The 57671-nt window shown below is 72.7% G+C and carries 46 protein-coding genes and 1 tRNA gene (2 of these 47 only partly in view); 42 read left to right on the forward strand and 5 right to left on the reverse strand.

The genetic code is table 11. From position 1 onward, the window contains the following. The 3 genes from Cus16_RS00795 to Cus16_RS00805 all read right to left on the reverse strand — a co-directional run. Nucleotides 1-3729: the 5' portion of a Pls/PosA family non-ribosomal peptide synthetase gene (locus Cus16_RS00795; protein WP_083263594.1), read on the reverse strand. It extends 219 nt beyond the left edge of the window; 3729 of the gene's 3948 nt are visible here — the first part of the coding sequence; its start codon is at nucleotides 3727-3729; its stop codon lies off the left edge, out of view. A 231-nt stretch (nucleotides 3730-3960) separates the two neighbouring features. Continuing rightward, nucleotides 3961-4032: transfer RNA gene (locus Cus16_RS00800), tRNA-Arg, on the reverse strand. Nucleotides 4033-4166: 134 nt separating this feature from the next. Then, entirely contained in the window at nucleotides 4167-4736 is a 570-nt protein-coding gene (locus Cus16_RS00805; protein ID WP_069710744.1) for a hypothetical protein, read from the reverse strand. A 72-nt stretch (nucleotides 4737-4808) separates the two neighbouring features. Between Cus16_RS00805 and argS the strand changes: the two genes are divergently transcribed. The 9 genes from argS (at nucleotide 4809) to prmC (ending at nucleotide 17099) form a co-directional block, all read left to right on the forward strand. Beyond that, a complete protein-coding gene (gene argS, locus Cus16_RS00810; protein WP_069710745.1) occupies nucleotides 4809-6479 on the forward strand; it encodes an arginine--tRNA ligase in 1671 nt (556 codons plus the stop codon). Nucleotides 6480-7002: 523 nt separating this feature from the next. Beyond that, a complete protein-coding gene (locus tag Cus16_RS00815) occupies nucleotides 7003-7758 on the forward strand; it encodes a DUF2993 domain-containing protein (protein WP_069710746.1) in 756 nt (251 codons plus the stop codon). Between the two features lie 56 nt (nucleotides 7759-7814). Further along, nucleotides 7815-9224 carry a diaminopimelate decarboxylase gene (lysA, locus tag Cus16_RS00820; RefSeq protein WP_069710747.1) on the forward strand — a complete coding sequence of 470 codons (1410 nt, stop codon included), beginning with the start codon at nucleotides 7815-7817 and terminating at the stop codon, nucleotides 9222-9224. 47 nt (nucleotides 9225-9271) lie between these two features. Next, the gene (locus Cus16_RS00825; protein WP_069710748.1) at nucleotides 9272-10591 is read left to right on the forward strand and encodes a homoserine dehydrogenase; all 1320 of its coding nucleotides are present in this window, start codon (nucleotides 9272-9274) and stop codon (nucleotides 10589-10591) included. 47 nt (nucleotides 10592-10638) lie between these two features. Continuing rightward, nucleotides 10639-11718 (forward strand): threonine synthase, encoded by a 1080-nt coding sequence (gene thrC / locus Cus16_RS00830; protein WP_069710749.1) that lies wholly within the window; start codon nucleotides 10639-10641, stop codon nucleotides 11716-11718. A gap of 32 nt (nucleotides 11719-11750) precedes the next feature. After that, nucleotides 11751-12707, forward strand: a complete 957-nt coding sequence (thrB, locus tag Cus16_RS00835) for a homoserine kinase (RefSeq protein ID WP_069711347.1) — start codon at nucleotides 11751-11753, stop codon at nucleotides 12705-12707. 178 nt (nucleotides 12708-12885) lie between these two features. Then, entirely contained in the window at nucleotides 12886-15117 is a 2232-nt protein-coding gene (rho, locus tag Cus16_RS00840) for a transcription termination factor Rho (RefSeq protein WP_069710750.1), read from the forward strand. Nucleotides 15118-15120: 3 nt separating this feature from the next. After that, nucleotides 15121-16203: a peptide chain release factor 1 gene (gene prfA, locus Cus16_RS00845; RefSeq protein ID WP_069710751.1), complete on the forward strand. Its 1083-nt coding sequence runs from the start codon at nucleotides 15121-15123 to the stop codon at nucleotides 16201-16203. 20 nt (nucleotides 16204-16223) lie between these two features. After that, entirely contained in the window at nucleotides 16224-17099 is an 876-nt protein-coding gene (gene prmC, locus Cus16_RS00850) for a peptide chain release factor N(5)-glutamine methyltransferase (protein ID WP_069710752.1), read from the forward strand. A 42-nt stretch (nucleotides 17100-17141) separates the two neighbouring features. Here prmC and Cus16_RS00855 read toward each other — a convergent pair whose 3' ends face one another. After that, complete coding sequence (locus Cus16_RS00855; RefSeq protein WP_223246474.1) at nucleotides 17142-17789, reverse strand: HAD-IA family hydrolase; 648 nt, start codon at nucleotides 17787-17789, stop codon at nucleotides 17142-17144. A 37-nt stretch (nucleotides 17790-17826) separates the two neighbouring features. Between Cus16_RS00855 and Cus16_RS00860 the strand changes: the two genes are divergently transcribed. The 22 genes from Cus16_RS00860 (at nucleotide 17827) to Cus16_RS00965 (ending at nucleotide 45305) form a co-directional block, all read left to right on the forward strand. Beyond that, nucleotides 17827-18501: an L-threonylcarbamoyladenylate synthase gene (locus Cus16_RS00860; RefSeq protein ID WP_069710754.1), complete on the forward strand. Its 675-nt coding sequence runs from the start codon at nucleotides 17827-17829 to the stop codon at nucleotides 18499-18501. Further along, entirely contained in the window at nucleotides 18498-19724 is a 1227-nt protein-coding gene (locus Cus16_RS00865; protein WP_069710755.1) for an MraY family glycosyltransferase, read from the forward strand. The genes Cus16_RS00860 and Cus16_RS00865 overlap by 4 nt, the downstream gene beginning before the upstream one ends. Beyond that, nucleotides 19721-20224: a hypothetical protein gene (locus Cus16_RS00870; protein WP_083263595.1), complete on the forward strand. Its 504-nt coding sequence runs from the start codon at nucleotides 19721-19723 to the stop codon at nucleotides 20222-20224. Before Cus16_RS00865 ends, Cus16_RS00870 begins: the two co-directional genes overlap by 4 nt. A gap of 179 nt (nucleotides 20225-20403) precedes the next feature. Then, nucleotides 20404-21189, forward strand: a complete 786-nt coding sequence (atpB, locus tag Cus16_RS00875; protein WP_069710756.1) for a F0F1 ATP synthase subunit A — start codon at nucleotides 20404-20406, stop codon at nucleotides 21187-21189. Between the two features lie 62 nt (nucleotides 21190-21251). After that, nucleotides 21252-21488 carry an ATP synthase F0 subunit C gene (atpE, locus tag Cus16_RS00880; protein WP_058729232.1) on the forward strand — a complete coding sequence of 79 codons (237 nt, stop codon included), beginning with the start codon at nucleotides 21252-21254 and terminating at the stop codon, nucleotides 21486-21488. 9 nt (nucleotides 21489-21497) lie between these two features. Beyond that, nucleotides 21498-22052, forward strand: a complete 555-nt coding sequence (locus Cus16_RS00885; RefSeq protein WP_066654628.1) for a F0F1 ATP synthase subunit B — start codon at nucleotides 21498-21500, stop codon at nucleotides 22050-22052. A gap of 2 nt (nucleotides 22053-22054) precedes the next feature. Next, complete coding sequence (locus Cus16_RS00890) at nucleotides 22055-22849, forward strand: F0F1 ATP synthase subunit delta (RefSeq protein WP_069710757.1); 795 nt, start codon at nucleotides 22055-22057, stop codon at nucleotides 22847-22849. Nucleotides 22850-22958: 109 nt separating this feature from the next. Next, on the forward strand, nucleotides 22959-24587 hold the full coding sequence (gene atpA / locus Cus16_RS00895) for a F0F1 ATP synthase subunit alpha (protein WP_066654625.1): 1629 nt from the start codon (nucleotides 22959-22961) through the stop codon (nucleotides 24585-24587). Further along, nucleotides 24588-25490: a F0F1 ATP synthase subunit gamma gene (locus Cus16_RS00900; RefSeq protein WP_069710758.1), complete on the forward strand. Its 903-nt coding sequence runs from the start codon at nucleotides 24588-24590 to the stop codon at nucleotides 25488-25490. A gap of 46 nt (nucleotides 25491-25536) precedes the next feature. After that, on the forward strand, nucleotides 25537-26991 hold the full coding sequence (gene atpD, locus Cus16_RS00905) for a F0F1 ATP synthase subunit beta (RefSeq protein ID WP_069710759.1): 1455 nt from the start codon (nucleotides 25537-25539) through the stop codon (nucleotides 26989-26991). A gap of 1 nt (nucleotide 26992) precedes the next feature. Next, nucleotides 26993-27256 carry a F0F1 ATP synthase subunit epsilon gene (locus tag Cus16_RS00910; RefSeq protein ID WP_069710760.1) on the forward strand — a complete coding sequence of 88 codons (264 nt, stop codon included), beginning with the start codon at nucleotides 26993-26995 and terminating at the stop codon, nucleotides 27254-27256. Nucleotides 27257-27261: 5 nt separating this feature from the next. Beyond that, nucleotides 27262-28023, forward strand: a complete 762-nt coding sequence (locus tag Cus16_RS00915) for a YaaA family protein (protein ID WP_069710761.1) — start codon at nucleotides 27262-27264, stop codon at nucleotides 28021-28023. An 89-nt stretch (nucleotides 28024-28112) separates the two neighbouring features. Beyond that, nucleotides 28113-28748: a hypothetical protein gene (locus tag Cus16_RS00920; protein WP_141718753.1), complete on the forward strand. Its 636-nt coding sequence runs from the start codon at nucleotides 28113-28115 to the stop codon at nucleotides 28746-28748. A 2-nt stretch (nucleotides 28749-28750) separates the two neighbouring features. Beyond that, nucleotides 28751-29584 carry a hypothetical protein gene (locus Cus16_RS00925; protein ID WP_141718754.1) on the forward strand — a complete coding sequence of 278 codons (834 nt, stop codon included), beginning with the start codon at nucleotides 28751-28753 and terminating at the stop codon, nucleotides 29582-29584. Between the two features lie 46 nt (nucleotides 29585-29630). Next, nucleotides 29631-30452, forward strand: a complete 822-nt coding sequence (locus Cus16_RS00930; RefSeq protein ID WP_069710764.1) for a PP2C family protein-serine/threonine phosphatase — start codon at nucleotides 29631-29633, stop codon at nucleotides 30450-30452. A gap of 153 nt (nucleotides 30453-30605) precedes the next feature. Continuing rightward, on the forward strand, nucleotides 30606-32015 hold the full coding sequence (locus Cus16_RS00935; RefSeq protein ID WP_069710765.1) for a serine/threonine-protein kinase: 1410 nt from the start codon (nucleotides 30606-30608) through the stop codon (nucleotides 32013-32015). Between the two features lie 35 nt (nucleotides 32016-32050). Then, entirely contained in the window at nucleotides 32051-37846 is a 5796-nt protein-coding gene (locus tag Cus16_RS00940) for an Ig-like domain-containing protein (RefSeq protein WP_141718755.1), read from the forward strand. Between the two features lie 56 nt (nucleotides 37847-37902). Next, nucleotides 37903-38874: an AAA family ATPase gene (locus Cus16_RS00945; protein ID WP_069710767.1), complete on the forward strand. Its 972-nt coding sequence runs from the start codon at nucleotides 37903-37905 to the stop codon at nucleotides 38872-38874. Beyond that, entirely contained in the window at nucleotides 38871-40280 is a 1410-nt protein-coding gene (locus Cus16_RS00950; protein WP_083263596.1) for a DUF58 domain-containing protein, read from the forward strand. The genes Cus16_RS00945 and Cus16_RS00950 overlap by 4 nt, the downstream gene beginning before the upstream one ends. Then, nucleotides 40277-42796, forward strand: coding sequence for a transglutaminase domain-containing protein (locus tag Cus16_RS00955; RefSeq protein ID WP_069710768.1), 2520 nt, complete (start codon nucleotides 40277-40279; stop codon nucleotides 42794-42796). Before Cus16_RS00950 ends, Cus16_RS00955 begins: the two co-directional genes overlap by 4 nt. After that, the gene (locus Cus16_RS00960; protein ID WP_141718756.1) at nucleotides 42793-44484 is read left to right on the forward strand and encodes a zinc-ribbon domain-containing protein; all 1692 of its coding nucleotides are present in this window, start codon (nucleotides 42793-42795) and stop codon (nucleotides 44482-44484) included. Before Cus16_RS00955 ends, Cus16_RS00960 begins: the two co-directional genes overlap by 4 nt. Before the next feature lie 116 nt (nucleotides 44485-44600). Then, nucleotides 44601-45305 (forward strand): hypothetical protein, encoded by a 705-nt coding sequence (locus Cus16_RS00965; RefSeq protein ID WP_069710770.1) that lies wholly within the window; start codon nucleotides 44601-44603, stop codon nucleotides 45303-45305. Nucleotides 45306-45343: 38 nt separating this feature from the next. On the opposite strand, the gene Cus16_RS00970 is transcribed toward Cus16_RS00965, so the two are convergent. After that, entirely contained in the window at nucleotides 45344-46336 is a 993-nt protein-coding gene (locus tag Cus16_RS00970; RefSeq protein WP_069710771.1) for an asparaginase, read from the reverse strand. A gap of 92 nt (nucleotides 46337-46428) precedes the next feature. Here Cus16_RS00970 and Cus16_RS00975 point away from each other — a divergent pair, with 92 nt between their 5' ends. The 11 genes from Cus16_RS00975 to infB all read left to right on the forward strand — a co-directional run. Next, nucleotides 46429-46905: an OsmC family protein gene (locus tag Cus16_RS00975; RefSeq protein WP_069710772.1), complete on the forward strand. Its 477-nt coding sequence runs from the start codon at nucleotides 46429-46431 to the stop codon at nucleotides 46903-46905. Between the two features lie 6 nt (nucleotides 46906-46911). Beyond that, nucleotides 46912-47886 carry an FKBP-type peptidyl-prolyl cis-trans isomerase gene (locus tag Cus16_RS00980; RefSeq protein ID WP_069710773.1) on the forward strand — a complete coding sequence of 325 codons (975 nt, stop codon included), beginning with the start codon at nucleotides 46912-46914 and terminating at the stop codon, nucleotides 47884-47886. A 2-nt stretch (nucleotides 47887-47888) separates the two neighbouring features. Then, nucleotides 47889-49013, forward strand: a complete 1125-nt coding sequence (locus Cus16_RS00985) for a 1-deoxy-D-xylulose-5-phosphate reductoisomerase (RefSeq protein ID WP_069710774.1) — start codon at nucleotides 47889-47891, stop codon at nucleotides 49011-49013. A 156-nt stretch (nucleotides 49014-49169) separates the two neighbouring features. Further along, nucleotides 49170-50504, forward strand: coding sequence for a M50 family metallopeptidase (locus Cus16_RS00990; RefSeq protein WP_182046828.1), 1335 nt, complete (start codon nucleotides 49170-49172; stop codon nucleotides 50502-50504). Between the two features lie 15 nt (nucleotides 50505-50519). Beyond that, complete coding sequence (locus Cus16_RS00995; RefSeq protein WP_069710776.1) at nucleotides 50520-51968, forward strand: purine-cytosine permease family protein; 1449 nt, start codon at nucleotides 50520-50522, stop codon at nucleotides 51966-51968. Continuing rightward, on the forward strand, nucleotides 51965-52531 hold the full coding sequence (locus tag Cus16_RS01000) for a cysteine hydrolase family protein (protein WP_083263599.1): 567 nt from the start codon (nucleotides 51965-51967) through the stop codon (nucleotides 52529-52531). The genes Cus16_RS00995 and Cus16_RS01000 overlap by 4 nt, the downstream gene beginning before the upstream one ends. 50 nt (nucleotides 52532-52581) lie before the next feature. After that, the gene (gene ispG / locus Cus16_RS01005) at nucleotides 52582-53715 is read left to right on the forward strand and encodes a flavodoxin-dependent (E)-4-hydroxy-3-methylbut-2-enyl-diphosphate synthase (protein WP_069711351.1); all 1134 of its coding nucleotides are present in this window, start codon (nucleotides 52582-52584) and stop codon (nucleotides 53713-53715) included. Nucleotides 53716-53810: 95 nt separating this feature from the next. Then, nucleotides 53811-55565, forward strand: coding sequence for a proline--tRNA ligase (locus Cus16_RS01010; RefSeq protein WP_069710777.1), 1755 nt, complete (start codon nucleotides 53811-53813; stop codon nucleotides 55563-55565). Between the two features lie 201 nt (nucleotides 55566-55766). Further along, nucleotides 55767-56762 carry a transcription termination factor NusA gene (nusA, locus tag Cus16_RS01015; RefSeq protein ID WP_069710778.1) on the forward strand — a complete coding sequence of 332 codons (996 nt, stop codon included), beginning with the start codon at nucleotides 55767-55769 and terminating at the stop codon, nucleotides 56760-56762. A 106-nt stretch (nucleotides 56763-56868) separates the two neighbouring features. Next, a complete protein-coding gene (locus Cus16_RS01020; protein WP_069710779.1) occupies nucleotides 56869-57186 on the forward strand; it encodes a YlxR family protein in 318 nt (105 codons plus the stop codon). 75 nt (nucleotides 57187-57261) lie between these two features. Then, a protein-coding gene (gene infB, locus Cus16_RS01025) for a translation initiation factor IF-2 (protein WP_069710780.1) crosses the window boundary here: on the forward strand, nucleotides 57262-57671 show its beginning. The gene runs 2431 nt beyond the window's last position; the window shows 410 of its 2841 coding nt (coding positions 1-410); it begins with the start codon at nucleotides 57262-57264; its stop codon lies off the right edge, out of view.

The following is a 57671-nucleotide window of genomic DNA, read 5'->3' on the forward strand; positions in this document are numbered from 1 at the left end:
GGTCGCGCCGTCGTCGAGCCGGACCGTGTCGAGCTGCATGACCCGGTCGTGGAACAGGTGCGTCTGCACGACCGTGCCACGGGCGACCGCCGCCCCGTGGCCGATGGCCACGAGGTCGGCCTCGGGGAGCCAGTAGGTCTCGATCCAGGTCCCGCGCCCGATGCGGGCGCCGAGGCTCCGCAGCCACGCCGCCAGCGCCGGGGTGCCGGTCGCCTGCTCGGCGAACCACGGGCGCGCGACCGTCTCGACGAAGGTGTCCTGCACCTCGTTGCGCCACACGAACGACGACCAGAGCGGGTGCTCGCGTGCCTCGATGCGGCCGACGAACACCCACTTCGCGAGCGTCGACACGGCTGCCGCGACGGCGCCGGCGACGATGAGCACGGGCCCGGCGAGGAGCACGGTCCACCCGATGCCGACCGTCGACCACAGCGCGAGGAGGGCACCGGCGACGCCGAGGGCGATCGCTGCGGAGACCATCGGCGCGACCAGGCGGAGGAGCTCCCAGCACCCGCGGGCGACCTTGAGCCGGCGCGGCGGGCGGAAGGTGCGTTCCTCGTCGAACTCGGTGGTCGCACGGCGCAGGCGGACCGGGGGCGAGCCGAGCCACGAGGACCCGCGCTTGGCCTTCTTCGGGACGGCGGACAGCACGGCGACGAGCGCCTCGCGCGGCACCGAGCGCCCGGCCCCGGTCATGCCCGAGTTGCCGAGGAACGCCCGTCGTCCGACCTTGGAGCGGCCGATGCGCACGAAGCCGCCGCCGAGTTCGTACGTCGCGACCATCGTGTCGTCGGCGAGGAACGCGCCCGAGGCGATCTGCGTCAGCGAGGGGATGAGGAGCACCGTCGAGATCTCGGTGTCCCGTCCGACGCGCGCACCGAGCACCCGCAACCACAGCGGTGTCACCAGCGAGGCGTAGAGCGGGAACAGGAGCGTGCGCGCCGCGTCGAGCACGCGCTCGGTGCACCACGCCTGCCAGCCCGGACGCGACCGCACGGGGTGCCGGCCCTCGTGCAGGCCGAGGGCGAGCAGCCGGACCGCAGCGACCACCAGGACCGCGTAGACCAGGCCCGCGACGAGCGTCGCGAGCGGGACGGCTGCGAGCCCGCGCAGCACCGCGGTGCCGAGCGTGCCGGCCGGCCCGACGAGCACGACGGCGACCGCCAGGCCCGCCGCGACGCCCGCGACGGGCAGGCCGGCCACGACGACCGACGCGACCCCGTACGCGACGAGCCAGCGACGACGGGCCGGGGGACGCGCCTCCCGGCCGTGTCGCGCCGAACCCACGCGGTCCGCGGGGGAACCGGCCCATCGCTCCCCGTCGGGCACCCTGCCGGTGAGGGCGGAGCCGGCCTCGACCTCCGCGCCCTCGCCGACGTGCGCTCCGGGCAGGAGCGTCGAGCGGCTGTGCACGACGGCGTCCGCGTCGACCCGGACGTGGCCGAGCCGGAACAGGTCGCCGTCGACCCAGTGCCCGACGAGGTCGACCTCGGGCTCGACCGAGGCGCGCTTGCCGACGGTGAGCATGCCGGTGACCGGCGGCAGGGTGTGCAGGTCGACGTCGCGGCCGATCCGGGCTCCCAGCGCCCGCGCGTAGTAGCTGATCCACGGCGCTCCCGCGGTGGACGGACCGTCGACGGCCTCGGCGATGCGCTCCGCGAGCCAGACGCGCACGTGCACGGACCCGCCGCGGGGGTGGTCGCCCGGACCCACGCCGGCGAGCAGCAGGCGGGCGAGGACGACCGTGACGGCCATCTTGCCGATCGGCGTCACGAAGAGCAGCAGGGCCACCACGAGCGCCCACCACGGCAGCACCGGCAGGACGGGCAGGGTCGTCGCGTGCAGCACCGCGGCGACGAGCGCCGTCCAGGTCAGCACCCGCAGGCCCCGGAGCACCTGGACCGGCAGGCCGAGCAGGGTGAGCAGCAGCCCGGTGGTCGGTGGCACCGGGCGCACCGGTCGCCGTGCGGCGGCGGTCGGGCCGGCGTCGTCGAGCGCGGCGGCCAGGGCACCGATCCGCGGGTGGTCGTAGACGTCGGCGACGGTCGTCGTGGGGAAGCGCTCGCGGATCGCGGACACGAGCTGCGCCGCGGTCAGCGAGCCGCCGCCGTGCGCGAAGAAGTCGTCGTCGACGCTCGTCACCGGCACGCCGAGGATCGCGGACCAGCGCTCGGCGATCCACGCGACGGTGTCCGGCAGCAGTGCGGTGTCGGAGGCTCCGGGCAGCGGCCAGGGGAGCGCGGCGCGGTCGACCTTGCCGGACGTCCGGGTCGGCAGCGACTCCACCACGGCGAGCAGCGGCACGAGGGCCGCCGGCAGTTCCTCGCGGAGTCGGGCGTTCGCGGCGGTCGTGTCGATCGTGGCGCCGGCGACCGGGGCGACGTAGCCGACGAGGACCTGGTTGCCGGCCGGCGTCCGCTGCACGACGGCCGCCCCGCCGGCGACGTCGTCGAGCCCCTGCAGGGCCGCGTCGACCTCGCCGAGCTCGATGCGGCGGCCGCCGAGCTTGACCTGGTCGTCCGCACGACCCTGGAAGACGAGGCCCTCGGGGTCGTACCGGACGAGGTCGCCGCTCCGGTACGCCCGCTCCCAGCCGAGCTCGGGGAAGGGGGCGTACTTCTCGGCGTCCTTCGCCGGGTCGAGGTAGCGCCCGAGGCCGACCCCGCCGATCACGAGTTCGCCGACGCCGCCGGGGGCCACCCGCTGCCCCCGGTCGTCGACGACCGCCAGGTCCCAGCCGTCGAGCGGCAACCCGATGCGCACCGGCTGGCTGCCGTCCATCAGGGAACCGCACGCGACCACCGTGGCCTCGGTCGGACCGTACGTGTTCCAGAGCTCGCGGTCGCGCGAGGCGATGCGGGCGGCGAGCTCGGGCGGGCAGGCCTCGCCGCCGAAGATCACCAGGCGGACCTGCTCGAGCGCGTCGTCCGGCCACAGCGCCGCGAGCGTCGGGACCGTGGAGACGACCGTGATGCCGTGCGCGATGAGCCACGGGCCGAGGTCGACGCCGGTCCGGACGAGCGAGCGCGGTGCCGGCACGAGGCACGCGCCGTGGCCCCACGCGAGCCACATCTCCTCGCACGAGGCGTCGAACGCGACGCTGAGGCCGGCGAGTACCCGGTCGCCGGGGCCGATCGGCGCGTCCTGCAGGAACATCCGTGCCTCGGCGTCGACGAACGCGGCGGCGGACCGGTGCGTCACCGCGACGCCCTTCGGCACACCCGTCGAGCCGGAGGTGAAGATGATCCAGGCGTCGTCCTCGGTCGTCGGGGCCTCGGCGCGTGCGGCGGGGTCGACGACCGGCGAGGGCGCCGCGTCCGGTGTGCCGTCCTGCCGCAGCACGCCGCCGGCACCGATCACCCCGACCACGCCGGCCTCGCCGAAGACGAGGGCGGCGCGCTCCTCGGGGTCGTCCGCGTCGACCGGCACGTAGGCGGCGCCGGCGGCGAGCACGGCCAGGATCGACAGGTACAGGTCGCGGCCGCCCGAGGGGATCCGCACGCCGACCCGGTCGCCCCGACGGACGCCGCGCGTGGCGAGGTCGTCGGCCTGCTCCCGGACGAGCCGGAGGAGCGTCACGGTGTCGATCGTGCCGGCCGGGTCCTCGAGCGCGAGGGCGTCGGGGTGCGCGGCCGCGGTCGCCTCGAGGACGTCCAGCAGGGTGCGCGGTGCCGGGGCGTGCTCGCCGCGCGCGAGTTCCGCCTGGGTGTCGGTGGTGCCGGTGCTCATCGCGCGGATCCTACTGACGCCGGGTGTCGCGCACGGAAACACGTCGCGCGGGCCCGATCGGGATGCAGGAGCCGCGCTCGACCACGGGGGACGGTCGCCGCAGGCGACATCGCGCACGGCCGATCGGGACGCAGGAGCCGGGCTCGACCACGGGGGACGGTCGCCGCAGGCGACATCGCGCGCGGCCGATCGAGCGAAGCGAGAACGTCCGCTTGCGCGGGAGTGTGACAGTGCCCCCAGGAGGATTCGAACCTCCGCCCCTGCCTCCGGAGGGCAGTGCTCTATCCCCTGAGCTATGGGGGCTCGTGGGTGACACCAACCGTAGCAGGTCCGGTGACCCGGTCCCGACAGCGCGTGTCGCGCCCGTGTGGCGCGGACCGCCGGACGGGAGGCGCGGGGCGGGGTCGCGCCGCGCCTCCCGTCCGGCGGTGGCCGGCTCAGCCCGCCGGGCTCGCCGAGGCGGTCGGCTGCAGGACGGCGCGGACCGCGTCGACGACGGGCTGCGCCCCGCCGGGCTCCGTGAAGAGCGTCGACTCGGTGGTGATCCAGTACGGGTCCGGGAAGGCGTCCGCGCGGCCGACCCCGTCGGCGAGGGCGTAGTACCCCTCGACGCGGTAGGTCGGGACGGAGCCGCCGCGGTCGTACAGGGCGTCCTTCAGGGTGGTGAGCGACTTCTCAGGCAGGTGCGCGACCGCGAGCGTGACGGTGGTGCCCGGGTCGTCGGTGGCGACGAACCGGCAGACCCGCCCGCGCTGGCGCTCGATCGTGGCCGCGGGCGTGCCCTTCCCCGGACGCCAGTCGGTGTCCTGCCGGAAGGTCTTCCCGTACACGGCCAGCGCCTCGGCGGGCAGCAGGTCGCCGCAGGACTGCCGCACGGCCGTGCCGATGGGCGTCGCCGTGGGGCTCGGGGCCGAGTCGCGGGCACCGGTGCAGCCCGACAGGAGGGCGGACGCGGCGACGGTGAGGGCGGCGACGGTGATCGCCCGGGCACGGCTGCGGGTGGTCATCCGGACATGATGCTGCACGGGGACCGGCACCGGCCCGCGAGGCACCTGGGTGTCCCGGTAGACTCGACCCTCGTGACTCCTGCCGAACTCTCCGCCGCGTACCTGTCGATCCTGACCGGGATCGTCGAGCGACGAGGCGCGTCCGACACCGTGACGATCGGGGAGTCCCACGTGGCCCTCGAGCGTCCGAAGAACCGTGCGCACGGCGACTGGGCGTCGAACGCGGCCATGCAGCTCGCCAAGCGTCTCGGCACGAACCCGCGCGAGCTCGCGACCGAGATCGCGGGCGAGCTGACCGAGCTCGACGGCGTCGCCTCGGTCGACGTGGCCGGTCCCGGCTTCATCAACATCACGCTCGAGGCCGCCGCGGCCGGCGAGATCGCCCGCACGATCGTCGACCAGGCCGAGGCGTTCGGGCGTGGCGACCTCTACGACGGCGTCCGCATCGACCTCGAGTTCGTCTCCGCGAACCCGACCGGCCCGATCCACATGGGTGGCGTGCGCTGGGCGGCCGTGGGCGACAGCCTCGCCCGCGTGTTCGAGGCGCAGGGCGGCCTCGTCACCCGTGAGTACTACTTCAACGACCACGGCGCGCAGATCGACCGCTTCGCCCGGTCGCTGGTCGCCTCCGCGCTCGGCGAGCCCACGCCGGAGGACGGCTACGGCGGCGCGTACATCGCCGAGATCGCCGCGCGCGTGATCGCGACGCTGCCGGCCGGCACCGACGTCACGGACCTGCCGCGGGACGAGGCGCAGGAGCTGTTCCGCCGCGAGGGCGTGGACTTCATGTTCGCGGACATCAAGTCGTCGCTGCACGACTTCGGCGTCGACTTCGACGTGTTCTTCCACGAGAACTCGCTGCACGAGTCGAAGGCCGTCGAGCGCGCCATCGAGCGGCTGCAGTCCCTCGGCAAGATGTACGAGGCCGAGGGCGCGCTCTGGCTCCGCACGACCGACTTCGGCGACGACCGTGACCGCGTGGTCATCAAGTCCGACGGGCAGCCCGCCTACATCGCCGGCGACCTGGCGTACTACCTCGACAAGCGCGAGCGCGGCTTCGAGCGGAACCTCATCATGCTCGGCGCCGACCACCACGGCTACGTCGGCCGCATGATGGCGATGTGCGCGGCGTTCGGCGACGAGCCGGGCACGAACCTCGAGATCCTCATCGGGCAGATGGTCAACCTGCTCAAGGACGGCGAGCCGATGCGCATGTCGAAGCGCAACGGCACCATCGTCACGATGGAGGACCTCGTGGACGCCGTGGGCGTGGACGCCGGCCGGTACGCCCTCGTCCGGTTCGCCAGCGACACCGCGATCGACATCGACCTCGACCTGCTCACGAAGCGGACCAACGACAACCCGGTCTTCTACGTGCAGTACGCCCACGCCCGCACGCAGTCGGTCGCGCGCAACGCCGCCGCCTCGGGCGTGGACCGCTCGGCGTTCGACGCGTCGCTGCTCACGCACGACACCGAGGGGGCGCTGCTCGGCGCCCTGGCGGAGTACCCGCGGGTGGTGCGCCAGGCGGCCGAGCTCCGCGAGCCGCACCGCATCGCGCGGTACATCGAGCAGCTCGCCGGGCTGTACCACCGCTGGTACGACGCCTGCCGCGTGACCCCGCTCGGCGACGAGGCCGTGACGGACCTGCACCGCACGCGCCTGTGGCTGAACGACGCCACCGGGCAGGTCGTCCGCAACGGCCTGACCCTGCTCGGGGTCACCGCGCCCGAGCGCATGTAGCGCGGCGCGGCGCCCGCTGCGCCTGCACAACGACGAGCGCGTCGCGCCACGGAACTCCGTGGCGCGACGCGCTTCTCGTTGTGCGCGGGCGGCACGCGCCACGTCGCGGGGACGCGGACCTGCCGCCGCCGTGCCGTGCCGTGCGGGGCGGGCCGCACCCGCGCCTCCAGGCCGGGTCAGGGTCGCGCGCGCCCCGAGCCACCGGGCCGTGACCCGGTCGCGTCCGCGCCCGGCGCCGCGGCGCCTTCCAGGTGCTCTCGGGTGTACCGAGCGTTCCCGGGCGTACCTGGCGGTTCCGAAGGGCCCGGTACGCCCGATCCCGCCAGGCATCGCGCGCGTCATGGGAAGGAACGGGCGGACGGGAGGCGCGTTGCGGGCCCGTCCCGCGCCTCCAGGCCGCGATCTGATCGCGTCCGCGCCCCGCTCCGCCGGACCCGCGCCGCCGAACCCGCGCACCTCCCGCCCACCGGGCGCCAACCCGCCCCCAGCCGGGCCGCGGGGAGCACCTGGCAGGGTGGGACGCATGTCCGCAGCCACCGAGCCCACCCGGAAGCGCCGTCGCTGGCCCGTCGTCCTCGTCGTCGTGGTGCTCGTGCTCGCCGTCCTCGCGGTGGTCGCCGAGTTCGTCCTGCGCGGCGTCGTCGACCGGACCATCGCGGACCAGGTCGAGCAGTCGCTGCCCGAGGGTGCGACCGGCGAGGTCACCGCGCACGCGGACGGCATCGTCATCCCGCAGCTGCTCGCCGGGACCCTGGCGGACGTGCACATCACCTCCGACCGCCTGACGGTGGACGGTGTGCCGCTCGCCGCCGACGTCACCGCGCGCGACGTGCCGGTCGACGGGCAGGGGGACGTGCACGACGTCGACGGACACGTGACCCTCGCCGCGACGAGCGTCAAGGACCTGGCGAAGTACAGCCCGCTGTTCCAGCGACTCCGCCTGGTGGACGACGGCGTCGAGCTGTCCGGGTCGACCGCGGTGCTCGGGTACGACATCTCCTACGCGGCGACCGGCGCCGTCACCACGCAGTCCGACGGCCGCGGCGTCACGATCACCCCGCGGAACGTCCGCATCACCAACCCGGACCTCGGGCTCGGCGTCGACTCGATCCCCGGGGTCACCGACGTGCCGGTCCAGGTCTGCACCGCGCGCTTCCTGCCGGAGCAGCTGCGCATCCGCTCGCTCGACATCACCGCCCGGCAGGCGACAGTGCGCGTCACGGCCGGCACGCTGCCGCTCACCGAGCAGGGCCTCCGGACCGTGGGCAGCTGCGGATGACCGGCGGGCGTAACACCGGCCGGGAGGCTCGCCCCGGCTCGCTAGGATCGGGTCCCGTGAGCGCGAACCCCCTTGCCCCGCCGCGGCTGCGGACGCCGGACGACGCCTCCGCGCTGACCGCGCGGATCTGGCCGGCCTCCGCGACGCGGACCGACGACGGCGAGCTCGTGGTCGGCGGCCACACCGCGTCCGCCCTCGTCGAGCAGTTCGGCTCGCCGCTCTACGTCGTCGACGAGCGCGACGTGCAGGCCCGCGCGGCCCGCGTGCGCACCGCCTTCACCGAGGCGTTCGAGCGCATCGGCACGCGGGCACACGTGTACTACGCGGCAAAGGCCTTCTTCACGACGCAGGTCGCCGCGTGGATGACCGAGGCGGGGCTGCGGCTCGACGTCTGCACGGCCGGTGAGCTCGCGGTCGCACTCGCCGGCGGTGCCGACCCGGCGATGCTCGGCTTCCACGGCAACGACAAGTCCGACGCCGAGATCGCGCGCGCCGTCGAGGTCGGACTCGGCACGATCGTGCTCGACAGCCACGAGGAGATCCGCCGCGTCGCCCGTGCCGCCGCCGAGGCCGGCACGGTGCAGCGGGTACGGATCCGGATCAACAGCGGCGTGCACGCGAGCACCCACGAGTACCTCGCCACCGCGCGCGAGGACCAGAAGTTCGGCATCCCGCTCTCCGAGGCGGTCGACGCGGCCGCCGCGGTCCGCGCCGAGCCCTCGCTGGCCTTCGTCGGCCTGCACTCGCACATCGGGTCGCAGATCTTCGACGAGTCCGGCTTCCGCGAGGCGGCGCGACGCCTGATGGACGTGCACGCCGAACTCGTGGCGTCCGGTCCGGTACCGGAGCTCAACCTCGGCGGCGGCTGGGGCATCGACTACACCGAGGCGGACTCCGCGTTCGCGCCGGAGGACGTCGCCGAGGCCCTCGCCACCATCGTCGCGGAGGCCTGCGCGGAGCGGGGGATCCCCGTCCCCGAGGTCGCCGTGGAGCCCGGTCGCTACATCGTCGGCCCGGCCGGGATCACGCTGTACCGCGTCGGCACGATCAAGCCGGTGGCGCTCGAGTCGGACGACGGGGTGTCGGCCACGCGCACGTACGTCTCGGTCGACGGCGGCATGAGCGACAACGCACGCCCCGCGCTCTACGGCGCGGACTACACGGCGCGACTGGCGCGGACGTCGGACGCCGCACCGATCCTCACCCGCGTGGTCGGCAAGCACTGCGAGTCCGGGGACGTCGTGGTGCACGACGAGTACCTGCCGGGTGACGTGCACCGCGGTGACCTGCTCGCCGTGGCCGCGACCGGGGCCTACTGCTGGTCGCTCTCGAGCAACTACAACCACGTCGGTCGCCCGCCGGTCGTCGCGGTCGCCGACGGCACAGCCCGTATCCTCGTCCGTGGCGAGTCCATCGACGACCTGCTCGCCCGCGACACGGGGGTCGTCGCCGGCTCCGGCCGCTGACCCCGACCGAACCGGGCTGACACCCGACCCACAGGAATGCGCACCACATGATCGAATACCGCAACGTCCGCGTCGCGCTGCTCGGAGCCGGTTCCGTCGGTTCCCAGGTGGCCCGCCTGCTCCTCGAGCACGGTGACGAGCTGGCATCCCGTGCGGGCGCCGGGCTCGAGCTCGTCGGCATCGCGGTCCGCGACCTGGACGCCCCGCGCGACGTGGACCTGCCGAAGGACCTCTTCACGACGGACGCGCAGTCGCTCATCCTCGGAGCCGACATCGTCGTCGAGCTCATCGGCGGCATCGAGCCCGCCCGCACCCTCGTGCTGCAGGCGCTGCAGTCCGGCGCGGACGTCGTCACCGGCAACAAGGCGCTCCTCGCCACGCACGGCCCCGAGCTCTTCGCCGCGGCGGAGCAGGTCGGCGCGCAGCTCTACTACGAGGCCGCCGTCGCCGGCGCGATCCCGATCATCCGACCGCTGCACGACTCGCTCGCGGGCGACCGCATCGAGCGCATCATGGGCATCGTCAACGGCACCACGAACTTCATCCTCGACCTGATGGACCGCGAGGGCTCGACCTTCGAGGCGGCCCTGGCGACCGCGACGGAGCTCGGGTACGCCGAGGCCGACCCGACCGCCGACGTCGAGGGCTACGACGCCGCGCAGAAGGCGGCCATCCTGGCCTCGCTCGCGTTCCACACCTCGGTGCCGCTGGCCGCCGTGCACCGCGAGGGCATCACCGACGTGACGATCGAGCAGGTGCGTGCCGCGCGCAAGGCCGGCTACGTCGTGAAGATCCTCGCGACCGCCGAGCGCCTGACCGACGCGGACGGCGTCGAGGGCGTCAGCGCCCGCGTCTACCCGGCCCTCGTGCCCGAGTCGCACCCGCTGGCGAGCGTGCACGGCGCGAAGAACGCCGTGTTCGTCGAGGCCGAGGCGGCCGGCGACCTCATGTTCTACGGCGCGGGTGCCGGCGGCGTCGAGACGGCATCGGCCGTCCTGGGCGACCTGGTGTCCGCCGCGCGTCGGCACGTCATCGGCGGCCCCGGCATCGCGGAGTCGACCCAGTCCGCACTGCCCGTCTTCCCGATCGGCACCGTGCGGACCCGGTACCAGATCACGCTCCACGTGGCAGACGCCCCCGGCGTGCTCTCCACGGTCGCGGGCGTGCTGGCGAAGCACGGCGTGAGCGTGCAGACCGTCGAGCAGTCCGCGGCGACCGACCCGGGCGACGGCACGCCCGGCACCGCCACCCTCGTCATCGGCACGCACCTCGCCCGCGAGTCCGACCTGGCCGCCACGGTCGTCGCGCTCCGGAACGAGGACGTCGTCGTCGAGACCACCAGCGTCCTGCGGGTCGTCGGGGCCTGAGCCCCGGTCCGCGGAGCCCGAGCAACACACCGAACAAGGAGAGCCTGATGGCCCACCAGTGGCAGGGAGTCCTGCGCGAGTACGCCGACCGTCTCGACGTCACCGAGGCGACGCCCGTCGTCACCCTCGGCGAGGGCGGGACGCCGCTCATCCCGGCGCGACGCCTGTCGGAGCGCACCGGCGCGGACGTGTACGTGAAGTTCGAGGGCATGAACCCGACCGGGTCGTTCAAGGACCGCGGCATGACGATGGCGATCTCGAAGGCCGTCGAGCACGGCGCGAAGGCCGTCATCTGCGCCTCGACCGGCAACACGAGCGCCTCGGCCGCCGCCTACGCCACGCACGCGGGCATCACCGCGGCGGTGCTCGTGCCCGAGGGCAAGATCGCGATGGGCAAGCTCAGCCAGGCCGTCGCGCACGACGCGCAGCTGCTGCAGGTCCAGGGCAACTTCGACGACTGCCTCGAAATCGCCCGTGACCTCGCGGCGAACTACCCGGTGCACCTCGTCAACTCGGTGAACAACGACCGCATCGAGGGCCAGAAGACCGCGGCGTTCGAGGTCGTCGACGTGCTCGGTGACGCGCCGGACTTCCACTTCCTGCCGGTCGGCAACGCGGGCAACTACACCGCGTACTCCCGCGGGTACCGCGAGGACGTCGCGGCGGGCCGATCGACCCGGATGCCCCGCATGTTCGGCTTCCAGGCCGCCGGGTCCGCGCCGATCGTCTCCGGCGAGGTCGTCCGCCACCCGGACACCATCGCCTCGGCGATCCGGATCGGCAACCCGGCCTCGTGGCAGTACGCCCTCGACGCCCGCGAGGAGACCGACGGCTACTTCGGCGCGATCACCGACGAGGGCATCCTCGCCGCCCACCGGATCCTGTCGGCCGAGGTCGGCGTCTTCGTCGAGCCGGCGTCGGCGATCGGTGTCGCCGGGCTGCTCGAGCGCGCGGACGCCGGTGTCGTGCCGAAGGGGGCGAAGGTCGTCATCACGGTGACCGGTCACGGCCTGAAGGACCCGCAGTGGGCCCTCCGCACGGCGGACGGCGGCGAGGTCGCCCCGACGAGCGTCCCGGTGGACACGAAGTCGGTGGCGGAGGTCCTCGGACTGGTCGGCCCCGCGTGAGCACCGCCCGCTCGTCCGGACCGGGGGAGGGCGTGACCGCCCGCAGCGCTGTACCGGCCGGACGGGCGGTCCGCGTGCGCGTCCCGGCGACCTCGGCGAACCTCGGTCCCGGCTTCGACTCGCTCGGCCTCGCCCTCTCCGTGTACGACGAGGTCGTCGTGCGCGTCCGGCCGGAGCCCGGTGCGACGGTGACCGTCGAGGGCGTCGGCGCCGGCGAGGTCGCCACGGACGACACCAACCTGGTCGTCCAGGCGGTCCGTCGCGGGCTCGCGCACGCCGGGGTGGATCAGCCCGGGCTCGACCTGCACGCCGTGAACGCGATCGCGCACGGCCGCGGGATGGGATCGTCGGCGGCGGCCATCGTCGCCGGCCTGATGGCCGCGCGCGGCCTGCTCGAGGGGATCGTCGACCTCGACGCGTCGACGCTCCTCACCCTGGCCACCGAGATGGAGGGGCACCCGGACAACGTCGCTCCGGCGCTCTTCGGTGGCCTCACCATCGCCTGGATGACGGCCGACGGGCCCGCCGTCAAGCGACTGCTCGTGCACCGCGGTGTGTCGCCCGTCGTGTTCGTCCCCGCCTCGACGCTGTCGACGAAGCTCGCCCGCTCGCTGCAGCCCGCGAGCGTGCCGCACGAGGACGCCGCGTTCAACGTGTCCCGCTCGGCCCTCCTCGTCGCGGCGCTCATCCAGAGCCCCGAGCTCCTGCTCGCGGCGACCGAGGACCGGCTGCACCAGTCGTACCGCGCGAGCGCGATGCCGGAGACCGACGCCCTGATCGCCCTCCTGCGTCAGCACGGGCTGGCCGCGGTGGTGTCCGGCGCCGGACCGAGCCTGCTCGTCCTCGGCAGCGACCCGTCGCAGCGCCTGACGGCCGCCGACCTCGTGCAGCGACACGCGCAGGGGGACTGGCGGGCGCTCATGCTGGCCGTGGACCTCGGTGGTGCTACAGTGGTGCCGCACTCGGCGCTCGAAGCCGATCCCGCGTAGGCGCAAGGAATCATCCGCCCTGGACCGATCCGCTGCTGGCGCAGGGTCCGGTGCGCGGGGGCACTCTCTTTCAGAACACCGAATCCCGGTCCGTCGTCTGAACGACGGACGCAGCGCATCCCAGCGCCGTGACGGTGGAAACTCTCCGCGTTCTGCGGTCCGAAAGGAAACACCGACCTTGACGAACGTCAACGACTCCACCGCGGTGGAGATCCCCAGCGACCTGCGCGCACTCCGCCTGCCGGAGCTCCAGCGCATCGCGTCCTCGCTCGGCATCACCGGGCTCTCGAAGCTCCGCAAGGGCGACCTCATCGCGGCGATCGAGGACAAGCGCCCGGCGGGCGACGAGGCCGCGGCCCCCGCGGCAGCCGAAGCGCCCGTCGCCACGGAGCAGCCGACGCTGGCCGCTCCGGCGACGTCGCCGGCCGCCGAGGACGCCCCCGCACAGCCGGTCGAGACGGCGCAGCCCGCCGCCGAGCAGCAGACCGACGCCCAGCAGACCGACGCCCAGCAGACCGGCACCGAGCAGGCCGAGCAGCCCGCGCGCGGCCGCCGGTCGCGCCGTGCCTCGTCGAGTGGCACCGTCACCGCGGAGCCGACGTCGGCAGCCGAGCACACCAACCACGGCCACACCGGTACCGAGGACCTGCTCGCGGGCCTCGACCAGGTCCGTGCCGAGAAGGACGCGGCCGAGGCGGCGCAGAACGGCCGTCGTCGCGGCCGTCGGGGCGGACAGGACGCGGCCCAGCAGTCGCCCGAGCAGCAGCAGGACGACGCCCAGCAGCAGGACGCCGGCCAGGAGGCCCGTGTCGCCTCGGCCGAGCAGCCCACCTCCGCCCCGGAGCAGGGTGACCAGGGCGACCAGTCCGACCAGCAGGGCGAGGGCGGCTCTCGCCGCGGTCGTCGCAGCCGGGGTCGCGGTCGCGGTCGCGGGCAGAACGCCGACGGCACCGAGCAGCAGAACGGTGACCAGCAGGGCGGGCAGCAGCAGGCCGCCCAGCAGAAGCAGAACGGCAAGCAGGACGACCAGCGCTCCGGCGACGCCAAGCAGGACGACCGCCAGCAGAACGGTCAGCAGAAGCAGAACGGTCAGCAGAAGCAGAACGCTCAGCAGCAGCAGAGCGGTCAGCAGCAGAACGGCCAGCAGCAGGACGACGCCGAGACCGGTCGGGGCCGTCGTCAGCGCGACCGCAAGCGCGGCCGTGGTGGCCAGAACGACGAGTTCGAGCCGGAGATCACCGAGGACGACGTCCTCATCCCGATCGCGGGCATCCTCGACGTGCTCGACAACTACGCCTTCGTGCGCACCACCGGGTACCTTCCGGGCCCGAGCGACGTCTACGTCTCGCTCGGCCAGGTGAAGAAGTACCACCTGCGCAAGGGCGACGCGGTCGTCGGGTCGATCAAGCAGCCGCGGAACGACGAGCAGCAGGGCCGCCAGAAGTACAACGCCCTGGTCAAGGTCGACACCGTGAACGGTCAGACCGCCGAGGAGGCCGCCGCGCGCGTCGACTTCCAGGACCTCACCCCGCTGTACCCGAACGAGCGCCTGCGCCTCGAGACCGAGCCGCAGAAGCTGTCGACCCGCATCATCGACCTCGTGTCGCCGATCGGCAAGGGCCAGCGTGGTCTCATCGTGTCGCCCCCCAAGGCCGGCAAGACCGTCGTGCTGCAGGCGATCGCGAACGCGATCGCGAAGAACAACCCCGAGGCGCACCTCATGGTCGTGCTCGTGGACGAGCGGCCCGAAGAGGTCACCGACATGCAGCGCTCGGTGAAGGGCGAGGTCATCGCCTCGACCTTCGACCGTCCGGCCGAGGACCACACGACGGTCGCGGAGCTCGCCATCGAGCGTGCGAAGCGCCTCGTCGAGCTCGGACACGACGTCGTCGTGCTCCTCGACTCGATCACCCGTCTGGGCCGCGCCTACAACCTGGCGACCCCGGCCTCGGGCCGCGTGCTCTCCGGTGGCGTGGACTCGGCGGCGCTGTACCCGCCGAAGCGCTTCTTCGGCGCCGCGCGCAACATCGAGGACGGCGGCTCGCTGACCATCCTCGCCACCGCGCTCGTCGAGACCGGGTCGAAGATGGACGAGGTGATCTTCGAGGAGTTCAAGGGCACGGGCAACATGGAGCTCCGCCTCAACCGGCACCTCGCCGACAAGCGGATCTTCCCGGCCGTGGACATCAACGCCTCCGGCACCCGGCGCGAGGAGCAGCTGCTCTCCGCGGACGAGGTCGCGATCACCTGGCGCCTGCGCCGGGCACTCGCGGGGCTCGACCCGCAGCAGGCGCTCGACGTCGTCCTCCGCAACCTCAAGGAGACGCAGTCGAACGTCGAGTTCCTGGTCCAGATCCAGAAGTCGGTGCCGGCGACCAACGGTCACCACGGCAACGGCCACCAGGAGTAACGCGTGTTCGAGTCGGTGGCAGGGCTGCTGGCGGAACACGAGGACCTGACGCAGCAGCTGTCGGACCCCGCGCTCCACGCCGATGCGGCCCGCGCGAAGAAGGTGAACCGGCGGTACGCCGAGCTCAACCAGATCAAGGCCGCGTACGAGGCCTGGCAGGCGGCGGGGGACGACCTCGCCGCCGCCCAGGAGCTCGCCCGCGAGGACGAGGCGTTCGCGGACGAGGTCCCGGCACTCCAGGAGCAGCTGTCGGAGCGCCAGGAGCGTCTCCGTCGACTGCTCATCCCGCGGGACCCGGACGACGGCCGCGACGTCATCATGGAGATCAAGGGCGGTGAGGGCGGCGAGGAGTCCGCACTCTTCGCGGCCGACCTCCTGCGCATGTACTCGCACTACGCCGAGACGAAGGGCTGGAAGGTCGAGCTCCTCGAGCGGACCGAGAGCGACCTCGGCGGCTACAAGGACGTGCAGGTCGCGATCAAGTCGAACGCGACCGACCCGTCCCAGGGCGTCTGGGCGCACCTGAAGTACGAGGGTGGCGTGCACCGCGTGCAGCGCGTGCCGGCCACCGAGTCGCAGGGGCGCATCCACACCTCGACCACCGGCGTGCTGGTGTTCCCCGAGGTGGACGAGCCCGAGGAGGTCCAGATCAACCAGAACGACCTCAAGATCGACGTCTACCGGTCCTCCGGCCCCGGCGGGCAGTCGGTCAACACGACCGACTCCGCCGTGCGCATCACCCACCTGCCCACGGGCATCACGGTGGCGATGCAGAACGAGAAGTCGCAGCTGCAGAACCGCGAGGCCGGCATGCGCGTCCTCCGGGCCCGCATCCTCGCGCGGCAGCAGGAGGAGCTCGACGCCATCGCCTCGGACGCGCGCAAGTCGCAGATCCGCGGCATGGACCGTTCGGAGCGCATCCGCACGTACAACTTCCCGGAGAACCGGATCGCGGACCACCGCACCGGGTACAAGGCGTACGACCTGGACCGCGTGATGAACGGTGCGCTCGAGCCCGTCGTCCAGTCCGCCATCTCGGCGGACGAAGAGGCTCGGCTCGCCGCCATCGGCGACCAGGACGCCTGATCACCGGCCCGGAGGCACGCATCACGTCCGACACGCCCGTCCCGGCCGCCGCGGATCGCCTGCTCGAGCAGGCGACCGCGGCGCTCGTCGCGTCCGGCGTCCCCACCCCGCGCGTGGACGCCGAGCTGCTGCTCGCGTGGGCGACGGACACCTCCCGGGGCGCGGTGCAGGCCCGGGCGCTGACCGGGGGAGCGATCGCCCCGGAGCACGTCGAGCGCTTCCGCCACGCGGTCGCCCGACGCGTCACCCGTGAACCGCTCCAGCACATCACGGGACAGGCGTACTTCCGCGCGCTGACCCTGTCGGTCGGACCGGGCGTCTTCGTGCCCCGGCCCGAGACCGAGGGCGTCGTGCAGTTCGGCATCGACGCGCTCCGCGCCACCGCGGTGCCGTCGCCCGTCGCGGTCGACCTGGGCTCCGGCAGCGGGGCGATCGCGATCGCGATGGACACCGAAGTGCCGAACGCCGTGGTGTACGCAGTCGAGCGGTCGCCCGAGGCACTGCCGTGGACGCGGCGCAACGTGGACGCCCACGGCGGGACCGTACGACTCGTCGAGGGCGACCTCGCGGACGCGCTGCCCGAGCTGGACGGCACCGTGTCGGTCGTCGTGTCGAACCCGCCCTACGTGCCGGACGACATGGTGCCGGTGGACCCGGAGGTCCGCGACCACGACCCGGCGCTCGCGCTGTACGGGGGAGCGGACGGCCTCGACGCCGTGCGGGCCCTCACCGAGACGGCCCGGCGGTTGCTCGTGCCGGGCGGCCTGCTCGTGATCGAGCACGCCGAGCAGCAGGGTGCCGGCGTGCGCGCGGTGCTGGCGCGCCGGGGGTTCCGGTCCCCGGAGACGCACGTCGACCTGACGGGTCGCGACCGCACGACCACCGCGACCCGCTAGGCGGACGCTCGACGGGCCTCCCGTCCGGCCTGCCCGTGCCGCTCAGGCGGTGGTGACGCGCGCCTGGGCCGTGACGAAGGCGCGCACCGCCCGGCACAGGTCGGTGTGCTCCTCGACGAGGACCGCGTGGATGCCGACGCTCCTGGCCGCCTCGACGTTGACGGGCATGTCGTCGGCGAAGAACGCACGCTCGGCCGGCACGCCGTGGTGCGCGAGCGCCCGCTCGAACACCGCGGGCTCGGGCTTGCGCGCACCGAAGTTGCTCGTGGTGTCGAGGTGCTCGCCGAAGAGCGGGGGCAGCGACGGGGCCCAGCGACCGATCCACCGGCCGGCGAGCGGTCCGTTGTTCGTGAGCAGGCCGACCCGACCGTGGTCGGCGGCGATGCGCACCGCCTCGATCCGCTTGGGCAGCTCGGTCATCGCGGCGCCGCGGATGCGGGCCCAGTCGGCCTCCGGCACCGCGCACCCCATCGCCTCGGTGAAGGCCGCGAGGTAGGCGTCGCCGTCGGGGAAGTGGCCCGCCTCCGCACGCGCCTCGTCGCCGCGGTCCCACCAGCGTCGCCGGATCTCCTCGAACGAGTGCCCGGTGTACTCGGCGAGGGCGGCCATCCGCACCCGCCAGTCGTAGCGGACGAGCACGTCGTCCATGTCGAAGAGGAACAGGAGTCGGGGCGCGGGCGTCTCGTTCACGATGCCACCCATTGTGGCGCACTATCATCGTCGAGTCATGGCCTCCCGATACGACTGCACCGACCCCGACGGGCTCCTGACCGGGATGCGGCTCGCTCGTGCCGCACTCGGACGGGGCGAGCTCGTCGTCGTCCCCACCGACACCGTCTACGGCGTCGCCGCGGACGCCTTCAGCGCGAGCGCCGTCCAGCGGCTGCTCGACGCGAAGGGCCGCACGCGGCAGTCGCCGCCGCCCGTGCTCATCCCGGGCCCGCCGACGCTCGAGGCGCTGGCGACGGACATCCCGCAGCAGGTCCGCGACCTCGTCGACGAGTTCTGGCCGGGCGGGCTGACCGTGATCCTGCGCGCCCAGCCGTCGCTCGACTGGGACCTGGGGGAGACCCGCGGCACCGTGGCGCTCCGGATGCCCGACTCGCGGATCGCGCTCGAACTCCTGCAGGAGGTCGGCCCGCTCGCCGTGTCGTCCGCCAACTCGACGGGCGACCCCGCGGCGATGGACGTCGACCAGGCCGAGGCGATGCTCGGCGACAGCGTGTCCGTCTACCTCGACGGCGGCCCGCTCCGACTCCACGACGGCCACGCGGCGTCCACCGGTTCCACGATCGTCGACGCCACCGGGCTGTCGACGGGCGGGAAGCTCCGCATCGTCCGGCACGGGGTGATCGCCGACGAGGACGTCGTCCGGGTCGTCGGAGCCGACCTCGTCACGTGAAGTACTACCTGCTCGCGGGGGCCATCGCAGCCGTCGTGAGCTTCGTGTGCAGCTGGGCGGTGTGGAAGCTCGGCTTGCGGTACGGCTGGTACCCGAAGGTCCGTGAGCGCGACGTGCACCGGACCCCGACGCCGCGGCTCGGCGGGATCGCGATGTACCTCGGCGTGATCGTCTCGTTGCTCGCGGCCTGGTTCCTCTTCCCCTCGATCGCCGGCACCGACTACTTCCGTTTGGTGTTCTCCGAACCGGGGCGGGTGCTGGCCGTGCTCGCCGGGGCGACGATCATCGTCGTCCTGGGGGTCGCGGACGACATCTGGGACCTCGACTGGATGACCAAGCTCGCCGGACAGATCATCGCCGCGGGCATCCTCGCCTGGCAGGGGGTGGCGATCGTCTCGCTCCCGATCGGCAACACGCTGGGCGTCGGGTCGTCGTACATGAGCCTGATCTTCACGGTGCTCGCGGTGGTGCTCGTGATGAACGCGGTGAACTTCATCGACGGCCTCGACGGCCTGGTCGCCGGCGTGGCGATCATCGCGGGCGGGGTGTTCTTCCTCTACACGTTCTTCATCAACCGCGTGGTCGTGCAGACCGAGTTCTTCTTCAACCTGCCCTCGCTCCTGACGGCGGTGCTCGTCGGGGCCTGCTGCGGCTTCCTCGTCCTGAACTGGCACCCGGCGAAGCTCTTCATGGGCGACGCGGGCGCGCTGCTCGTCGGCTTCCTCATGGCCACGAGCGCGGTGTCGGTCACGGGCAACATCGACCCGGCCGTGATCCAGAGCCGCCAGGCGCTCCTGCCGGCGTTCATCCCGATCCTGCTGCCGTTCGCGATCCTCATCGTGCCGATCCTCGACTTCGGCCTCGCCGTCACCCGGCGCCTCAGTGCCGGCAAGTCGCCGTTCTCCGCGGACCGGAAGCACCTGCACCACCGGTTGCTCGACATGGGACACTCGCACTTCCACGCGGTGCTCGTCTTCTACGCCTGGACCGCCACCGTCGCGGTCGGCTGCCTGCTGTTCCTCTTCGTCGAGTGGTACTGGGTCGTGACCGTCGTCGCCGTCGGGTTCACCGTCTGTGCCGTCGCGACCTTCGCCCCGCTCGGCCGCAAGCGCGCCGAGTTCGCCGCGCAGGCGGCCACCCGCTCGAACACCGTGGTCGACGCCAGCCTCGACCCCCTCGACCGCGCCGCCAACGACCGTACAATCCCTGGAGACCCCTCGTGACCGCACCGAACGCCCTCGACCACGTGCGGCCCGTGTTCCGCCGGATCCTCGTCTGGGCGGCCGTCCTGGCCGTCGCGCTGGCGGTGGTCGGGGGAGTCGTGGGGCTCGTCCTCGCGGGCACGCCCGGCCTCGCCGGCGGCCTGCTCGGCGCCGTCCTCAGCGTCGTGTTCCTCGGCCTGACCGCGGTGTCCGTGCTCGTGGCCCTCCGGGTGTCGAAGGGCCAGATGATCTCGGGCGCCTTCTTCGGCATCGTGATGGGCACCTGGCTGCTGAAGTTCGTGCTCTTCCTCGTGGTGCTCATCGCCCTGCGCGACCGCACGTGGGTCGACTTCCCGGTGCTCGCGGTCGTCATCATCGCCGGTGTCGTCGGATCGCTCGTGATCGACGTGGTCGCGGTGGCGAAGGCCCGCATCCCGATCGGCGTCAGCCTGCCCGGCGACCCGGACCCGTCCGCGCCGAGCGGCTCCGGCGCCGCTGGGAACGACACCCCCCGGGCCTGAGAGCCCGAGAAGGCTCTCGCACCTGATAGGCTTCTGGTCGTCCGCGTCCGGAGCCTTGCTCGGGGCGGACGAGCCTCCACAACGTCCACCATCGCGTGCAACGTCTGCGCGCGCCGACACAGGAGACAGCGCTGCTATCCCACGCTCTTCCCCTGTCCCTCACCGCCGCGGGTAACGCCGTGGCGGCGGGGAGCAGCAAGGCCGCCGAATTCCATGGTCCGTCGATCAACGAGTTCTTCCCGGACCCGATCTTCTTCGCCGGGACCCCGATCGAGATGGACCGCATCGTCCTCATCCGCCTGTTCGCGGTGGCCGTGCTGCTCGTCTTCGCGTTCGTCGGGACGCGCGCGCTGAAGCTGGTCCCGAACCGCGGACAGGCCTTCATCGAGTACGCGTTCGACGTCGTCCGTCGCAACACCTTCGACAACCTGGGCGAGAAGGACGGCAAGCGCTTCCTGCCGCTCCTGGCGACGATCTTCTTCGGCGTCCTGTTCATGAACCTGACGGGTCTGATCCCGTTCATGAACATCGCCGGCACGAGCCGCATCGCCATGCCGTTGATCCTCGCGGTCGTCGCCTACGTCGCGTTCATCTACGCGGGCCTCCGCAAGCACCCGGGTACGTTCCTCCGGAACGCGCTCTTCCCGCCCGGCGTGCCGTGGTACCTCTACATCATCGTGACGCCGATCGAGTTGGTCTCGACCTTCGTGCTCCGTCCGGTGACGCTGACGCTGCGACTCCTCATGAACATGGTCGTCGGCCACCTCCTGCTGGTGCTGTTCTTCTCCGCCACCTGGTTCTTCTTCTTCGACGCCGACAGCCTCTTCAAGCTGTTCGGCATCGGGACCCTGGCGTTCGGCATCGCGTTCAGCTTCTTCGAGATCCTCGTCGCACTGCTCCAGGCGTACGTCTTCATGCTCCTGACCGCGGTGTACATCCAGCTCGCGCTGGCCGACGAGCACTGACCGACCCCTTCTGACCCCCATACGGCACGACATCCGTCGGGCCGCACTCGAAAGGAAAACACGTGGACGCAACGACCGTTCTCGCGGAGATCAACGGCAACATCGCGACGGTTGGCTACGGCCTCGCTGCGATCGGCCCGGCCATCGGCGTCGGCATCGTCGTCGGCAAGACGATCGAGTCCGTCGCTCGCCAGCCCGAGCTCCAGGGCCGCCTGACGACCCTCATGTACATCGGTATCGCCTTCACGGAGGCCCTGGCCTTCATCGGCATCGCCACGTACTTCATCTTCACTGCGTAAGGCTTCTCGATGCAGACTGCACTCATCATCGCGGCGGAGGAGACCCACAATCCGCTGATCCCACCGGTGTACGACATCGTGTGGTCCGCGGTGGCCTTCGTCATCATCTTCCTCGTGATGTGGCGCGTCGTGACGCCGCGCATCACGAAGATGCTCGATGAGCGCACCGAGGCCATCGAGGGTGGCATCAAGAAGGCGGAGGCCGCTCAGGAGCAGGCCGCCGCTGCACTCGACGAGTACAACAAGCAGCTCGCCGACGCGCGTGCCGAGGCCTCGCGCATCCGTGAGCAGGCCCGTGCCGACGCGACCGCGATCGGCAACGAGGTCCGCGAGCAGGCGCAGGCCGATGCAGCACGCATCACCGCCAACGCCCAGGCGCAGATCGAGGCCGAGCGGCAGAGCGCGCTCCAGTCGCTGCGGAGCGAGGTGGGCACCCTCGCCCTCGACCTCGCCTCCGGTGTGATCGGCGAGTCCCTCCGGGACGACGCGAAGTCGGCTGCGGTCGTCGACCGCTTCATCGCCGACCTCGAGGCGTCCCAGGGCCAGCCGGCCGGGGAGCGCTGAGCATGCGGAGCGCCACGCGGTCCGCACTCTCGTCCACGCAGGCGGTCCTCGCTGACCTCGGCGGGTCGGTCGACCTCGCCACGGGCACCGAGATCCTCTCCGCCGGGCGTGCGATCGCCGGTTCCTCCCAGCTGCTCGGCCTGCTGGCGGACCCGACCGCGGACGTCGTCGGCAAGAAGGTCGTCATCGACCGCGTCTTCGCCGGCCAGTCCGAGGCGACGCGTGCGGTGCTGACCGCGGTGGCCGGCTCACGCTGGTCCTCGCCGTCGGACCTGCTCGCGGGTGTCGAGGACGCGGGCATCCGCGCCGTCGCCGGCACCGCGTCGTCGGAGACGTCGATCGAGGCCGAGCTGTTCTCCTTCGAGACCGCCGTCCGCTCGGACGCGGCACTCGAACTGGCGTTGGGCACCAAGCTCGGCAGCCCGTCGGAGAAGGGTGCGCTCGTGCAGCGGCTCGTCGGCTCGAAGGTCTCGGCGCAGACCACCGCGATCCTGGAGCACCTCGTGCAGCAGCCCCGCGGCCGCCGCATCGGTGAGATCGTCCGCGACGCCTCGCGCATCGTGGCCGACCAGGCCGGCAAGCTCGTCGCCACGGTGACCACCGCGGCCCCGCTCTCGGACGGTCAGGCGGCTCGCGTCGCCCGCGGCATCAGCGAGCGGTACGGCAAGGACGTCAGCGTCAACCAGGTCGTCGACCCCGCGGTCGTCGGCGGGATGCGCGTGCAGGTCGGTGGCGACGTCATCGACGGCACGGTCTCCACGCGCCTGTCGGAGCTCCGGCTCCAGCTGGCCGGCTGAGCGTACCGTCGAAGCCGACCCCTCCAAGTCCACAACGGGAACTGTCCCTCACCGGGCAGCATCACCCTCTCGGAGCCGCAGGGCCCCGGAAACCTACAAGGAAAATCCCATGGCAGACATCACCATCAGCCCCGATGAGATCCGTGATGCCCTGAAGGACTTCGTCTCGAACTACGAGCCGACGAAGGCCTCCACGGCCGAGGTCGGGCACGTCACCGACGCGGGCGACGGCATCGCGCACGTCGAGGGCCTGCCCGGCGTCATGGCGAACGAGCTCATCCGCTTCGAGGACGGGACCCTCGGTCTCGCGCAGAACCTCGACGAGGACGAGATCGGCGCCATCGTGCTCGGCGAGTTCGGCGGCATCGAGGAGGGCCAGGAGGTCACCCGCACCGGCGAGGTCCTCTCCGCCCCCGTCGGCGACGGCTTCCTCGGTCGCGTGGTCGACCCGCTCGGCAACCCGATCGACGGTCTCGGCGAGATCCAGGCCGAGGGCCGTCGTGCCCTCGAGCTCCAGGCCCCGGGCGTCATGTCCCGCAAGTCGGTCCACGAGCCGCTGCAGACCGGCATCAAGGCCATCGACGCGATGATCCCCGTCGGCCGCGGTCAGCGTCAGCTGATCATCGGCGACCGCCAGACCGGCAAGACGGCCATCGCGATCGACACGATCATCAACCAGAAGGCCAACTGGGAGTCGGGCGACGAGGACAAGCAGGTCCGCTGCATCTACGTCGCCATCGGCCAGAAGGGCTCCACGATCGCCTCCGTCAAGGGTGCGCTCGAGGACGCCGGTGCGATGGAGTACACCACCATCGTCGCCGCTCCCGCCTCCGACCCGGCCGGCTTCAAGTACCTCGCCCCCTACACCGGTTCGGCCATCGGCCAGCACTGGATGTACGGCGGCAAGCACGTCCTCATCATCTTCGACGACCTGTCGAAGCAGGCCGAGGCCTACCGTGCGGTGTCGCTCCTCCTGCGTCGTCCGCCGGGCCGCGAGGCGTACCCGGGTGACGTCTTCTACCTGCACTCCCGTCTGCTGGAGCGTTGCGCGAAGCTGTCCGACGACCTCGGCGCCGGGTCGATGACGGGTCTGCCCATCATCGAGACCAAGGCGAACGACGTGTCGGCGTACATCCCGACCAACGTGATCTCGATCACCGACGGCCAGATCTTCCTGCAGTCGGACCTGTTCAACGCGAACCAGCGTCCGGCCGTCGACGTGGGCATCTCGGTGTCGCGCGTCGGTGGTGACGCCCAGGTCAAGTCGATCAAGAAGGTCTCCGGCACGCTCAAGCTCGAGCTGGCGCAGTACCGCTCGCTCGAGGCGTTCGCGATGTTCGCGTCCGACCTCGACCAGGCGTCGCGTCGTCAGCTGGACCGTGGTGCCCGCCTGACCGAGCTCCTCAAGCAGCCGCAGTACTCGCCGTACCCGGTCGAGGAGCAGGTCGTCTCGATCTGGGCCGGCACGAACGGCAAGCTCGACGAGGTGCCCGTCCCCGACGTGCTCCGCTTCGAGGCCGAGCTGCTCGAGCACCTGCGTCGCAACTCCGACGTCCTGACCACCCTCCGTGAGACGAACCAGCTCAGCGACGAGACCGTCGCCGCGATGGACCGTGAGATCGACGCCTTCACGAAGGGCTTCCAGACGAGCGACGGCAAGACGCTCGGCTCGGAGTCGTTCGACGCGGCCCAGGCCGAGGACGTCGACCAGGAGCAGATCGTCAAGGGTCGTCGCTAGATGGCGGCACAGGTCCGGGTCTACCGCCAGCGCATCAAGTCGGCGAAGACCACGAAGAAGGTCACCCGCGCGATGGAGCTGATCTCGGCGTCGCGGATCCAGAAGGCACAGGCGCGCATGGCCGCGTCCGGTCCGTACTCGCGGGCCGTGACGCGGGCCGTGTCGGCCGTGGCGACGTTCTCGAACGTCGACCACGTGCTGACCACCGAGCCCGAGTCGTCGACCCGCGCAGCCGTGGTGCTGTTCACCTCGGACCGCGGCCTGAACGGCGCGTTCAGCTCGAACGTCCTCAAGCAGGGCGAGGAGCTCGCCTCCCTGCTCCGCAGCGAGGGCAAGGACGTCGTGTTCTACCTCGTCGGTCGCAAGTCGGTCGGGTACTTCGCGTTCCGCGAGCGTCCCTCCGAGCGGCAGTGGATCGGCGGGACGGACCAGCCCGAGTTCTCGACGGCGAAGGAGATCGGCGACGCGGTCGTGTCGAAGTTCCTCCAGGACACGGCCGAGGGCGGCGTGGACGAGATCCACATCGTCTTCAACCGGTTCATCAGCCTCGCGACCCAGGAGCCGCAGGTCGTGCGCCTGCTCCCGCTCGAGGTCGTCGAGGGCGTGGAGGAGCCGTCGAACGGCGAGCCCCTGCCGCTCTACGAGTTCGAGCCCGACGCCGACGCCGTCCTCGACGCGCTGCTCCCGGTGTACATCGAGAGCCGCATCTTCAACGCCATGCTGCAGTCGGCCGCTTCCGAGCACGCCGCCCGCCAGAAGGCCATGAAGTCCGCCAGTGACAACGCCGACTCGCTCATCAGCGAGTTCACCCGTCTCGCGAACAACGCGCGTCAGGCCGAGATCACCCAGCAGATCTCCGAGATCGTCGGCGGCGCCGACGCCCTCTCGTCGAAGAAGAAGTAGTGGTCCGCGAAGCTCGCGGACAGAACCCCTCAGGAAGGCACCAGCCATGACCGACACCGCCACCACCGCGGTCGAGACGTCGTCGGCGCCCGGTGTCGGCCGGATCGCCCGTGTCACGGGTCCCGTCGTCGACATCGAGTTCCCGCACGACGCCATCCCGGAGATGTACAACCTCCTGCACACGACGATCACCATCGGTGACTCGACGCAGGAGATCGGCCTCGAGGTCGCGCAGCACCTCGGCGACGACCTGATCCGCGCCATCTCGCTGAAGCCGACCGACGGCCTGGTCCGTGGTCAGGAGGTCCGTGACTCGGGCGCCCCGATCTCGGTCCCCGTCGGCGACGTCACCAAGGGCAAGGTCTTCGACGTGCTGGGCAACGTGCTCAACACCGACGAGAAGCTCGAGATCACCGAGCGTTGGCCGATCCACCGCAAGGCGCCGGCCTTCGACCAGCTCGAGTCGAAGACCACCATGTTCGAGACCGGCATCAAGTCGATCGACCTCCTCACCCCGTACGTGCAGGGTGGCAAGATCGGCCTCTTCGGTGGTGCGGGCGTCGGCAAGACCGTCCTCATCCAGGAGATGATCCAGCGCGTCGCACAGGACCACGGCGGTGTGTCGGTGTTCGCCGGTGTCGGTGAGCGTACCCGTGAGGGCAACGACCTCATCGGCGAGATGGAGGAGGCGGGGGTTTTCGACAAGACGGCCCTCGTGTTCGGCCAGATGGACGAGCCGCCGGGAACGCGTCTCCGCGTGGCCCTGTCGGCGCTGACGATGGCGGAGTACTTCCGCGACGTCCAGAAGCAGGACGTGCTCCTCTTCATCGACAACATCTTCCGCTTCACGCAGGCCGGTTCCGAGGTCTCCACGCTGCTCGGTCGCATGCCGTCCGCGGTGGGCTACCAGCCGAACCTCGCCGACGAGATGGGCGTGCTCCAGGAGCGCATCACCTCCACGCGTGGTCACTCGATCACCTCGCTGCAGGCGATCTACGTGCCGGCCGACGACTACACCGACCCGGCTCCGGCGACCACGTTCGCGCACCTCGACGCCACGACCGAGCTCTCGCGTGAGATCGCGTCGCAGGGTCTGTACCCGGCCATCGACCCGCTGACCTCCACGTCGCGGATCATGGACCCCCGGTACCTGGGCGCCGACCACTACGAGACCGCGACGCGCGTCAAGCAGATCCTGCAGAAGAACAAGGAACTGCAGGAGATCATCGCGATCCTCGGTGTCGACGAGCTCTCCGAAGAGGACAAGATCACGGTGGAGCGCGCACGTCGCATCCAGCAGTTCCTCTCGCAGAACACGTACATGGCGAAGAAGTTCACGGGTGTCGAGGGTTCGACGGTCCCGCTCAAGGACACGATCGAGTCCTTCCGCGCGATCGCCGACGGCGAGTTCGACCACGTGGCGACGCAGGCCTTCTTCAACGTCGGTGGCATCAACGACGTCGAAGAGAAGTGGTCGCAGATCCAGAAGGAGAACCGCTGACATGGCGGCACTCACCGTGAGCGTCGTCTCGGCCGACCGTGAGGTCTGGTCGGGCGACGCCACCATGGTCGTCGCACGCACGACGGAGGGCCAGATCGGCATCCTCGCGGGGCACGAGCCGCTGCTCGCCACCCTCGCGCAGGGCCAGGTCCGCATCACCCGGGCCGACGGCTCGACGGTGACGGCGGACGCCGAGGACGGCTTCCTGTCGGTCGAGCACGACACGGTCACGATCGTCGCGCGCCAGGCCGCGCTGGCGTCCTGACCGGACTGACCGTCCTCCTCCCGCCGTCCGAGACGAAGCGGGAGGGCGGGGACCCGGCACGCGCCCTCGACCTGGGTGCGCTGTCCTTCCCGGAACTGTCCGACGAGCGGGCCGCGGTGATCACCGCGGCCCGCTCCGTCAGTTCCGAGGAGTCCACCGCGCGGACGGCCCTGAAGCTCGGTCCGCGGTCGGTCGAGGAGCGCCTCCGGAACCTCGAGCTCGACACCGCGCCGACGCTGCCGGCGATCGAGCGGTACACGGGCGTGCTGTACGACCCCCTCGACGCGTCCGCCGCGGACGATCGGACGCGGGGGTGGTGGTCGGACCACGTCGTCGTGCAGTCGGCGATGTTCGGCCCGATCGGTGCCGGCGACGCGATCCCCGCGTACCGGTTGTCCCACGACTCCCGGCTCGGGGCGCTGCGGCTCGCGAAGCACTGGCCGGAGGCGTCGACGCGTGCGCTCGGCAGCCGGGGTGACGGTCTCGTCCTCGACCTGCGGTCGGAGGGGTACCGAGCCCTCGGGCCCGTGTCCGGGGCGCTGGCCCTGCGCGTGGTGAGCGTCGACGCCGGTGGGCGTCGGAAGGCGCTCAACCACTGGAACAAGACCGCCAAGGGGCGCCTGGTGGCGATGCTCGGCCGCACCGCGGCGGACGTCGACGACGTCGACGCGCTCGTCGCCTGGGCGCGCGCCCACGACGTGGTGCTGGAACGCACCGTGGACGGCTGGGACCTGGTCGCCGAGAGCCTGGAGCCCGCGCGGGCCTGATCCTGCACAGGACCGGCGCGCGTGACCCCCTTCCACAGGTGGACGAGCGCAGCCGGCCGGGAGGCCCGTCCTCCGTCACGATCTCGTGCATGACCTCGACGAGAGACGGACACTCCTCCACCCACGTGCGCTGGCCCCGCGAGATCGCGGCGGCGGTGACCCTCCGCGCGGCCTGCTCCGCGCTGGTCGCGCCCTCCACGGGCGGACCGGCCGGTCGGGACGAGCCGGTCGACCACGAGCTCGACCAGGAGCTCGACCGTTCGCGCGCGGTCGTGGTGACGACGGCGTGCGGCGCCCTCGCCACGCGCTTCGCCCTGGTCGGGTTCCTCGCGGCGTGCGACGACCCGGACCCGCGCACGGTCGTCCCCTTCGACCCGTTCCGCGATCCGACACCACCGGCGCTCGGCGGTGGTGGCCCGGTGCCCGATCGTGCGCGCCTGCGGGTGGCGGGCGCGCGCTGTGCCTCGGCCTGGCGGACGTGGCGTGCGGACGGCGCCGTCGGAGGCGACGTGGGGATCGGTGCAGCGGGCGCGCTCGCGCTCGGAGCGTGGTGCGCCTGGGCCGTCGGGTCATCCGCCCGCGCCGAGGTCCGCGCGCGGCACGCGCTGGACACCCGACCGGACGACCCCTTCGCCTGGTTGGTGCTCCGCGCCGTGCGGTCCGGACACGAGCCGGCGTGGTGGGGGAGCGCCACGGGGCGGACGGGATCGTCTACGGTGGACTGACCATGGTGGGTGAGCCGGCACGCGGGGACGACGACGACACGGTGCTGCGCGCGCACGCCCCGCAGGAGGGCGACGACGACCGTGCGGCCGCCGCGGTGGCGGACACGGTGCTGCGGCCGCGCCGGACCGACGTCGAGGCCCGCGCGGTCGACGAAACCCGCGCGGTCGACGAGGCCCGCGAGGTCGACCAGGCCGGCGCGGTGGACGACGATCCGCTCGGTGACACCGTGATCCGTCCGGCGGTCGGGGTCCGGCCGCCCGTCGCGCCGTCGTCCGACGACACGGTCGTCCGTCCGCGTCGCGACGGCGATGCGTCGGCACCCCGGAGCGGCGACCGCGTCCCGGGCCCGGAGGCGCGGCTCGAGCCGGTGCACACGGCGGACCGCGACCCGTCCGTCGGGGTCCCCACGCGCCTCCCGTCCGGACCCGTCGAGGCGTCCGCGCCCCCGCGCGTGCCGTCGATCCGGGTCGGCGGCCGCGTCGTGCGCCTCGACCGCCCGGTCGTGGTGGGCCGGCGGCCCGCCGCGCCCCGCGTGGTGCACGGAGCCGGACCCGAGCTGGTGACGGTGCCGTCGCCGACCACCCAGGTCTCGTCCTCGCACCTGCTCGTGCACGCGGCCGGAGAGGCCGCCGTGGTCGACGACCTCCGGTCCACGAACGGCACCGTGGTGCGCCCGCCGGGGTCCGCGCCGTTCCGGATGGCGTCGGGTGCCTCGATCGTCGTCCTGACCGGTACGCTCGTCGAGATCGGTGACGGCAACGTCATCGAGGTCCTGTCGCCGCACCTCCGGGTCGGACCCGACGACGGCCTCCCACCGTTCCCGTCGGTCCCGTGAAGACCGAGCAACCGGCCCGTCCCCACCAGAGAGCGACCCACACACCGTGACCGAACTCGGCCGAGCAGCCACCGAGCACGCCATCGACGTCCCCGGTGCCGCGGGCGCCACCCTCACGCTGTCGTGGGGTGCCGCGACGGACGTCGGGCGGCGACGCGACCACAACGAGGACAGCTACCTGGTCGGGGCGCCGTTCTTCGTCGTCGCCGACGGCATGGGCGGGCACCTCGCCGGCGACCGGGCGAGCGACGCGGTGGTCCGGCGGCTCGACCAGGTCGTCGAGGGGGCGTTCACCTCGCGGCAGGCGATCCAGCGGGCCCTGCTGCTCGCCACCGCCGACATCGAACGTGCCGCCGGAGGCAACGCGCTCGGTGCGGGGACCACCGTGACGGGCGTGGCCCTCGTCGCCGCCCAGGGGCAGCCCGCCGCGCTCGTCTTCAACGTCGGCGACTCGCGGACCTACCGCATCGAGGGCGGTGTCCTCCGCCGGGTGACCGTGGACCACTCGGTCGTGCAGGAGATGGTGGACGCCGGGCTCCTCCGCGCCGAGGACGCCGAGCAGCACCCGGACAGCAACGTCATCACGCGAGCCGTGGGCTTCGGCGAGCCGCCGGAGCCGGACTGGTGGACGCTGCCGCTGCGCGCGGGCGACCGGTACCTGGTCTGCTCCGACGGCCTCACCAAGGAGCTCGGCGACGCGGGGATCGCACGGATCGCCGCCCGGGAGCCCGGCGCACAGGCACTGGCCGAACGACTCGTCGGCGATGCCGTCGTCGCCGGTGGGCGCGACAACGTGACCGTGGTCGTCGTGCAGGTCGACGCGGCTCCCGAGGACAGCGACGTCGAGGACACCCTGCCCCGTCACTGAGGGCCGGCGGGCCGTCCGTGCCCCCTGAAGTGGGGGATGGTCGCCCTCCACAGGGCGTCAGGCCCGCCCCGGGGCGTCGGAGTCGCTTCGTAGAATGGCCTGGCCGCGACGATCGACACGGCCGACCACGGGCCGGGGAAGGGAAGGACACCCATGGCACGACGCCTGCCGTCCGACCCGCCCGTCATCGCCGGCTTCACCCCGGTGCACGTCCTCGGCTCCGGTGGGTTCGCGGACGTCTTCCTGTACGAGCAGGACATGCCCCGACGCCAGGTCGCGGTCAAGGTCCTGCTCGACGAGGTCGTGGACGACCGGGTGCGACAGATGTTCCAGGCCGAGGCGAACCTCATGGCGCGGCTGAGCACGCACCCCTCGATCCTCACGGTCTTCCAGGCCAGCATCGCCGCAGACGGACGCCCCTACCTCGTGATGGAGCTGTGCTCCTCGTCGCTCAGCGAGCGCTACCGCCGTGAGCCGGTGCCCGTGTCCGAGGTCCTCGCGATCGGCATCCGGATCGGGGCGGCCCTCGAGACGGCGCACCGCGAAGGCGTCCTGCACCGCGACGTGAAGCCCTCGAACATCCTGCGGACCGCCTACGGCAACCCCGTGCTCTCCGACTTCGGCATCGCGGCGACGATCGGCAGCGCCGACCCCGACGAACCGGTCGGCATGTCGATCCCGTGGTCGGCGCCCGAGGTCCTCGGCGACGAGTCCCGCGGCACGATCCAGTCCGAGGTCTACTCGCTCGCCGCGACCGTCTACTCCCTCCTCGCGGGCCGCAGCCCCTTCGAGGTCCGCGGCGGGAAGAACGGTGCCGCCGACCTCATGGACCGCATCGAGCGCGGCGGCGTGCGCCCGACCGGGCGGGCGGACGTCCCGCCGTCGCTCGAGCGCCTGCTGGCGACGGCGATGTCGCGCAAGGTGTCGGCGCGTCCGGCGACCGTGATCGAGTTCGTCCGCGGTCTGCAGCAGGTCGAGGCCGAGCTCGGGATCCCGCAGACCGCCGCCGACGTCGCGGTCGAGGCGTGGGCCGTCACGACGCCGTCGACCGACGGTGACCGCACCGTCGTGCGGGAGCTGCAGGCGCCGTCGCGTGTCGGTGCTCGTCGACGGAACCGGCGGTCCCTGCAGGGCGGGTCGGACGTCGGCGTCCAGAGCGTGGGGACCGTGCACCGCACCGGGTCCGCGACACGGGTCCGCCGACGCAGCCGGTCGACGCTGCTGTGGGCCGGCTCCGCCGGTGTCGTCGTGGTCGCTGCCCTCGCGGTGGTCACCGTGCTCCTCGTCACGCGGATCGGCACCGGTTCGATCCCCGCCGTGACGGACGTCCGCGCCGCGGCGACGGCGGACTCGGTGTCGTTCAGCTGGCAGGACCCGGGACTCCGCTCGGGCGACACGTACGTGATCTCCTCTGACGGGGTGTCGAGCCAGCAGACCGGCACGACCTTCGTCGTCTCCGGCGAGTCCGGAGCCGAGGAGTGCATCACGGTCGCGGTGAACCGCGACGGCAAGACCGGCGCAGCGAGCGCCGAGCAGTGCGGCACGATCGGCGGCGCCGGGTGATCCGCGCGTTCCTGGCGAGGCACCGTTCGGCCGCCGTGTCCGTCGGGGCCTCCGTGCTCGTCGGTGCCGTCGTCGCGACCGCGGCCGTCGTGTCGACCGGGTACCACACGCAGCGCGTCGACCTCGGGGACGGCACGGTGTGGGTGCCGTCGGCGCAGTACGGCGCCGTGGGTCGGGCCAACACCGCCGTGCTCGAGCTCAACACCGCGGTGGAGTCGCCGAGCGACGACCTGTCCGTCCTGCAGCGCGGCGCCGACGTCTACAGCGTCGACGGCACCAAGGGGACCGTCTCGCGGGTCGACGTCGCGGCGGCCACGGTCGGCGACGCGGTCACGCTTCCGGCGGGTTCTCCGCAGGTCTTCCTGGCCGGGGACACCGCCGTGGTGGGCAACGGGGACACCGGTGAGCTCTGGGCGACGCCGGCTGCCGACCTCGCCGACTTCGACGCCTCGATCCGGGCGGACCTGACCCTCGGCGCGGACGCCGTGTTCGACGCGTCCGACCGACACGTCGCCGTCTACTCACCGCGGACGGGCCGTGCGGCGCTCGTCGACGTCGGCACGGACCTGACGGTCGACCGCCGGTGGGACGTCCGCTTCGACCGCGCCCACGAGTTCCAGGTCGCGTCCTTCGGCGACCACGTCGCCGTCCTCGACCGCACCTCGGGTCAGCTCGCCGTCGACGGGGACGTCGTCGACCTCGGTGACGCGATCGGTGGTGCCCCGGCCCTCCAGCACTCCTCGGACTCGTCGACGGACGTCGTGGTCGCGGGGTCCGCCGGGATGGTGCGCGTCTCGGCGTCCGGTACCGTCGACCGGACCGCGCTCGGGGTCTCCGGACGCCCGGCACGGCCCGCGGTCGTCGGCTCCTGCACCTACGCCGCCTGGGCCGGTGGGCAGGCGACCGACTCGTGCCAGGGCACCGGACTGCAGCGGCTCGCGCAGACCGCCGGCGCGGACGACCTGCAGATCGTGCACAACGGACGCACCGTCGTGGCGAACGACCCCCGCAGCGGCCGGTCCTGGGCGATCGACCGCAGCGGCCAGCTGATCGACAACTGGTCGGACCTGGTCGAGCAGGACGACCAGCAGCAGCAGGAGCGGGTGTCGGACGACGACCCGCAGGTCGACAAGGACCAGAAGCCGCCCGTCGCGGTCGACGACGACCTCGGGGCGCGTCCCGGCCGGACCACGAGCCTGCCCGTGCTGCTGAACGACCACGACCCCAACGGCGACCCGCTCGTGATCAGCGAGGTCGGCAGCGTCGACGACGCGGTCGGCAGCGTGGCGATCGTCGGCGACGGCCAGCGGCTGCAGATCACCCTCGCGGCCGACGCGAAGGGCACGGTCTCGTTCCCGTACACGATCACGGACGGCAACGGCGGCTCGGACAGTGCCACGGTCCGGGTGACCGTCCGGCCGGACTCCGAGAACGAACCACCCCGACAGGTCCGCAGCACCTCGGCCGACGTCGTCCAGAACGGACACGTGGTCACCGACGTGCTCTCGGACTGGGTCGACCCCGACGGCGACCCGGTGTACCTCGAGTCCGCGTCGGCGGAGGGGGACCAGGTCTCCACGACGCCCGACGGCATGCTCGACTACCGCAACGCGAGCGGGAAGACCGGCGACCGGACCGTGCAGATCGTCGTGAGCGACGGGCGTGACCGCGGACGCGGGTCGGTCACGGTCCGTGTCGCGAAGGCGGGGAACGTCCCGCTGCTCGCGGACCCGTTCGCCGTGCAGGGCTACGCGGGCAAGGCGTTCACCGTCGACCCGCTCGAGCACGTCCGCGGCGGGAACGGGACCGTGACGCTCACGAGCGTGTCGTCGTCGTCCGGGCTGACTGTCACCCCGTCGTACGACGCCGGGACCTTCCGCGTCGAGGGCGCGGGACCCGGTGACCACCAGCTCGAGTACACCGTCACCGACGGCACGAAGACCGCGAGCGGCATCGCGCGCGTGACCGTGCTCGCACCGCCCGACGCGTCGACGCCGCCGATCACGACCCCCAAGACGGTCTTCGTGAACACGCTGTCGGCCAAGGACACCGACGTCACCGCGACCGACACGGACCCGGCGGGCGGGGTGCTCATGGTGACCGCACTCGACGGGCTGCCCCGGGACGCCGGTGTCCAGGCGAGCATCCTCGACCAGCACGTCGTCCGGGTCACGCTCACCGCGCCCCTCGACGGACCGGTCTCGTTCCGGTACACCGAGTCCAACGGGCTGGCCACCGCGACGGGCACGATCACGGTCGTCGAGATCCCGCGGCCGGACCGCATCCAACCGCCCGTCGCGCAGGCGGACTCCGCGACCGTCCGGGTCGGGGACGTCGCGGAGATCGACGTCCTCGCGAACGACTCGCAGCCCGAGGGCGAGCCCCTGACGCTGCAGCCCGAGCTCGTGCAGAACGTGCCGGGCGACGGTGGCCTGCTCTTCGTCGCCGGCGACCGGCTGCGGTACCTCGCGCCGGACACGCCGGGCAACCACACGGCCGTATACCGCGTCTCCGGGCCGGACGGGCAGTACGCCGACGCCACCGTCTCGATCTCGGTCCGCGAGCGCGACGCCGCGACCAACAACCCGCCCGTACCGGAGACCGTCACGGCACGCGTGGTCGCCGGCCAGTCGGTGCGGGTCACCGTGCCGCTGAACGGCATCGACCCCGACGGCGACTCGGTGCAGCTGGTGGGCGTGGCCGACAACCCGGACAAGGGGTCCGTCAGCGACGTCACGTCCGACGCGCTCACCTACGAGGCGGGGGACTACTCCGCGGGGACGGACGAGTTCACCTACACGGTCGTCGACGCCCTCGGGGCACGTGCGACCGGGACCGTCCGGGTCGGCATCAGTCCGCGCGCGGAGCAGGCGTCGGACCCGGTCGCGCAGGCTGACCACGTGACGATCCGACCCGGCGGCACGGTGACCGTGCGGGTGCTCCAGAACGACTCGGACCCGCAGGGTGGGCAGCTGACGGTGACGACCGCCGAGCCGACCGCCGCCGGGGTGACCGCGCGGGTGCTGCAGGGCACCCAGGTCCGCGTCACGCCGCCGAAGTCCGCGACCGAGGGCGACTTCGCCGTGCTCTACACGGTGACGAACCCGAGCGGTGGCTCGAGCACGGCGTTCCTCACCGTGACCGTCGACCGCGACGCCCCGCCGCTGCGTCCGGAGGTCGAGGACACGACCCTCGACCTGCAGGACATCCTGCGCCGCCAGAGCGTGACCGTCGACGTGCTCCGCAACGTCTTCTTCGCCGAGGGCTCGACCTCGCGGCTCGTCGTCGGCGTCGTCGACGGGTACGGCGACACCGCCCGGGTGACGAACGACCGACGCATCACCGTGCAGCTCACCGACGCATCGCAGGTCATCCCGTTCTCGGTCGCGCGGTCGGACCACCCGGACGTCGTGTCGTACGGCTTCATCCACGTGCCCGGGTTCGACGACGCACTGCCGCAGGTCGACCGCAGCGCGGGTCCGGTGACGGTCCGGAGCGAGGCCACGGTCCGGATCCCGCTCGACCGGTACGTCGTCACCGCGAACGGCCGGACCGCCCAGCTCACCGACCGTGGCACGGTCAAGGCGACGCACGCCGACGGTAAGGACCTGGTGGTCGACCGGTCGACGCTGCAGTTCACGTCGTCGAAGCTCTACTACGGCAACGCGTCCATCTCGTTCGAGGTCACCGACGGCTCGGGTGCCAACGGAGGCAAGGGGCGCGTGGCGACGCTCGTGCTGCCCGTCAAGGTGACCCCGCGCACCAACCAGCCGCCGTCGTTCTCGGGCTCGAACATCGACATGCAGCCCGGGGACTCCCGCACGATCGACCTCGCCAAGCTGACGGACTACCCGTACCCGGACGACCTCGGCGAGCTCCGTTACTCCGTCGTCAGCCGACCCGGCGCGGGCACCACCGCGACGATCCAGGGCCAGCAGCTCCGGATCAGCGTCGCCGACACCGCGTCGAAGGACACGACCGCGTCGATCGGCATCGGCGTCGCGGACGACGCCAGCGCGGGACGCGCCGGTGTCGTGCAGGTGGGGATCGTCGGCTCGACCCGCCCGCTGGTGCAGCCCGGTGCGGACCGCGCGGTCGTCGAGCGCGGGAAGACGTCCACGATCGACGTCCTGACCAACGACCAGCCGACGAACCCGTTCCCCGACGAGCGGCTCCGCGTCGTGGCGATCCGTGGTCTGTCCGGCGGCCTGCCCGCCGGGGTGAGCGTGTCGCCGAGCGCCGACCGGTCGCGCCTGCAGGTGTCCGTGTCCGACTCCGCCGCACCCGTCGACGCCCACCTGCAGTACCAGGTCGCCGACGCGACGGACGACGCCGCCCGGTACGTCTGGGGCGACGTGACGATCTCGGTGCAGGACGTCCCGGACGCGCCGGGAGCGCCGACCCGGACGGGCACGTTCCAGGGCGGCCAGGCGACCCTGACCTGGGCGACCCCGCAGTCGAACAACTCGCCGATCACGGGCTACCGGCTCCAGGGCACGGGCGGCGTGGTGAAGGACTGCGGTACCTCGACGGTGTGCACGGTGACCGGCCTCGACCCCGCGGCGTCGTACCGGTTCTCGGTCGTCGCGCAGAACGCCGTGGGGGACTCGGTACCGTCCGCGACCTCCGCGTCGATCAGCGCCGACTTCGTGCCGGCCCCGCCGAAGGGGCTGCGGGTCGAACCGAGCAGCACGACGCCGAACCAGCTCGACGTGTCCTGGAACGCGGTCGGAGCGCCGAGCGGCGGCTCCGCGGTGTCGAACTACGTCGTCTCCGTGCAGGGCCCCGGCCTCTCGACCACGCGGAACGCCGGCACGGCGACCAGCGTCTCGTTCACCGGTGCGCAGAGCGGTGCCGAGTACACGGTCCGGGTGTCGGCCCGGAACGCGGCCGATCGTGACGGCAGCCCCGTGCAGTGGAACGAGGCGTCGGCGACGGGATCCGCCGTCGGCGCTCCGGCGACGCCGCAGCTGAGCGCCACCGGGCAGCCGGACGGGTCGGCGACCGCCGTGACGCTGCGCGCGTCGGAGTCCGACTGGGCCGGCGGGAGCGCGGGTTGGCGGATCGTGAAGTACGCGAGCTCGACGCCCGTCCCCTCCGGCTGCTCGACGACCGGCGCCGAGCAGGTGTTCACCGGCGCGTCGGCGAGCGACCGCATCACCAGCCAGTACCGGTACGTCGCGCTGGCCGACAACGGCCTGTTCTGCACGCCGTCGCAGCCCGCAAGCGTCCAGGGCTACCAGACCCCGACAGCACCCAGCGGGAGTGTCGACACGGTCCAGGACGGGGCCACCGCGCCGACCTGGGGTCTCCGTGCGACCGCGACCGCGACGTCACCGTTCCTGTACTACTCGGTGAACGGCGGGACCCCCGTGCGGTTCTCCGGCTCCGCGTCGATCGGCGCCGGTAGTGGCTACGGTCTCGAGACGTCGGTCGTCTTCACGTCCTGCGCCACCGATGGTGCCTACTGCGCGTCCGGCGAGGCGGTCCGCGCCACGGCCTACACCACCCGTGCGAGCATCGCCAGCGCCGTCGTGGGACAGGCACCCGTGATCAACGCTCCGGACAACAACGGACGGATCGCACCGGACGGCTACCAGGTGTCCTACTGCCGGACGATCCTCCTCCAGGTCTGCTCCGACACGAACCCGGACACCGGTGCTCCGTGGGCGATGACCGACGCCGTGCCCGACGGCTACACCTCCATCCGGGTCAAGGCCACCGTCAGGGGTTCCCAGGACCCGGTCGGCGCCGTCCGCGACGTCACGGGCCAGTCCGCCCCGGCTGAACCTGCCCCGGACCCGAGCCCGTCCGACCCACCCGCCGGTTAGCCGGCGGCCGGACCCGCAGCCCCACCCGCGCCCTTCGAGAACGAGGACCCTCCCGCATGAGCATGACCCCCGAGCAGGCCGCCTGGTTCGCCGACGTCGCCGGTCGCATCGTGACGAACGTCGAGCAGGTCCTCCTGGGCAAGACGTTCGTCATCCGACTGGCCGTCACGGCCATGCTGAGCGAGGGCCACCTGCTGCTCGAGGACGTCCCCGGGACGGGCAAGACGAGCCTCGCGCGCGCGATGGCGCAGAGCGTGCAGGGGACCACCAACCGCATCCAGTTCACACCGGACCTGCTGCCCGGGGACATCACGGGCATCAGCGTCTACGACCAGCGCACGCAGGAGTTCGACTTCCACCGCGGTCCGGTCTTCGCGAACATCGTGCTCGCCGACGAGATCAACCGGGCCAGCCCGAAGACCCAGTCGGCGCTGCTCGAGGCGATGGAGGAGTCCGCCGTCACCATCGACGGCACACGCCACACCCTGGCGGCACCGTTCATGGTCATCGCGACGCAGAACCCCGTCGAGCAGGCCGGCACGTACCGCCTGCCGGAGGCGCAGCTCGACCGGTTCCTGATGCGCACGTCGATCGGCTACCCCGACCACGCCGCCACGGTCCGACTCCTCGAGACCTCCGCGGCACCGTCCGCCGCGGTCCCGCTCGCGAGCGTCGTCCCCGCAGCGACGGTCACGGAGATGGCGGCACTCGCGCGGACCGTGCACGTCGACCCGACCATCGCCGACTACGTCGCCCGCCTGGTCGAGGCGACGCGTGGCGCGAGCGAGGTCCGCCTCGGTGTGAGCGTCCGCGGCGCGATGGGCCTGATCCGTGCTGCGCGCGTGCACGCGGCGGTGCTCGGCCGCCACTACGTGACCCCCGACGACGTCAAGGCACTGGCGGTGCCGGTGCTCGCGCACCGCCTGGTGCTCGACGCGGAGGCGGAGTTCGACGGCGTCAGCGCGACCAGCGTCGTCTCCCAGCTCCTCGTCGAGACCCCGCCGCCCGCCGACCGAGCGGTGTCGTGACCGACCGCCGCCCCGCTGCCACCCGCTCGCGCCGAGACGCCACCCGCTCACGGCGCGGCACCGCCGTGTCCGAGCGGACCGGCACGGTCGCCGGCCTGACGAACGTCCGCACCCGCCTCGTGGGGGACCGGGACGGGGTCGCCGCCGACGCGGTCGTCGGGGTCGCGAAGGCGTGGACCGCGGCCTGGAGGCTCGTCCGCCGCGGGTGGGCCGAGGTCTCGTCCGTCGTCACCGGCCTGGGCTGGACGGTGGCCGCCGTCACGCTCGTCGCCTTCGTCGCGGGCTACCGCTTCGGACTGCGCGAGGTCGTCGTGGTGGGCTTCGCCGGGACGGTCCTCGTCGTGGTGGCGGTGCTCGCGCTGCTCGGACGGTCCCGTCTGCGCATCCGCATGCGCCTGCCGCAGCACCGGGTGGCGGTGGGCGACGACGCGGGCGTCGTCGTCACGGCCGAGAACCCGGCGCGGCTGCCGTCGGTCCCGACCACGGTGGAGGTGCCCGTCGGCACCGGCCTGGTCGACGTTGCGATCCCCTCGGTCGCTCCGGACGGTGTCTTCGAGCAGCAGGTGCCGGTCCCGACCGTGCGTCGCGGTGTGCTCGACGTCGGTCCGGTCACGGGTGTGCGGGCGGACCCGGTCGGCATCGTCCGGCGCGAGGTCGTCTGGACGGCGCGGGAACAGGTCATCGTCCACCCGCGCACCATCGCCATCCCGTCGACGAGCACCGGGTTGGTCCGCGACCTCGAGGGCCAGGCGACGACCGACCTGTCGCCGGCGGACATCGCGTTCCACGCGGTCCGCGAGTACCAGCCGGGCGACGACCCGCGCACGATCCACTGGAAGTCGACGGCGAAGTCGGGCGCGCTGATGGTGCGACAGTTCGAGGACACCCGGCGATCGCACCTGGTGGTGGCCCTCGCGACCGGCCGCGGCGAGTTCGCGGACGACGACGAGTTCGAGCTGGCGGTGAGCGCCGCGGCGTCGCTCGGCACCCGCGCCGTCCGGGACGGGCGTGAGGTTTCGGTCGTCGTCTCCGAACGGACGCCGGAGTACGCCAAGCGGCCGGTCTACGCCGTGCACCGCCTGCGCACCGTGACGCCCACACGCCTGCTCGACGAGTTCGCGACGGTCGGCCTCTCCGACTCGTGCCTCCCCGTCGCCGAGGTCGCGCGGATCGTCGGCGCCGACACCGCCGGCATCTCGGTGGCGTTCCTCGTGGTCGGCTCCGAGGTCGGGCTCCCGGCGCTCCGGCTCGCCGCGACGCGCTTCCCCGTCGGGGTCGAGGTCGTCGCGGTGACCTGCGAGCCCGAGGCGCAGCCGCGCTTCCTCCGGGTCGCTGGGCTGACGGTCGTGACGATCGGCTACCTCGACGACCTCCGGCAGGCCCTCCACCGATCGGCAGCGGCGTGAGCGCGGCGACCGAGGACGCTCCGCGACTGCGGACGCGGCGGACCGACCGCCGGGGCGACCGCCGGGCCGAGCGTCGGCGCGGTGCCCTGCGCACCGCGGGGGGCACCCTCGCCACCTGGCTCGTGCTCGTGGTGGCGAGCACCGCCTGGTGGCCGGTCCACCGCGACGCCTCGATGGTGACGGCCGGCGTGACCGCGGTCCTCGCCGGGACGGCCGTCGCCCTCGCCGGCGCCCTCGCCCGCCTGCCCGCCGCGGTGGTCGGTGCGCTCACCGTCGCGGTGTTCGCGCTCACCGGCGTCCCGGCGGCGGTGCCGGACCGTGCCGTCGGGATCCTGCCCACCGGTGCCGGGCTCGTCGACCTGTTCGCCGGTGTGGCGCTCGACTGGAAGCGGCTCGTGACGGTCAGCCTGCCGGTCGGGTCCTACGAGTCCCTGCTGGTGCCGTACTTCGTGACGACGCTCGTCGCCACGGTGGTCGGCGTGAGCGTGGCGACCCGTGCCTCCCGTCCGGAGCTCGCGAGCATCCCGGGACTGGTGCTGTTCGCGGCCGCGGTCGTGGTCGGACCCAGCCGACTGGACGTCGCCCTCGCGACGGCCGTCGTGCTCGGCGGCATCGCACTGGTCTGGGCCCTCACCGCACGGCACGTGCGTCGTGCCGTCTCGGTGGCGACGACGGTCGGGGCGCGCGTGCCCGTGTGGCGGTCCGTGCTGCGACCCGCCCTCGTCGGGACGGGCACCATCGTGGCGGCCGCCGTCGTCGCGACGGGCCTCGGGCTGGTCGCCCCGCCGTCGGCGGGGCGGACGGTCGCGCGGACCGACGTGGTCAAGCCGTTCGACCCGCGTGACGAGCTCAGCCCGCTCAGCGCGTTCCGGTCCTACGAGGAGCCCGGCCGGGCGGACGCCGCCCAGCTGCGGGTGACGGGCCTGCCGCAGGGCGGCTTCGTGCGGATCGCCACCCTCGACACGTACGACGGCGTGGTCTACCGCGTGGGGGGCGACGACGGAGCCTCCGCGTCGGGCACCTTCGAGCGCGTCCCGACCTCGGTCGACGTGCGGGGCGTCCGGGGCACCGACCTCGACGTCGGTGTCGCCGTCGAGGGGTACCGCGGCGTGTGGCTGCCCACCGTCGGCGACCTCGAGACGATGACCTTCCGCGGCTCGGACGCCGACCGGGACCGCGGCGCCTTCTCCTACAACCGCACCACCGGGACGGCCGTCGTGGTGGGTGGCGTCGACGCGGACACCCGGTACGACCTGCGCGCGGTGCTGCCGGACCAGCCGACCGACGCCCAGCTCGCGTCGGCGCGTCCGGGCACCGCCACCGTGCCGAGCCCGACCGGCGTGCCGGACGCGGTGCGGGAGCGGGTCGAGGCGACGTCCGCCGACGCCGGCTCGGACGGTGCCAGGCTCGTCGCGGCGATCGAGTCGCTCAAGCGGACGGGCTACGTGAGCCACGGCGTCGGCGACGACCGGTCCAGCCGGTCGGGACACGGCGCAGACCGGATCGAGGAACTCCTCACCGCGCCGGTCATGATCGGCGACCAGGAGCAGTACGCCGTCGCCGCCGCGCTCATGGCACGGCAACTCGGGTTCCCGTCCCGGGTCGTGATGGGCTTCACTGCCGGCGGCGACTCGGGAGCTGCGACGTCGTCCGGCACCGGCACCGACGGGACGACCACGTTCCGCGGGTCGGACGTCACGGCGCGCGTCGAGGTGGACACCGAGCAGTGGGGGTGGGTGATGGTCGACCCGAACCCGGTCGTCCGCGACATCCCCGACGAGCAGGACCAGACGCCGCAGCCGGTCACGCGGCCGGAGACCGTCGTCCCACCCCCGCCCGTCGAGCAGCAGGACCAGGACCAGCAGGCCCCGCCCCAGAGCGACCGGGACACGCCTCCCGTGCAGCCGCTCTGGTTGCAGGTCCTCCTCGCCGCCCTGCCGTGGGTGCTCGGCACGCTCGGCTTCGTGGCGCTCGTGCTCCTGCCGTTCGCCGTCGTCGTCCTCTGCAAGCGGCTGCGACGTCGTCGACGTCGACGGGCGCCCACACCACGCGCGCGGGTCGTCGGTGCGTGGGACGAGTACCGCGACGCACTGGTCGACCGCGGGCACGACGTCGTCATGGCGGCCACGAGGCGCGAGGCCGTCGCGGGGGCACCGGGGGAGGGTGGCATCGGGCTCGCGGCACTGGCCGATCGGAGCGTCTTCGGCCCCGGTGAAGTCGAACCGGGGACCGCTGACCGCATGTGGTCGGCCACGGACGAGGCGATCACGAGTCTCCGAGCGGGGCGCACCCGACGCGAGCGGTGGCGTGCCGCGGTGTCCCTCCGGTCACTGCGTCGCCCCGCGGTCCGTCGCCGCGGCGGGCGGGCAGCGGCGGACCGGCCGCGCCAGGAGACGCCGGAGGCCGGTGCCGGGCTCGGTGGGGACGGCCAGGATCGTCGCGGAGGTCGTGACTACGATGGTCCGAAGGCCGGCGAGCGTCGTGGACGGCCGAGTGAGGACAGAGGCGAACCGTGATCAGATGCGAGCACTGCGGATCGATGCTGCCGGACGGCGCGATCTTCTGCGGTGAGTGCGGGCGCTCGGTGACCGTCTCGGCGAACCGTCGACCCGTCCCGGCCGCGCCCCTCGACGAGACCCCGCCGCCGCCCCTCCGTCAACCGGACCAGCACGGTCGGCACCCCGACCCGGCCACCGAGGCCTGGCTGCCCGAGGCCACCCTCGACCCGGCCACCCGCGCCTGGTTGACCGGCGAGGACCGGCAGCCCGCCCCTCGCCCCGACGACCGACCCGCGGCACCGCCCGCGCCGACCCCGACGCAGGGTGTCGCTCCGGACGCGGAACCGCCGCTCGATCCGGCCGCGTACCCGGTCGCCGACGAGACCCGGCCGGCCGACGGCACCGTCGCTCGGGCACACGCAGCACAGACGCCCGGAGCGGGGGCGACCGCGGCGGACGACACCGAGGCGGATGCGGACCGCGCGGGCGCCGACGACCGGGCTGCCGCTCCGGTCTGGGCACCCGCCGCACCGCAGCCGCCTGCTCCGTCGCGCCCGTCGTGGTGGGTCGGTCGCGGCTCGGCGGCGCCTGAGCCTCCCGTGGCCGAGGAGCCGCGGGACGACGACGGTCCGCAGCCCGGTGACACCGCCGTGGTCGAGCCGCTCGTCGAACGTCGCACCCCGACCCCGCTCGTCACCCCGAGCAGCGGACCGGCGACCTGCCCGGTCTGCGGACACACGCTCGAGCCCGACGACATCTTCTGCGCCGAGTGCGGCGCCGTCCGACCGACGGTCACGGCCGCCTTCACCGGCCCCGTCGTGCCGCTGCCGCTCGCCCGTCCCGACTGGGCCGCCGAGCACCTGCCCGTGGACGACGCCGAGCCGGAGTCCCGGTCGGAGCCAGCGGACGGGTCCTCGGAACACGTGGACGTGTCCTCGGAAGTCGCGGACGCTCCCTCGGAGCCCGAGCACGCCGACACCTCGGACGAGGTGCACCCGAGCGACCCGCCCTCGGACGACCTGCCCGAGCCACGCACGGACGCGCCCGCACCGGACACGTCAGGATCGGCCGCGCTCGACGACACCCCGAGGACGCCCCTCCGGACCCGCGGCGCGCACGCCGCGCCCGACGCGGTCCCGGGTGCACCGGTGACGGTGCCGCCCGCTCCGGCCTCGCCGACCGTCCCGACCGCCTCCGTCTCCGTGCCGCCCCTCGACGGCGTCCCGCCCGTCCCCACCGCGGCGCCGCTGCCGCCGGTGCCCGGTGCGACCGGGCCGGTGCTGCCCGCCGTGGCTTCGGCGGCCGTGCCCTCGAGTGCGGACGACGGGTCCGGTGCCGAGGACGTCGAGGAGACCCGCATCGTCGACCGGAACACGAGCACCGCACCGTTCGTGCTGCACTTCAGCACGGGGGAGCGCAGCGCCGTGCAGGGGACCGGCCTGCTCGGGCGTCTTCCCCGCCCGCAGCCCGGCGAACGCTTCGACGAGCTCCTCACCGTGCACGACCCCGGGAAGTCGGTGTCGAAGACGCACCTCGAGCTCGGCCGCGACGGGGACGACCTGTGGGTCGCGGACCGGTTCTCGGGCAACGGCACGGTCGTCCGGCACATCGACGGCACGATCCGTCGCTGCGAGCCGGGCCGGCGGTACCGCGTTGAGCGTGGTGCCCGGGTGGACATCGGCGAGCAGTTCTTCCTCGTGCAGTGACGGTCGGCGGCTCCACGCCGACCTGACGCTCCTGCACAGGAGCCCGATCCGCTCGCCCGCTCCCCAGCCGGCGTCCGCCGTTCTCGGCGACGGGTCGGAGGCGGTTCGCTCGGACCGTGTCCCTCGCCGTCGCCCGCTCGTGCCTCGTCGGTACCGCGGGTGTGCTCGTGCTCGTCGGCGTTCTCGCGGACCTGCCGGGCTCCGGCCGTGCGGCGCTCCTCGTGGCCGGCGGGTGGTGCGCCGTGCTGGACCTCGTCGTCGTCCGGTCCGACCGACGCGCGTCGACGGGTCCGCCGGTGGTGCTCGTCGACCCGGTCACGGTGCCGTCGGAGGGCAGCGGCGTCCGGGACCACGGCGGCCCTGTACCCGACCCCGGCCCCGGCATCCTGCTCGGGCGCCGTGACGACGGTCACCCGGTGCGTGTCGCCACCGACCCGGCCGCCCCGTGCCACGTCGTGGTGGTGGGCACCGGCGCACTCGCCGAGGGCGTGTTCACCGCGGTCCGCGCCCAGCTCGACGACGGCGCGGGCACCGGGAGCGCACCCGACGACGTCGTCCGCGCCGCCTCCGGTACGGGGGTACCCGGACCACAGAGCACCCCGCTGCCTCCGGGGACCGCCGTCGCGGTCCGGCTCGACGGCGGCGGCCGGCCGCGGACGACCGTCGTCCTCGTGCCCGGACTGCACCTGCTCCCGCGCCGCTGGGACCACCTCGTCGAGGTGACCCGCCACGGCTGTCGCACGCAGGACCACCACGACGACGGCCCGACGCCGATCGACCCCGTGCTGCCCCTGCTGGTCCCGGGGAACGCGACGCCGTGACGCCCGGCTCAGCGCAGACCGGCTCAGCGCAGACCGGCTCAGCGCAGACCGGCCCCCGGTCGGACCCGCCCGACGGGGACCCCACCGCCGAGCACCTGCTCGCTCGTCGCCGCGAGGACGTCCGCCACGCCCGCGGCGTCGACCAGTCCGTTCCGTTCGAGCAGCGTCAGCGCCGCGACGGTGCCGGCGCGCTGCGACCCGTCGAGCGTCTTCACCGCGACGGCCGCGCCACCCGGGAGGCCCATGACCATCACGCCCTCGGCGCCGAACTTCGCCAGGACCTGCAGTCGTTCGATGGTCACGGTGTTCGCCCGTCCGACGCCGTCGATGGCCCACGGGTGGTCGAGCACCGCGTCGACGAGTGCCGCCGTGTCCGCGTCCCCTCGCGCGACGACCCCGGCGAAGCCGCGGGCGAGGCCGCGCAGCGTGAGGGGGAAGACCGGGGCGCCGCAGCCGTCGGTCCCGACGACGTCGACGGTCTCGCCCGTGTACTCCTCGACGGTCTCCCGGACGCGCTGCTGCAGCGGGTGCGCCATCTCGAGGTAGGTGGCCTCGTCCCAGCCGTTGACGCGGCAGGCGGCGAGCATGCCGGCGTGCTTGCCGGAGCAGTTCATCGCGAGGCGACGCGGGCCGGGCATCGTCCGCGCGGTCGCCCGGTCGAACGGCAGGTCGGGCGGGCACCCGAGGTCGGACTCCTCGTGGTCGAACGACTCGAGCATGTGCAGCGCGAGCGCCTGGTGCGCCGCGGTGCCGGCGTGGCTGGCGGTCGTCAGCACCAGCTCCTCGTCGCTGAACGCGGCACCGGCGCGTCGGATCGCGAGCGCCTGGAACGGCTTCATCGTCGAGCGCGGGTAGATGCTCGCTCCGGCGTCGCCGACGACGTCGAGCACGGAGCCGTCCGCCGCGACGACGACACCGGCACCGACGTGCCGGCTCTCGTCGAAGCCGTTCCGGTCGAGCACCGCGAGCTCGACGGAGCCCTCGGCGGTGAGAGGATGGCGGTCTGTGCGGACGTCGGGGATCACCGTCATGCCGTCATCGTAGTGAGCGGGCACGCCGCGACGTCGCACGCACCGAGCGCGGGACGGTCGGTGCTCGACCACCACGCACGAAGGAGCGCACCGTGACCGACCACTCCTACGAGGTCGCCGTCCGTTGGACCGGCGACCGGGGCACCGGGACGAGCGGGTACCGCGACTACGGCCGCGACCACACGATCTCCGCGGCGGGCAAGCAGGACGTCGCCGGGTCGGCCGACCCCGCGTTCCGCGGTGACCGCGACCGCTGGAACCCGGAGGAGCTCGTTCTCGCCGCGCTCGCGCAGTGCCACATGATGAGCTACCTGTACGTCGCCGTGCAGCGGGGCTTCACGGTGGTCGACTACCAGGACTCGGCGTCGGCGTCGCTCGACGTGCACCGCGACGGCACGGGGGAGCTGACCGGAGCGACCCTGCGCCCGGTCGTCACGATCCTCGAGGCCGACCGCGTCGAGGACGCCGAGGCGGCACACGCGGAGGCAGGCCGCCTCTGCTTCGTCGCGCGTTCCGTCGCGTTCCCCGTCCACCACACGCCCGTCACCAAGGTCCGTGCGGCAGGATAGGTCCCCGTGAAGCGTCTCCGTCTGCTCCCGATCGCCCTCGTCCCCGCCGTCGTGCTGGGACTCGCCGCCTGCTCCGGGAACGGCTCGGGTGACGCCTCGGCCTCGCCCAGTGCGTCGTCGAGCGCCACCGCGACGCCCATCTCGTCGTGCCCCGAGCCGGGGTCCGCCTCGGACGGCATCAAGGTCAGCGGCGCCGCGGTGGGCGGTGACTCCGCCCCGGGTGTCGCGTTCGAGAAGGGGCTGAGCGCCTCGACGCCGCAGGCCACCACCGTGGTGAAGGGGTCGGGCAAGGCCCTGCGGGACGGCGAGTTCGCCCAGGTCTCATACGTCGTCTACAAGGCGTCCGACGCCTCGAAGCTCGGCGCGGTCGGGTTCGACCAGGGCAACCCGCAGGTGCTCTCGGTCGGCGGGACCGGCTTCGGTGCCCTCCTCGCCTGCACGAAGGTCGGCGAGCGGGTGGCGGTCGTCGGCCAGTCGGCGGCCCTCGGCTTCAACACCGGCGGTGACATCGTCGTCGTCGCCGACGTCGTCGCGCAGACCCCGACGAAGGCGACCGGCGCACCGCAGCCCCAGGACCCGGCGCTGCCGACGGTCGAGGACAAGGCCGACGGCGAGCCCGAGATCACGATCCCGTCGGGTGCGAAGGCCCCGTCGAAGACCGAGGTCGAGGTCCTCAAGCAGGGCACGGGCGACACCATCGCGAACGGCGACACCGCTCTGGTGCAGTACAAGGGCGTGCAGCTCGACGGCGGCAAGGAGTTCGACTCCTCGTGGTCGAAGGGCGCCCCGACCACCTTCACCGTCTCCGAGGGCTCGCTCATCAAGGGCTTCGTCACCGGACTCGTCGGCCAGAAGGTCGGCTCGCAGGTCCTCATCGTGACCACCCCGGAGGACGCCTACGGGTCGAACCCGCCGGAGGGCTCCGGCATCCCGAAGGACGCCTCGCTCGTCTTCGTCGTCGACATCCTCGCCAAGGGCTGACCGTGACGGGCGGCGCCGGGCCGGGACCCACCGCGCAGCAGACCCCGGCACGGCGCCGCATCGTCGTCCTCGGCAGCACCGGGTCGATCGGCACGCAGGCCCTCGACGTCGTCGCGCGCAACCCCGACCGGTTCGAGGTCGTCGGGCTGACCGCCGGCTCGAACCGGGACCTCGTCGCCGAGCAAGCCGCGCGCTTCGGTGTCCGCGACACCGCGTTCGGCGCCGCGGACGCCGAGCGCCTCGTCCGCGGCGTCACGGCGGACGTGGTCCTCAACGGCATCACCGGCTCGGTCGGGCTCGGGCCGACCCTCGCGGTCCTCGAGACCGGCGCGACCCTCGCCCTCGCCAACAAGGAGAGCCTGATCGTCGGCGGCCCGCTGGTGCAGCGGGCGGCCGCCCCCGGGCAGATCGTGCCGGTGGACAGCGAGCACTCCGCGATCGCGCAGGCGCTCCGGTCCGGCGCGGACGCGGAGGTCCGCCGGCTCGTCCTCACGGCGAGCGGCGGTCCGTTCCGCGGTCGCTCCCGGCAGGACCTGCGGGACGTCACCCCGGCCCAGGCGCTGGCGCACCCGACGTGGGACATGGGCCTGGTCGTCACGACGAACTCGGCGACCCTCGTCAACAAGGGCCTCGAGGTGATCGAGGCCCACCTCCTCTTCGGTGTGCCGTACGACCGCATCGACGTGACCGTGCACGCGCAGTCGATCGTCCACTCGATGGTCGAGTTCGTCGACGGTTCGACGATCGCGCAGGCGTCACCCCCGGACATGCGACTCCCGATCGCGCTCGGGCTCGCCTGGCCGGACCGGGTGTCCGGCGTCGGAGTCCCGCTCGACTGGACGCGTGCGAGCACGTGGACCTTCGAGCCGCTCGACGCCGAGGCGTTCGGCGCCGTCGACCTCGCCAAGCACGTCGGGGTCCTCGGCGGCACCTTCCCGGCGGTGTTCAACGCCGCGAACGAGCAGGCTGTCGCCGCGTTCCACGCGGGCGCGATCGGGTTCCTCGACATCGTCGACACCGTCCGCCGTGTCGTCGACGAGCACACCGCGGGGGAGCCGTCGCTCGACGGCGTCCTCGCCGCCGAGCGCTGGGCGCGCGCCGCCGCGGACCGCCTGCTGGCCCGCTGACGGGACCAGGGGGCGCAGGCAGGGTCGCGACCCCGCCACGGGGTCCGGTGACGGACCCGCGCGCGGTGATCCGTGCCTCCCGGCCGTCGGGAGGCACGGCAGTCCTCTCAGGGCGCGCTCGGCTCCGTCATGGGCAGGGTCCCGTACCCTGCTGCGGTGACCGTCGAATCCGTGCTCCTCTTCGTCCTCGGCGTGGTCGTCTTCATCGTCGGCCTGCTGGTCTCGATCGGACTCCACGAGCTGGGGCACCTGTCGTTCGCGAAGCTCTTCAACGTCAAGGTGACGCAGTACTCGCTCGGCTTCGGCAAGGCGATCTGGTCGTTCCGACGCGGCGAGACCGAGTACGGCATCCGTCCGATCCTGCTCGGCGGGTACATCTCGATGGTCGGCATGCTCAAGCCCCGCGCGTCGGGCCGCCCGAGCGCGATCACGAACACCGGGATGTACGGCGCGTTCGTGCAGGACGCCCGCCAGGCGAGTGCCGAGCAGATCGCGGACTCCGGCGGGGACGACTCCCGGGCGTTCTACCGGCTCACCCCGTGGAAGCGCATCATCGTGATGGTCGCGGGTCCGGCGATGAACCTGGTCATCGGCATCGTGCTCTTCGGGGTCCTGCTGTGCGGCTTCGGCGCCCCGACCACGACCTTCACGTCGAGCGTGGACTGCGTCCTGCCGACGAGCAGCTCGACGGCCTGCGCACCCGGTGACGCCGAGTCGCCCGCGAAGCAGGCGGGCATCCGCGACGGCGACGTCGTGGTCGCGGTCGACGGGCGACAGGACCCGACGATCGCCGAGGTCTCCCGGGTGTTCCAGCGGTCGGCGGGCGAGGCCGTGACGGTCGTGGTCGAACGCGACGGCGTCCGGCGGACGCTCGAGGTCACCCCGCAGCTCGCCACGCGCGACGTCGTCACGGAGCAGGGCACGGCGGCGAAGAACGCCGACGGCACGACGAAGACCCAGCGGGTCGGGGTCGTCGGCGTGAGCATCGGGCAGTCGCTGGTGCGGCAGTCGCCCGCGGCCGTGCTGCCGGCGACCGGCGCCCAGATCGCGGCGTCGGCGCACCTGATCATCGACCTGCCGCAGCGCCTGGTCGCCGTGTGGAACGCCGCGTTCGGCGCGCAGGAGCGGTCGCAGGACAGCCCCGTGTCGGTGGTCGGTGTCGGCCGTGCGATCGGCGAGGTCTCGTCGATGAGCGGGGTGCCCGTGGTCGACAAGGCGTACACGATCCTCGGCCTGCTGGCGTCGCTGAACATCGGCCTGTTCGTGCTCAACATGGTGCCGCTGCTGCCGCTCGACGGCGGCCACATCGCCGGTGCCCTCTGGGAGGCCGTGAAGCGCCGGGCGTACGTGCTGGTCGGCAAGCCGGACCCGGGCGCGATCGACCTGGCGAAGTCGATGCCCCTCACGATGGTCGTCGTCGTGCTGCTGGCCGGCATGAGCGCGCTCCTGATCTACGCCGACATCGTGCGACCGGTGAACCTGTTCGGGTAGCACTACGCTCGGCGCATGAGCACAGCGCCCGACGTCCGCACCGTGGAGCGGCAGGGGACCGACGTCATCGCCGAGTCCGACCGCAAGGGCACCCCGAGGGGCCTGTTCTGGCCGTGGTTCGCCGCGAATGTGTCCGTGCTCGGCCTGAGCTACGGCTCGTTCGTGCTCGGCTTCGGCATCTCGCTCCTGCAGGCCACCGTCGTGTCGGTCGTCGGGGTGGCGTTCTCGTTCCTGCTCTGCGGGATCGTGGCGATCGCCGGCAAGCGGGGCTCGGCGCCGACGATGGTGCTGAGCCGCGCCGCGTTCGGCGTGCGGGGCAACCGGGTGCCGTCGTTCCTCAGCTGGGTGCTCACCGTCGGGTGGGAGACGGCGCTGGCGTCCCTCGCGGTCCTCGCGACGTCGACGGTCTTCCGGGAGCTCGGCTGGGACGACGGCGTCGTGACGAAGCTCGTGGCGCTGCTGGTCGTGGCCGCGCTCGTCGTCGGTGCGGGCATCGCCGGGTTCGACGTCATCATGCGCCTGCAGACGGTCATCACCGTGGTCACCGCCGTGCTCACGGTCGTCTACGTCGTGCTCGCCGTGCCGTCGATCGACCCCGGTGCCCTCGGGGCGCTGCCGGCCGGCAGCACGCAGAACGTCGTCGGCGCGCTCGTCCTCGTGATGACCGGGTTCGGCCTCGGCTGGGTGAACGCCGCCGCCGACTACTCCCGGTACCTCCCGCGGTCGTCGTCGACGGGCGGGGTGGTCTGGTGGACGACGTTCGGCGGAGCGCTCGCCCCGGCCGTGCTCGTCGTCGTCGGGGTCGTGCTGGCCGGGTCGTCGAAGGACCTCAACGGTTCGATCGGAGCGGACCCCATCGGCGCCCTCACCACGATCCTGCCGGTGTGGTTCCTCATCCCGTTCGCCCTCGTCGCGATCCTCGGGCTCGTGGGCGGCGCCGTGCTCGACATCTACTCGTCCGGCCTCGCGCTGCTGAGTGCGGGCGTGCGCATCCCGCGACCGGTCGCCGCCGGGGTGGACGGGGTGTTCATGGTCGCCGGCGCCGTGTACGTCGTGTTCTTCGCGCCGACGTTCATCGCACCGTTCCAGGCGTTCCTCATCACGCTGGGCGTGCCGATCGCCGCGTGGGCCGGGGTGTTCGTCGCCGACGTGCTGCTGCGGCGGCGTGGCTACGCCGAGTCCGAGCTCGAGGACCGCCGAGGCCGCTACGGCGACGTCCGCTGGGCCGCGATCGCGCTCGTCCTGGTCGGCACCGCGCTGGGCTGGGGGCTCGTGACGAACACCTCGGGCGTCCCGGCGTGGCTGAACTGGCAGGGGTACCTGCTCGGACCGTTCGGCCTCGGCGGCCGCACGGGTGACTGGGCCTACGCGAACCTCGGCGTCCTCGTGGCGCTCGTCGTCGGCTTCGTCGGCACGGTGCTCGGCGCACGCGGCTCCGTGCGCCGCCAGGAGTCGGGCGCGTGACCGTGACGGTGCCCGCGGAGGCGTGGCTCGTCGCGATCGACCTGCAGCGCGTCTTCTCCGGCGACAGCCCCTGGGCGGCACCGCGGTACGACGACGCGGCGACCGGCACCGCGCGGCTGCTGCCCCGGTTCGTCGGGCGGACGGTGCTCACCCGCTTCGTCGCACCCGAGCGGCCGCAGGGCGCCTGGGCACCGTACTACCGTAACTGGCCGTTCGCGCTCGTGCCCGACGCGGACCCGCTGTACGCGCTGACCGAGCCGTTCGCCGCGCACCGGGACGTCCCCGTCGTGACGGAACCGACGTTCGGCAAGTGGGGGACGAGCCTCCGGGCCGTCGTGGGCGACCACCCGCACCTCGTGCTCACCGGGGTCTCCACGGACTGCTGCGTGCTCAGCACGGCGCTGGCCGCGGCCGACGCCGGAGCGACCGTGACGGTCGTCGCCGACGCGTGCGCCGGGGCGAGCGACGTCGACCACGAACGGGCCCTGGCAGCGATGCGCCTGTACGCCCCGCTGATCACCGTCGTCGACCGCGGCGCCGACCTGGTCACCAGCGCCGGGTGAGGTCACCGGCACGGCGTAGAGTGACGCGCGTGCCAGCAGTGAACCTCGGTCTGCCGAAAGTCCCCGCAACCCTGAGCCCGCGCCGGAAGTCGCGGCAGATCCGGGTCGGGAAGGTCCTCGTGGGCGGCGACGCCCCGGTCTCCGTGCAGTCGATGACGACGACGCCGACGACGAACATCAACGCGACACTGCAGCAGATCGCCGAGCTCACCGCGTCCGGCTGCGACATCGTCCGCGTCGCGGTCCCCAGCCAGGACGACGCGGACGCGCTGCCGATCATCGCGAAGAAGTCGCAGATCCCGGTCATCGCCGACATCCACTTCCAGCCGAAGTACGTCTTCCAGGCGATCGACGCCGGGTGCGCGGCGGTCCGGGTCAACCCGGGCAACATCCGCAAGTTCGACGACCAGGTCGGCGCCATCGCCCGTGCCGCGAAGGACGCCGGGGTGAGCCTGCGCATCGGGGTCAACGCCGGGTCCCTCGAGCCGAGCCTGCTGCAGAAGTACGGCAAGGCGACCCCGGAGGCGCTCGTCGAGTCCGCGGTCTGGGAGGCGAGCCTGTTCGAGGAGCACGACTTCCACGACTTCAAGATCTCGGTCAAGCACAACGACCCGATCGTGATGGTGCAGGCCTACCGCCAGCTCGCCGCGGCGGGGGACTGGCCGCTGCACCTCGGCGTCACCGAGGCCGGCCCCGAGTTCCAGGGCACGATCAAGAGCGCCACGGCGTTCGGCATCCTGCTCGCCGAGGGCATCGGCGACACCATCCGCGTCTCGCTCTCCGCCCCGCCGGCGCAGGAGGTGAAGGTCGGCCTGCAGATCCTGCAGTCGCTCAACCTCCGCGAGCGCAAGCTCGAGATCGTCTCGTGCCCGAGTTGCGGCCGGGCACAGGTCGACGTCTACCAGCTCGCCAACGACGTGACGAAGGGGCTCGAGGGCATGACCGTGCCCCTCCGCGTCGCCGTCATGGGCTGCGTCGTGAACGGCCCGGGCGAGGCCCGCGAGGCCGACCTCGGCGTCGCCTCCGGCAACGGCAAGGGGCAGATCTTCGTCAAGGGCGAGGTCGTCAAGACCGTCCCCGAGCACGAGATCGTCCGGACCCTGATCGCCGAGGCGAACCGGATCGCGGACGAGATGGGCCCGGACGCCGCGCCCGGCACGCCGCAGGTGGTCACGACGGCCTAGCGCCGACCCCGTTCCGGACGGGAGGCGCGTGGCGGCCCCGCCACGTGTCTCTCGTCCGTCGTCGTCCCGCGAGCACCGCCGCTAGGCTTGCGTCCGTGGTCACACGGCTCTCCCATCTGTTCCTCCGCACGCTCCGCGACGACCCCTCCGACGCCGAGGTGACGAGCCACAAGCTGCTCGTCCGCTCCGGGTACGTCCGTCGTCAGTCCCCGGGCATCTTCGCGTGGCTGCCGCTCGGCCTCCGGGTCCGCCACAAGATCGAGGACATCATCCGCGAGGAGATGGTCGCGGCCGGCGCGCAGGAGGTCCTGCTGCCCGCGCTCCTGCCCCGTGAGCCCTACGAGGCGACGAACCGGTGGACCGAGTACGGCGACGGCATGTTCCGCCTGCAGGACCGCAAGGGGTCCGACTACCTGCTCGCGCCGACGCACGAGGAGATGTTCGCGCTGCTCGTGAAGGACCTGTACGGCTCGTACAAGGACCTGCCCGTCACGCTCTTCCAGATCCAGGACAAGTACCGCGACGAGGCCCGGCCCCGCGCCGGACTCCTGCGCGGCCGCGAGTTCACCATGAAGGACGCGTACTCGTTCGACCTCACCGACGAGGGGCTCGAGCGCAGCTACCAGGTGATGCGCGACGCCTACGAGCGGATCTTCGCCCGCTTGGGCCTCGAGTACGTCATCGTCAAGGCCGACGCCGGCGCGATGGGCGGCTCGAAGTCCGAGGAGTTCCTGCACCCGATCGGCGTCGGCGAGGACACCTTCGTCCGCAGTGCCGGCGGCTACGCGGCGAACGTCGAGGCGTACGTCACGCCGGTGCCGGACGCGCTGCCGATCGACGGCCAACCGGAACCCGTGACGCTGCCGTCCGCGGACACCCCCACGATCGACACGCTCGTCGCGCACGCCAACGCGGTCGCGCCGCGTGACGGCGCCCCGTGGACCGCCGCGGACACCCTGAAGAACGTCGTGCTCGCGCTGACGCACCTCGACGGCACCCGCGAGGTCGTCGTCGTCGGACTCCCCGGCGACCGCGAGGTCGACCTCAAGCGCGCCGAGGTGGCGTTCGCCCCGGCCGAGGTCGAGGCCGCCGGCGACGACGACTTCAAGCGGCACCCGGGCGTCTTCGTCAAGGGCTACATCGGCCCGCAGGTCCTGGGTGCTGAGAGTGACTCGGGCATCCGGTACCTCGTCGACCCCCGCGTCGTCGAGGGCACGGCGTGGGTCACCGGTGCGAACGAGCGCGGCGTGCACGTCTCCGGGCTCGTGATGGGCCGTGACTTCACCGCCGACGGCGTCGCCGAGGTCTCCGACGTCCGCGCGGGCGACCCCGCGCCCGACGGCTCCGGCCCGCTCGAGACCGCCCGCGGCATGGAGATCGGGCACGTGTTCCAGCTCGGCCGCAAGTACGCCGAGGCGCTCGACCTCAAGGTGCAGGACGAGAACGGCAAGCTCGCGACCGTCACGATGGGCTCGTACGGCATCGGCGTGACGCGCATCCTCGCGATCCTCGCCGAGGCACACAACGACGAGAAGGGCCTCGCCTGGCCCAAGGAGGTCGCCCCGTTCGACGTCCACGTCGTCGCGACCGGCAAGGACCAGGTCGCCTACGACCTCGCCACGACGCTCATCGACACCCTCGAGGGCGAGCGGTACGACGTCGTGTACGACGACCGTCCGAAGGTCTCGCCGGGGGTGAAGCTCCGCGACGCCGAGTTGCTCGGTGTCCCCGTGGTCGTCGTGGCCGGGCGGAACGCCGCCGACGGCGTCGTCGAGCTGTGGGACCGCCGCTCGGGCGAGCGGCGCGACGTGCCGGTCGCCGAACTGCTCGAGGCGGTCCGCGCGATCTGATCGCGACCCCCTGACGGACTGGCGCGCCCCGCTCGGCGGCGACGCGGAGCGTTGCGCGGGGCGCGCCGACCGAGCCTGCGAGGGAGGGCGGTACCGGCACCGCGCCTCCCGTCCGTCTCGTGGTTCTGGGGTACGCTTGTGGCCGACTTCTGCGCAGTTCCACCCGCAGGAGCGACTCAGCTGAATAACGGAGGCACCTCGGTGAAGATCGATCTCGCAGTCCTGCGACTCATGGAGCGTGAACGGGAGATCCCGTTCGACGAACTCGTCCGGATCATCGAACAGGCCATCCTGACGGCGTACCAGAAGCACCGCACCGAGAACGACGAGCACGTCGACCCGCAGGCGCGCGTCGAGCTCGACCGCAAGTCCGGCGAGGTCTCGGTGTACGTGCCCGAGCGCGACGAGGACGACAACGTCGTCGGCGAGGCCGTCGACCAGCCCAGCGACTTCGGCCGCATCGCCGCCTTCGCCGCCAAGCAGGTCATCAACCAGCGGCTGCGGGACATCGGCGACGACAAGATCCTCGGTCAGTTCCGCGGCAAGGAGGGCGACATCGTCGCGGGCGTGATCCAGCAGGGTCCGAACCCGAAGATGGTGCACGTCGACCTCGGCACGGTCGAGGCGATCCTGCCGCCCGAGGAGCAGGTGCCGGGCGAGGAGTACAAGCACGGCAACCGCATCCGCGTCTACGTCACGAGCGTCGGCCGCGGACCGAAGGGCCCGCAGATCACGGTCTCGCGCACGCACCCGGGCCTGGTCCGGAAGCTCTTCGCGCTCGAGGTCCCGGAGATCGCCTCGGGCGTCGTCGAGATCACCTCGATCGCCCGCGAGGCCGGGCACCGCACGAAGCTCGCGGTGAAGGCCAACGAGCCCGGTGTCAACGCCAAGGGCGCCTGCATCGGCGAGCTCGGCGCCCGCGTCCGCGCGGTGACGACGGAGCTCGGCACCGAGAAGATCGACATCGTCGACTGGTCGTCGGACCTGTCGTCGTTCGTCGCGAGCGCGCTGTCGCCGGCGAAGGTCACGAGCGCCTTCGTGCTCGACGCCTCGACGAAGGCCGTCCGCGCCCTCGTGCCGGACTACCAGCTGTCGCTCGCCATCGGCAAGGAGGGGCAGAACGCCCGTCTCGCCGCCAAGCTCACCGGCGCGCGCATCGACATCCAGCCCGACAGCATCCTCGACGGGGACGACTGAGGGGCGGGCACCGGAACACGTCGGGCGGTGGCCGCCGCCCGACGTGTTCCGCTGGTGGCGTGACCCGACCGGGCGCGCCGGATCGCGGTCGTCGGAGGCAAGGAGTATGGTGGTTCCCGTCAGAACGTGCATCGGCAGTCGTCGCCGTGCTCCTCGATCCTCCCTCCTCCGTGTCGTCGCCCTGAGCGACGGTCGTGTCGTGGCGGATCCGAAGGCAGTCATGCCGGGCAGGGGAGCGTGGCTCACCCCGACCGTCGAAGCCTACGAACTGGCCGTCAAGCGCCGGGCCTTCCGCCGGGCGCTCCGGCTGGATCGCGAACCCGACACGTCCGCAGTGCTCGACCACCTGCACGGCCTCGCAGCCGAGCAGTCGGGCGGACACCAGGACACGACAGAACAGGCTGAACGGCTTATGGACAACTGATGAGCGGCTCGAAGTGAGACCCGTCATCCAGTGAGTCCTGCCCCCTTCGCGGGGTGGGACCCGTGAAGGAGAACAGTGGCAAAACCACGCGTACACGAGATCGCATCCGAACTCGGTGTCGACAGCAAGACCGCAATGGAGAAGCTCAAGGAGCTCGGCGAGTTCGTCAAGGGCCCGAGCTCCAGTGTGGAACCCCCCGTCGCGCGCAAGCTCCGTGCTGCGCTGCAGGCGTCCGGCGCCTCGACGGCGTCGAAGCCCGCCGCTCCGGCGGCCCCGAGCGCCGCTGCGGCGTCCGGTGCCCCGAAGTCCGGCACCCCCCGGTCCAGCGCCCCGAAGCCCGGCGGTCCCCGCCCGGGTCCGGCGCGCCCGGCACCCGCACCCCAGGCCGAGCCCGAGGTCCAGGCGGCACCTGCCGCCGACGTGCCCGCGCCGGCCGCCCCGAAGTCGGTCGCACAGCGGCAGGCCGAGGCCGAGGCTGCCCGCAA

The sequence above is a fragment of the Curtobacterium sp. ER1/6 genome, from assembly GCF_001742745.1.
GTDB classification, from domain to species: domain Bacteria; phylum Actinomycetota; class Actinomycetes; order Actinomycetales; family Microbacteriaceae; genus Curtobacterium; species Curtobacterium citri.

Coding starts and splice junctions, on each gene's coding strand:
- Cus16_RS00805 (WP_069710744.1), bottom strand. CDS start 4,736: ATGACCACCCGCAGCCGTGCCCGGGCGATCACCGTCGCCGCCCTCACC.
- Cus16_RS00815 (WP_069710746.1), top strand. CDS start 7,003: ATGTCCGCAGCCACCGAGCCCACCCGGAAGCGCCGTCGCTGGCCCGTC.
- Cus16_RS00825 (WP_069710748.1), top strand. CDS start 9,272: ATGATCGAATACCGCAACGTCCGCGTCGCGCTGCTCGGAGCCGGTTCC.
- thrC (WP_069710749.1), top strand. CDS start 10,639: ATGGCCCACCAGTGGCAGGGAGTCCTGCGCGAGTACGCCGACCGTCTC.
- Cus16_RS00860 (WP_069710754.1), top strand. CDS start 17,827: ATGGCCTCCCGATACGACTGCACCGACCCCGACGGGCTCCTGACCGGG.
- Cus16_RS00885 (WP_066654628.1), top strand. CDS start 21,498: ATGCAGACTGCACTCATCATCGCGGCGGAGGAGACCCACAATCCGCTG.
- Cus16_RS00890 (WP_069710757.1), top strand. CDS start 22,055: ATGCGGAGCGCCACGCGGTCCGCACTCTCGTCCACGCAGGCGGTCCTC.
- atpA (WP_066654625.1), top strand. CDS start 22,959: ATGGCAGACATCACCATCAGCCCCGATGAGATCCGTGATGCCCTGAAG.
- Cus16_RS00900 (WP_069710758.1), top strand. CDS start 24,588: ATGGCGGCACAGGTCCGGGTCTACCGCCAGCGCATCAAGTCGGCGAAG.
- atpD (WP_069710759.1), top strand. CDS start 25,537: ATGACCGACACCGCCACCACCGCGGTCGAGACGTCGTCGGCGCCCGGT.
- Cus16_RS00910 (WP_069710760.1), top strand. CDS start 26,993: ATGGCGGCACTCACCGTGAGCGTCGTCTCGGCCGACCGTGAGGTCTGG.
- Cus16_RS00920 (WP_141718753.1), top strand. CDS start 28,113: ATGACCTCGACGAGAGACGGACACTCCTCCACCCACGTGCGCTGGCCC.
- Cus16_RS00925 (WP_141718754.1), top strand. CDS start 28,751: ATGGTGGGTGAGCCGGCACGCGGGGACGACGACGACACGGTGCTGCGC.
- Cus16_RS00935 (WP_069710765.1), top strand. CDS start 30,606: ATGGCACGACGCCTGCCGTCCGACCCGCCCGTCATCGCCGGCTTCACC.
- Cus16_RS00945 (WP_069710767.1), top strand. CDS start 37,903: ATGAGCATGACCCCCGAGCAGGCCGCCTGGTTCGCCGACGTCGCCGGT.
- Cus16_RS00970 (WP_069710771.1), bottom strand. CDS start 46,336: ATGACGGTGATCCCCGACGTCCGCACAGACCGCCATCCTCTCACCGCC.
- Cus16_RS00995 (WP_069710776.1), top strand. CDS start 50,520: ATGAGCACAGCGCCCGACGTCCGCACCGTGGAGCGGCAGGGGACCGAC.
- Cus16_RS01020 (WP_069710779.1), top strand. CDS start 56,869: ATGGTGGTTCCCGTCAGAACGTGCATCGGCAGTCGTCGCCGTGCTCCT.